Below are 56,614 nucleotides of genomic sequence, written 5' to 3'. Positions count from 1 at the left end.
TTTTCCAGGTCGAAACGATCGCAAACCGATAATAATAACTACCACGTCTTGCCGGGGATATTACGCCTCTTCTGCCGGACGGCGGCGAATAACAAATCCCGCCAGCCAGAAGCTCACGACCCACGTCGCCAGACCGACGGCATAAGATTGCCACCCCTGCGCGTCAAACCCCAGCAGCCCCACCACGCCATTCAAAATAAAAATTAACCCCAGCGCGAACGCGTAGTAGTGCCAGTCACGGCGGATTTTGTCGGTCAGCTTCATAACGACTCCTGCAGAAAAAAACATCATCGCATAGCCGCCCGCCGCGCCAACAAGATTGTTCGCACAATGCGAAGCCGCTCTCCCTTTTGTGCAATGCGGGCCCGCCGACAGTTTTGTCAAAACAGGATTATTCCTGGCAGAAATTACCAGCAATCTGATACAGGGAAACGCCCGCCGCTGCCAGAATTCCTGTCTATAGAGCTGGGGGAAAACCAGCGGAACAGGTGTTGCGGAGGTTTATATGGCTGAATTTACGTTTTCAAAGACGCTGATGGGGAGCAACAAAAAGAAGGTATCGGTCACCAGCGGTAACATTGCCTACGCGCTTTTTGTTCTGCTGTGCATCTGGGCCGGCGCGCAAATGTTGAGCATGCTGGTACACGCGCCTGGCGTATTCGAACATCTCATTCAGATTCAGGATACCAACCGCCCGCGTATTGAAATTGGGCTCGGCGTCGGTACCCTGTTCGGTTTAATTCCGTTCCTGTTTGGTAGCCTGCTGGTCGGCGCGCTGGGGCTTATCCTGCGCTGGTACCATAACCGTTAACGACGCGCCATACAGCTGGCGCGGCGATCGTCGACCCGCTTAGCAAACCACGCGGTGGTGAGATTGCGGGTGATTTTCGGGCTTTCCAGTTGGATCCCTGGCAACATCTCGCGCGGAAGTGTTTTCCCGGCCTTTTTCTCGGCGATTTTGAATATTTTCTTATACAAATCGCTCTCTTCAAACGCCAGGCTATCCCCCTTCTTCAGTTGACGATGGATATCGCCATCGCTCATCCCCAACTGCCCGGCTAAACGGCGCACCGCCAGCTCAGTCGTTCCGGGTTCCTCGCTGTCATAGCGAATAAGATCGCCATCCAGCGCCAGCTTAACGCCGGTGGCTTTAACCACCGCATTCTGGAAGGCGGCATTACGGCTGGCATACCAACCGGCATTGAAATCAGCAAAGCGGTACAGCGGCACGCTGTAGTTAGCCGGGTAGTTGAGCAGATGATAGGTGCCGAACCACAACCCGCCACGTAGACTGAAGACTTCCTGGCGCACGGTGCCGCCCATTTTCCACGGATAACCATCAGTGTGCTGCTGGGCAAAGGCGATGCTTACCTGCATTGGCCCGCCGGTATGCACCGGGTTGAGAGAGCCGAACAGCTTCTGGCCCATCGGCACCATGCCAATGAAGTCATCAAAAATCGCGCTCAGCTGTTTTTCCGTTTTGACGTTATCCAGGCGATCGCTGTAACTTTTACCGTTTGGTGAGGTGATTTTCAGCGCGGTATGCACCAGAAATACCGGGATATGCATTTTTTCCGCCCGGCGGTCAATTTCCTGCCAGGCGATTTTATTCAGGCCCGGCACCGCCGGATCGGCCTGATAGTTTGATTCCTGCTGCGCGACCGCCAGCACCGAACAGACGTTTTCTTCCGTCGGCGCCAGCTTCTGGCTGTCAAAGGTTTTGGCAATCGCCTGCGCCCAGGCCTCGCGGTCTTTGACGCTGGCGGGCATTTTTTGCCGCACCACGGCGGCAACATCCACCGGCTTCTCGCCTTCTTTCAACTTAGGCGCCTGCTGGCTGGTACAGGCGCTCAGCACCAACCCGGCCAGCAGCGTAAAAGAGAGTGAAACACCGCGAGAAACCTGCGCCATAAACCTTCCTTGCATTTATTAATTAACGGTTGAAGAGACTTCCTGCAGCCCTTTGTTATCCAGTTCGCGCTCAAAGCTGCGCAAACGTTTATAGATGGACATCAGTTCCACCAGCGTGGTCCACGAACTTATCAGATACTGGAACGAGCCGCGTACCTGGCCGAACACGTTGGTGATCTGGGTCATCAGGCCGAGCGTAATCGTACCGGCGACAATCGACGGAAACAGCAGGAACAAGCCGAAAACGTTATCCACCTGCAGGTAAAGAATACGGGCGATATTGAAATACATATAGTGGAAATAGAGACGGAAGTAGTTGTGGCGCACCGCGTTGAACAGTTCGCGCACGGTCGGCGGCGTGGCGCGGTTGGCGTCATCCTCACCATACACCAGCTCTTTACGATAGGCGGCTTCTACCCGCTGGTTTTTAAATTGCAGGCCCGGCAGCTTGATCCCGACCACCGCCAGCAGCCCGGTTCCCATCAGCGACCACACGATAGCGGCGATCACCAGTCCATACGGTAAATGGCCAACGATCGGCAGGTCCGGCACATGCGCCGACAGCGAAACCAGCACCGGCAGGAAGGCGATCAGGGTCATGACCGCATTAATAAAGCTTACGCCCATGTCTTCAAGCGTCGCGGCGAAGCGCATGGTGTCTTCCTGCACACGCTGAGCTGCACCTTCAATATGGCGCAGATGCTGCCAGTGTTCCATATAGTGTTCGTTCATCGCGGTACGCCAGCGGAACACATAGTGGCTGACGAAGAAGTTATTCAGCACGCCAATCACCACCGCAATCAGCGCGATGCCGAGAAAAATGCCAATCTCGTGGTAGAACTGATTGATGCTGACCTTGTGCGGTGTGGCCAGCGCGCTCTGAATCAAGTCATAGAACGGCGCATACCAGGCGTTGATCGCCACCCCAACTTCCACCAAAAACCAGGTGACAAAAATAATCAACGAGGTGCCGAGAATCGACCAGTATTGCCAACGATGCGGGCTATAGATAAACCAGAACAGCGCAAAGGCGCCGACGCAGAACAGGTAATACGCGTAGAATACCAGATAGTTGAGCGACCAGAACCGCGCCGCGCTGATGGCGACATCTTGCGATGCGCCGGTTATCCGCAGCAGCCAGTCGCCGCCGCCCGCCTGCCAAAAGATCACCGCCAGCAGCGACCAGATAAAGGCAGAAATAAAAAACGGCCCCGGTTTGGGGAAAAAAGCTTTAAACATCGTACTCTCCTGCTAACTTCTTATCGTTCTGTTTTTGCTGTGTACCACACGTACGCCCGCCGCAACGCGCGGCGGCGAAGTAAAGCGGACCCATGATGAGACCGGATATCAGCGACTTAGTTCGTCTGCCATTCGGCAAGAATTGTTTCTACGGGTTTCACGCGTAATGGATTACCGGGGAGGGTGAAAGTCCGCCACACCTCGTTATAGTGAGCGATCAGCGTTTTAGCCTCGGCGGCGGTGCGATTGGCGGTGGTATGGGCATCTTCGGCAATAGTGATGGCGTAGCCGCGGCTGGCGCCGTTTTTGATGGTGGTATCGACGCAATAATCGGTCGCGCAGCCGCAGATAACAAAAGCGTGAGTTCCGTTCTCGCGCAGCACCTGTTCAAGATCGGTTTTATAAAACGCATCACAGGCCGTTTTGGTGACGTAGCGCGCCCCGGCGGGTTGCGCCAGTTCAGGCAGCAGCGCGAATCCTTCGCTTCCTTCTTCCAGGCCGCCTGCTTCAGCGTGCTGAATGAAAATAACGCTATCGGCGGCGTGAATCAGGCGATTGATTTGCGCTACGCAGCGTTCGCGATCGACACGCGGCGTCTCGAATACGCCGTTTTGCATATCCACTACCATCAGAACCCGTTGAGATGCCATCACCACTCTCTTTTATAAGATGAATAAGAGCTTAATCATACGCGTCAGGCGGAAAAGCAGATATCTGAAAGCGGAAAAAAGTCATTTTTACGCACCGTTACGCTTTTCTGTGAAATATTGTCGTTATTCCCACTTTGCTCGCCGCGACTTCGTAGTATAAATACGGTGTATATTCCCCTAATAAACGATGGATGCCTCCGTTGAAACGTAGTTTGCTCATTTTTGCTGCGCTGTGCGCGGCGTCGTGGACCTCAGCCCAGGCGGTTCAGCCGAGCGTTGATCCGGTATTTACTTCTGATGTGGTCGACCGCTTCGCCGAACATATTTATTACGGCAGCGGCGCCACCGGCATGGCGATGGTGGTTATCGACGGCAACCAGCGCGTATTCCGCAGCTTCGGCGAAACCCGTCCGGGTAATAATCAGCATCCACAATTGGATTCCGTTATCCGCATCGCCTCTCTGAGTAAGCTGATGACCAGTGAAATGCTGGTGAAACTGCTCGATCAGGGACTGGTTAAGCTTGACGATCCGCTGAGTAAATACGCGCCGCCTGGCGCGCGGGTGCCAACCTACCAGGGCGTACCGATTACGCTGGTCAATCTCGCAACCCACACCAGCGCCCTGCCGCGCGAGCAGCCCGGCGGCGCGGCGCATCGCCCGGTATTCGTCTGGCCGACCCGCCAGCAGCGCTGGAACTGGCTGTCGACGGCTACGCTTAAAACCACACCGGGTTCGCAGGCGGCCTATTCCAACCTGGCCTTCGACCTGCTGGCCGATGCGCTATCGACCGCCGCCGGTAAGCCCTACCCGCAGCTGTTTGAAGAACAAATCACCCGCCCGCTCGGCATGAAGGACACCACCTTCACCCCATCGCCGGATCAGTGTCAACGCTTGATGGTGGCGGAGAAAGGCGCCAGCCCGTGTAATAACACCCTCGCGGCCATCGGCAGCGGCGGCGTGTATTCGACCCCGGGCGATATGATGCGCTGGATGCAGCAGTTCCTCTCTTCGGATTTCTATACTCGCGGCCAGCAGGCCGATCGCATGCAGACGCTGATTTATCAACGTACCCAGCTCACCCGAGTGATCGGCATGGATGTTCCGGGTAAAGCCGATGCGCTGGGTCTTGGCTGGGTGTACATGAAGCCGAAAAACGGCCATCCGGGCATTATTCAGAAAACCGGCGGCGGCGGCGGATTTATTACCTATATGGCGATGAACCCGCAGGCTAACGTCGGGGTCTTCGTGGTGGTGACCCGTTCCGCGTTGACCCGTTTCAGCGCCATGAGCGACGGCGTCAACGACCTCGTCAGCGCCTTAAGCGGCGTGCAGCCGAATATGGAAACCGCCAGCCAGTAATCGTTGCGGGATGTTTTGCCACTGATTGTTAAGGATCGTTTTGGCGAAACATCCCGCTGTCGTTTGCGGTACACTACCTTCTTTCATTTCACAAAATCAGGCAAACCATGACAGATTTAATCACTCGCCCACGCCGCCTGCGTCAATCCGCCTCGCTGCGCGCCATGTTTGAAGAGACAACACTGAGTTTGAACGACCTGGTGTTGCCGATCTTTGTTGAAGAAGAAATTGACGATTACAAAGCCATCGAAGCGATGCCTGGCGTCATGCGTATTCCGGAAAAACATCTGGCGCGCGAAATTGAGCGCATCGCCAACGCCGGGATTCGTTCAGTGATGACCTTTGGTATTTCCCACCATACCGACGCGACCGGTAGCGATACCTGGAATGAAAACGGTCTGGTGGCGCGCATGACCCGTATCGCCAAACAGGCGGTGCCGGAAATGATCGTCATGTCCGATACCTGCTTCTGCGAATACACCTCGCACGGCCACTGCGGCGTGTTGTGCGAGCACGGCGTCGATAACGATGCGACTCTGGAAAACCTCGGTAAGCAGGCGGTAGTCGCCGCGGCCGCCGGCGCTGATTTCATCGCGCCATCCGCCGCGATGGATGGACAGGTACAGGCGATCCGCCGTTCGCTGGATGCCGCAGGCTTTACCAATACCGCGATTATGTCTTACTCAACCAAATTCGCCTCATCGTTCTACGGCCCGTTCCGCGAAGCCGCCGGTACCGCGCTGAAGGGCGATCGTAAAACTTACCAGATGAGCCCGATGAACCGTCGCGAGGCAATTCGCGAGTCATTGCTTGATGAAGCCCAGGGCGCGGACTGCCTGATGGTGAAACCGGCCGGCGCCTATCTGGATATCCTGCGTGATATCCGCGAGCGCAGCAACCTGCCGCTCGGCGCTTATCAGGTCAGCGGCGAGTACGCGATGATCAAATTTGCCGCGCAGGCTGGCGCTATCGACGAAGAGAAAGTGGTGCTGGAAAGCCTTGGCGCAATTAAACGCGCGGGCGCGGACCTGATCTTCAGCTATTTCGCCCTCGATCTGGCCGAGAAAAAAATCCTGCGTTAAACCTTCCCTCTCCCCGGTGGCGCTGACGCTTACCGGGGCTACCAACCGAATGCCAAATCGTAGCCCGGATAAGGCGTTAGCCGCTATCCGGGAATCAGATTTTGCGTGCCGTTTTCCATCTTCCGTGATGGCTCCTTGGCGAACCTTCTCTTCTCCTTTAACGTCTTAAATCACATTATAAACGCTGCCTACCAGGAGAAGCTGTGGTTGCTTATCGACGTTATTACATCAAGGGGGGAACCTGGTTCTTTACCGTTAATTTGAAAGACCGTAGAAGCAGGCTTCTGACTGAAAGAATTGCATTATTTCGCTACTCCATCTCCGTTGTAAAACAACGTCGCCCTTTTATCATTAATGCCTGGGTGGTATTGCCTGAACATCTCCACTGTATCTGGACACTTCCCAATAATGATGACGATTTTTCTTCACGCTGGCGCGATATCAAAGGCTGCTTTAGCAGAACATTAAAACGACAACATATCTGGCAACCTCGCTTCTGGGAGCATGCCATACGTGATGAAGAAGATTATCGCCGCCATGTTGATTACATATATATCAATCCATTAAAACATGGCTGGGTTACGCAGGTTATAGATTGGCCATTTTCAACCTTTCATCGAGATGTCCAACGCGGGCTATATCCTGCAAACTGGGCTGGCGAAAGCTTTGAGCTTAGCTGCGGCGAACGCCGATAGCCCCTCCCCGGTGGCGCTGACGCTTACCGGGGCTACCAACCAAATGCCAAATCGTAGCCCGGATAAGGCGTAAGCCGCTATCCGGGGCCCCTCCCCGGTGGCGCTGACGCTTACCGGGGCTACCAACCAAATGCCAAACCGTAGCCCGGATAAGGCGTAAGTCGCTATCCGGAGATCCTCCCCGGTGGCGCTGACGCTTACCGGGGCTACCAACCAAATGCCAAACCGTAGCCCGGATAAGGCGTAAGCCGCTATCCGGGGATCCTCCCCGGTAGCGCTGACGCTTACCGGGGCTACCAACCAAATGCCAGATCGTAGCCCGGATGAGGCGTGAGCCGCTATCCGGGAAACCTCACCTGCTGAGACCGAATCTTCACCGAATTGTAATCTGAACGACATCTGCGCCTTCTACTGTCTGGGCAGGACAGAGGAGGAGTCACTATGTTTAGTCTCGACAACGTTCTCGATGACCTGTGGCCTCAAGCGAGGCCCGCCCCCTGGCAGAAAAAGGTGTTGAAAAAGCTTCTGTATGAAGAAGAGTTCCAGCAATTTGCCGCCCGCCATCGTCACCTGAAAGGACTGGATACGGTCGAACAGGTCCTCGAACATCTCAACATCCGTTGCGCTATTCCGGCGCATGACCTCGAACAAATCCCCGAACATGGCCCGCTGGTGATTATCGCCAACCATCCGACCGGCACGCTCGATGGTCTCGCTCTGCTCTATGCGGTCTCCCGCGTGCGGCGCGATGTCAAAGTCGTCACTAACCGCATGCTGACCCATCTTGAACCGCTGAGCTCGCTGTTTATTCCGGTGGATAATATCAACGGCCGTACCGCCAAAGCGGCGCTGCAGCAGATGGACCAACAGCTTCAGCAGGGCGGCGTGCTGATCTTCTTCCCGGCGGGGGAAGTTTCGCGTCTGACCCGCCGCGGCATCCGTGATAAAAAATGGCATCCCGGCTTCATCAAGCTGGCGGCGAAATACCGCGCGCCGCTGCTGCCGGTGTGGATCCGCGCCCACAACAGCCCGCTGTTCTACGCCAGCGCCCTGCTCTCCAAGAATCTGCCGCTGCTGCTATTAATGCAGCAGATGTTTCGCCGCCGCGATAGCAGCTTGCCGTTACGCATTGGCCAGCAAATCGCGTGGTCATCGTGGCATCAGCCGCAGCTTTCCGCCCGCGAACTGGCGGACCGCTGCTACCGCCACGTCGAGCGCCTCGGTAAAGGACACCCCGGCCTGTTTAAAAGCGAAAGCGCGATCGCCCGCCCGGAAGACCGCGCGCTGCTCAAACGCGAGCTGGCAAAAACCGAATGTTTGGGCAAAACCGCCGACGGTAAGCTGATTTATCTGTGGCAGCGCAACGGCCAGGAAGAGGCGCCGCTGCTACGCGAACTGGGCCGTCTGCGGGAGATCGCTTTCCGGGCGGTCGGCGAAGGCAGCGGCAAACGCCGCGATATCGATAGCTACGATGATGACTATCTGCACCTGATTTTATGGGATGAAGAGGATCTGGAGATCGTCGGCGCCTATCGTTTTATGCCTACCGCCATGCAACTGGAGAAACGAGGACTGGAGGGCATCTACAGCTACAGCCTGTTCCACTACGACGCGCGGATGGACGATATTCTGCAGCACGGGATTGAACTGGGGCGCAGTTTCATTCAGCCGCGCTACTGGGGGCGCCGCGGGCTGGATTATCTCTGGTCAGGCATCGGCGCCTGGCTGGCGCGAAACCCGCACTATCGCTATCTTTTTGGCCCGGTCTCAATTTCAGGCGGACTGCCGCCCGATGTCCGCGATTTGCTGGTCGCCTTCTACCGCTTATGGTTTCCGGCGACGCATCCGCTGGCCAAATCCCGTCGCCCCTACCCAGCTTCGCTACCCGAGGTGCTGGCGCAGTTTGGCGGCGAGGATTACACCGAAGACCTGACGCGGCTGAAGTCCCTGCTCGGCAACCTCGGCTGCGGCATCCCGCCGCTGTATAAACAGTACTCGGAAGTGTGCGAGCCGGGAGGCGTGCAGTTTATCGATTTCGGCAGCGACCCGGACTTTAATCACTGCGTCGATGGGCTGGTGCTGGTGGATTTAACCTACCTGAAAGCCAACCGCTACCAGCGCTACATCGGCGCGCATCTCTAGCCGTTTATCCCGCCCGGTAGAACGGCTTATCGCCAAGAATTGTCGCGCGGTGCATGATGCGCCGCTGCGGCAGATAGTCGGCGTTGGCGTAATGCTGCGTCACCCGGTTATCCCAAATCGCCACATCGTTCGGCTGCCAGCGCCAGCGCACCTGGAATTCCGGTTTTGTGACGTGAGCAAACAGGAAATTCAGCAGCGCCTCGCTCTCTTTCTCGCTGACATCCACAATACGGGTGGTAAACCCTTCATTGACGAACAGCGCCTGCTTACCGGTTACCGGATGGGTACGTACCACCGGGTGCAACAGCGGCGGGTTCTTCGCCACCGCCTCGCGCCAGCGCTGATGCTCCGCTTCCGTCTTGTTGTACTTGTACTCCTGGAACGATTTGCGGAAATCGTGCTCCGCGCGTAACCCGCTCAACAGCTGGCGAAACGGTTCGGATAGAGCTTCCCAGGCGGCAATACCGCTGGTCCACAGGGTATCGCCGCCGGTAGAAGGTAACTCCTTCGCCGCCAGAATCGCCCCCGCCGGCGGCGTATCGATAAAGGTCACGTCGGTATGCCAGTTATCGTTGTCCGGCGGATTATCGTTATGGGTATCCAGCACGATAATTTCATCCACGCCCGGCGCATGCGGATAGACCGGATGGATATGCAAATCGCCAAAACGTAACGCCAGATCGCGCTGCTGTTGCGGGGTGATATTTTGCTCGCGCAGGAACACCACCTGATGGCGCAGCACCGCGTGGTATAGCTGCTCAAACTGATTGTCGCTTAACGGACGGGTCAAATCGGCTCCGGCCACCTGTGCGCCAATATACGGCCCCAACGGGGTAATGCTCAGACGTTCACTCATTGTACTTCTCCATGCCAGGGCGTCAGGCGGCGCTGCAACGCGCGCAGTCCCAGTTCCAGAACAAATGCGATTATCGCAATCACCGCGATCCCGGCTAACACCACATCGGTCGCCAGGAATTCACCGGCGGATTGCACCATAAAACCTAAGCCGCGAGTGGCGGCAATCAGCTCCGCCGCCACCAGCGTCGACCAACCGACGCCAAGGCCAATGCGCAGGCCGGTAAGAATTTCCGGCAGCGCGCCCGGCAGGATCACCAGCCACAGCACCTGAGCGCGACTGGCCCCTAAAGACTGTGCGGCGCGAACGCGGACCTGCTGCGCGCTTTTAACCCCCGCCAGCGTCGACATCACTACCGGGGCGAAAATAGCCAGATAGATCAGTAAGATTTTCGGCGTTTCGCCAATGCCGAACCAGATGATCACCAGCGGCAGCCACGCCAGCGGCGGTACCGGACGATACAGTTCGATCAGCGGGTCGAGGATCCCGCGTACCGTTGGACTCAATCCCATGGCGATCCCCACCGGCACGCCAACGATCGCCGCCAGTACCAGCGCGATGGCGATACGCGTCAGGCTCGCCGCCAGATGCTGCCACAGGGTCGCGTCCATAAAGCCTTGCGGCCCGGCAATGGTCAGTAGCTTCTGTAATACCTGCCACGGCGAGGGTAAAAACAGCGGGCTAATCAGCTGCAGCGCGGTCACCGCCCACCAGATAGCCAGCAACACCGCCAGCGTCGCCACGCTAAGGGTCAGCTGCCGTGAGAGCGGCCAGCGCCACTTCAGCGCGCGCTGGCGCGGTTTATCATTGAGGACCACGCTCATGAGAAAGCCTCCCGTTGTTCGAACACCCTGCTAAGCACATATTCGCGCTGGGCGATAAATTGCGGATCCGATTTAATGCTGCGGCAGGATTCACCGGCGACAAAACGGCGGCCAAACTCCAGCGGCAGGCGTTCCTGCACCCGCCCCGGCCCCGGCGACAGCAGCACCAGCTCGCTGGCCATAAATACCGCTTCTTCGATATCGTGGGTAATCAACAGCACCTGCTTGCCGGTTTCATGCCACAGGCGCAGCAGCAGGGTTTGCATCTGCTCGCGAGTAAAGGCATCCAGCGCGCCGAAGGGCTCATCCAGCAGCAGAAGCTGCGGATCCGCCGCCAGCGCGCGCGCAATACCGACACGCTGGCGCTGGCCGCCGGACAGCTGCCAGATAAAGCGTTTTTCCGCCCCCTGCAGGCCGACTTTTTTTAACATCTGCGCGGCGATTTCCCGGCGTCGGGTCTTTTCCACCCCCGCCAGCTGTAGTCCCAGCGCGACGTTATCCAGCACGTTGCGCCACGGCAGCAGGCCTTCATTTTGAAACACCACGCCGCGATCGGCGCCCGGCCCGTCGATGCGGCGGCCTTCAAGGGTGATGCTGCCGTGCTGATAGGGCACGAATCCGGCAATCAGGTTCAGCAGCGTGGTTTTGCCGCAGCCGGAGGGGCCCAGCACCACCAGCAGTTCGCCGCTGTCCAGCGTCAGGTTGATATCCACCAGCGCTGGTTTACCGCCATAATCAGCGGAAAGATGCGAGATTTGCAGCATCAGAGCCTCCTTTTATTTCACGAAACGGTCGGTAACGAACTGGCTATAGTCGGTTCCTGCGGCCGGCACTTTGCCCTGCTCTTTGAGGAATTTCGCGGTATCGATAATCGCCTGGTTCACCGGGCCGTTAAGCTCCTGCGCCTGCTGGGCGGCGGTAAGATAGGTATTGCCTTTGACTAACACCGGTACATCCGCCTCCGGCACGCCGCTCAGTCGCGACAGCTTGCTGAGATTTTCCGGCTGCTTCAGCCACGCCTCCGGGTTGGCGATATAGGGCTGCTGCGCGTCGATGGCGCTTTTAGCGAAAGCTTTCACGATTTCCGGATGCTGCTCGGCAAAGTCTTTACGTACGACCCAGACATCCAGCGTCGGCGCGCCCCATTGCCCCACCTGCGCGGAGTCGGTCAGCACCTTGCCCTCTTTTTCCAGTTCGTTAACGGCTGGCGCCCACACGTAAGCGCCATCGATATCGCCGCGCTGCCAGGCGGCAATAATCGCCGGCGGCTGCAGGTTGATAATCTGCACCTGACCCGGTTTGATTCCCCAATGTTTCAGCGCGGAAAGCAGGCTGTAGTGGGTGGTCGAAATAAACGGTACCGCAATGCGCTTGCCAATCAGATCTTCCGGCTTAGTGATATCTTTCTTCACTACCAGCGCTTCGGAATTACCAAGCTTTGAGGCCAGCAGGAACACTTCAATCGGTACTTGCTGAGTGGCGGCCACCGCCAGCGGGCTGGAGCCGAGGTTGCCGATTTGCACATCGCCTGAGGCCAGCGCGCGTACGATGCTGGAGCCGCTGTCGAATTTACGCCAGTCAACGGTGGCGCCGCTGGCTTTGGCGAAGGTGTTATCCGCCTGGGCGACTTTCGCCGGTTCAGCGGAGGTTTGATAGGCGACGGTGACGTTAACCGCCTGCGCCTGGAAGGCAGCGAAAGCCAGCGCCGCCAGAAGAGTAATTCGCGATGTGAATGCCATAGTGTCTGCTTCCCCTTAGTTGTTATGGGTGCAGTATTTCCGGCATCAGCGTGGAGATGAAGTAATTAAAAATTCTGCCTAATAGCGAATCGTTTTTAGAAGAAAAGCGGGATTAGATAGTTAAAAACAGGGATTAAAGAAATGGGTTCCCCCGGCTCGCGGTACTGGTAGCCCGGATCAGTCGCAGAGCGCCGCCATCCGGGGGGAAAGAAATACAGGTGTTAGCGGCCCGCCGCCAGCGCGGCGATATCCTGGGGCGTGGTGCGACAACAGCCGCCAATCAGCCTGGCGCCAGCCGCCAGCCACTGCGGCAAATAGGCTGCAAGCGTCGCGCAGGCTTCACCGTGATGATGCCAGGTCTTGGTCAGCGCATCATAGTGCTCGCCGGAGTTAGGATAGACCACCAGCGGCAGCGACGTCAGGCTGTTCAGATGCTGTAGCGCGGCGGTGGTATTTTCCAGCGCGATACAGTTAATCCCCAGCGCCAGCACCTGAGGATTATCGGCCAATACCGCAACAACCTCGCGCAGCGGCGTGCCGTCACTGAGATGTTCGGCGTCGCGCAGGGTCAACGAGAACCAGGCGCGGGCGCGCGGGTAGTCGCTCAGCAGCGCCGCCAGGACCGTGATTTCAGCAAACGACGGTAGCGTTTCACAGGCCAGCAGGTCCGCCCCGGCATCCAGCAGCGCTTCGACGCGCGGACGGTGGAACGCCTGAAACGCCTCCGCGTTGCGCTGATAATCGCCGCGATACTCAGAGCCATCCGCCAGATACGCGCCATACGGCCCGACCGACCCGGCCACCAGCAGCGTTCCCGCCAGCGGGTTTTCCGCCAGGTACGCCTCGCGGGCTTTACGCGCCAGCTCGACGCTTTTACCTATCAGCGCCTTCGACTGCGCCTCATCCAGCCCGCGGGCGGCAAAGCCTGCCGGCGTTGCCTGATAGCTGGCGGTGATCGCCACCTGTGCGCCAGCGCGGAAATAGTCGAGATGCACATCGCGGATCAGCTGCGGATTCTCCAGCAGTACCTTCGCCGACCATAAACTATCGGCCAGATTGCAGCCGCGCGCTTCCAGCTCCGTCGCCATCGCGCCATCCAGCAGCACGAACGGTTGCGTTTCAAGGATAGCGGTTAGCGGATTATTCTGCGGCATGTTGCGGCTCCTGAGTTAATTTCCGTGTACGAGTCAGATAATAAGCACCATAACATAGCGCGACGAACGGGATCCCGCACCACAGCGCAATACTCTGGCTTGGGTCAAAGGCCAGCCCCACGCAGGCTACCAGGCAGAGGACAAACCCCAGCACCGGCACCAGCGGATACCACGGCGCGCGATAGTGCAGCTCGCTTAAGGCTTTGCCCTGTTGCAGATGGCGGCGGCGGAAGACAAAATGCGACGCGCAGATGCTCAGCCATACCGCGACCACCGCAAAACCGGAAATCGCCGACAGCGCAACAAACACCGTATCCGGCGCGACTACGCTGGAAAACAGCGCCAGCACGCCGCCCAGCATGCTTACCGACAGCGCGGTTAGCGGCACGCCGCGTTTATTCACTTTGGCAAAGCAGGCTGGCAACGTCTTCTCATTTGATAGCGACCACAGCATCCGTCCGGAGGCATACAGGCCGGAGTTGGCCGCCGACAAAATCGCGGTCAGGATCACGAAGTTAAAAATATCCGCCGCATAAGGAATGCCGACCTTTTCAAACACCAGTACGAACGGGCTTTTTTCCACCCCCGCCTGCTGCATCGGGATCAGCGCGGCGAGCACGAAAACGGTGCCAATAAAGAAAATAATCAGCCGGGCAATAGTGGTGCGGATCGCGACCGGAATCACCTGATGCGGGTTTTGCGTCTCGCCGGCGGCGATGCCGATAAGTTCGGTGCCCGAGAAAGCGAAGTTCACCGCCACCATGGTCATCAGGATCGGCAGGCCGCCATGAGGGAACCAGCCTTCGGCGGTGATGTTATGCAGCCCCGGGGCCGGTGAACCATCGGTCAGCGGAATAAAACCGAAGATGGCCGCGCCGCCGAGAATAATAAAAGCAAGGATGGTGATCACTTTGACCAGCGAGAACCAGAATTCGCCTTCGGCAAAGAAGCGGGTAGAGATAACATTCAGGGCGAAAATCACCGCGCAGAAAATCACGCACCAGACCCACACCGGCACCTGTGGGAACCAGTACTGCATACAGAATCCGGCGGCGGTAAAGCTCGAGCCGAGCGCCACGGTCCAGGTCAGCCAGTAGAGCCACGCCACGGTATAGCCGGTCGCCGGGCCGAGATAACGCGCGGCATACACGTGAAAGGCGCCGGTTTCCGGCATCGCCACCGACAGTTCGCCAAGACACTGCATCACCAGCCAGACCACCAGCGCGCCGATCAGATACGCCAGTAGCGTGCCCGCCGCGCCGGTGGTCGAGATAATATAGCCGGTATTGAAGAATAACCCTGTGCCAATGACGCCGCCCAGCGAGAGCATAATCAGGTGGCGCGTTTTCATGGTGCGCTTAAGTTGCCCACCTTGTTGTTGTGATGTTGTTTGCATATTGCCTTCTTTATGTATGGACGTCTAAACATCCAAATGAAGGTCATTTATACCGTGACGGCGGGGAAATTGCAAAACGGGGATGGGAAAAAAACAGGGCGAACAGGCGTTGGGGCCTGGGTTTAAAGCTGCTTGGGCTGCGGAGCCTCTCCTTTTTACCGCAACCGCAAGCAGCCTTCGGCTACACAGAGCACACCTCGTTCCAGTAGGCTTCGCGCGTCCAGCGCCGCTCAGTATGTTTTGTCATGGCGAAACCACCGGGTTTCCACGTTGCCGAGATCCACGCCATACAGGCTGGCGACCGGCAAGATCGCCTCCATCATCCGTTGACCATCTTGCTGCCCGGCTTCTCCGTTAGATAAAAAAGCCAGCCAGCCGGTAATCCGTTGCCACAGCGCTACTTTCATTTCTCCTCCATCGGTCGGGTTTGCGTTGTTGTTATTTCAACCACAATCGCCGACGGGCGGGAAATATCAATTCCGAATTTGTAATCCTGGAAGATGCATATTCGCCGCTGCGCTTCGGTGACCAACCCCTTCCTGTAAAAGCGATTTGATTAACGGCAATATCCCCATTTTTATTAAGAGATTTTGGTTATAGATAAGAATTTTTTCTTCTTTGCCGGACGAGGCGCTTTTGTGGGAGCGTGATAAACACAAAACAAAACAGGGATTCAGGGGAATGATGATGCATAAAACTTATACCAAAATCGCTTTTGCGCTGGGCGCGCTGCTGCTGACCGCCCAGGTTCAGGCCGACCAGTTAGCCGATATCAAAGCCGCCGGGGTGGTGAAGGTCGCCACCTTCGACGCTAACCCGCCGTTTGGTTCCGTGAATGCGAAAACCCATCAACTGGTGGGTTACGACGTCGATTTCGCGCAGGCGCTGGCGAAATCTCTTGGCGTCAAGCTTGAGCTGGTGGCCACTAACCCGGCTAACCGTATTCCGCTGCTGCAGTCCGGTAAGGCCGACCTGATCGTCGCCGATATCACCATTACCCCGGAGCGCGCGCAGGTAATTGATTTCTCAACGCCCTACTTTGTAACCGGCCAGCAGTTCCTGGTTCCGTCTAAGTCGCCGGATAAACTGGATGACTACAGCAAAGCGCGCATCGGCGCGGTAAAAGGCACCACCGGCGAACAGGCGCTGCACCAGCGCTTCCCGCAGTCGCGGGTGCTCTCCTATGACGATATTCCATTGGCGCTGACCGCCCTGCGAAACGGCAACGTGCAGGCGATAACCCAGGACAGCACCATTCTCGCCGGGCTGCTGGCGGGCGCGCCGGATAAAGCCAACTTTAAAATTCTGCCGGATTTGCTGAGCAAAGAAGAAATTGGCGTCGGTGTGAAAAAAGGCGAGCCGGCGCTGCTGAAAGCGGTAAACGACGAGCTGGTTAAGCTGGAAAAATCCGGCCAGGCGGCGAAAATCTACGACACCTGGTTTGGCCCTGGCACCGCCTCTCCGCAGCCGCGCGCCTTTACCATAGAAGCGAAATAACCCAGATGTTTTCCGCCTTATTTTCACGCTCCGCGGCTTCGGCTGCGGATTTCTCGCATCTGCAGCAGGCCAGTATTACCTTTCGCGACGTGGTTAAACGCTACGGCGATCATCAGGTACTAAACGGCGTTAATTTAACGGTCAATCCCGGCGAAGTGGTGGCGATCCTCGGGCCATCAGGATCGGGTAAATCAACGCTGATCCGCCTGATCAACCAGCTTGAATCGTTAAGCGGCGGCGAGATCCTCATCGATGGCAAACCGACCCGCCGCCTGACCGGCAGCGCGCTGCGCCAATTGCGCAGCCGGGTCGGCTTCGTTTTTCAACAGTTCAATCTCTACGCTCACCTGACGGCGCAGGAGAATATTACCCTCGCGCTGGAGCGCGTGCACGGCTGGCAACACGATGCCGCCCAAAAGCGGGCGCTGGAATTACTCACCCAGGTCGGTCTCACGGATAAAGCGCGGCAGATGCCCGCTCAGCTCTCCGGTGGCCAGCAGCAGCGCGTCGCCATCGCCCGCGCCCTTGCCTCCTCGCCGCAAATCATCCTGTTTGATGAACCAACCTCGGCGCTGGATCCGGAGATGATCGGCGAAGTGCTGCAGGTGATGAAAGCCCTGGCCCACAGCGGTATCACCATGGTGGTGGTCACTCACGAGATGCAGTTTGCCCGCGAAATCGCCGATCGGGTGGTGTTTATCGACGGTGGCGAAATCCTCGAAACCGCGCCGCCGGCGGAATTTTTCGCCCGCCCGCAGCATGCGCGTACCCGCCGTTTTCTGCAGAAGGTGCTCGACCCGCTACATCAGAAGAGCGTTGAGTGATGGCGATTCTCGACTGGCATGGCGTGCTCAGCGGGCAGCCGCTGCAGTGGATTATCTCCGGTTTTCTCACTACCGTCTGGGTCAGCGTGGCCGGGATACTGCTGGCCACCGCGCTGGCGGTGCTACTGCTGGCGCTGCGTCTCGGCGGCGGACGCCCCGGCCGCTGGCTGGTGGCGGCGTGGGTATCGCTGTTTCGCAATACGCCGCTATTGGTCCAACTGCTGTTCTGGTACTTCGCCGCCTGGAACCTGCTGCCGCTGGCGGCGCGCGATTTTATCAACGACTCCCATAGCTGGTCGATTCTACCGGGCGACGTCTGGTGGCTGACGCCGGAATTTCTCTGCTCAATGTGGGGGCTCGGCGTATTTACCTCGGCATTTCTGGTGGAAGAGATTGCCGCCGGACTGCGCGCCGTCAGCCACGGCCAGCGCGAAGCGGCGCTGTCGCAGGGATTTAGCCCGTGGGGGGAATTACGTTTTATTCTGCTGCCGCAGGGGCTGGCCAACGCCTGGCAGCCGATTGTCGGCCAGTACCTGAACCTGATGAAACTCTCTTCGCTGGCCAGCGGTATTGGCTTCGCCGAGCTCACCTACCAGGTACGGCAAATCGAGAGCTATAACGCCCATGCGCTGGAGGCCTTTGCTGTCGGCACCGCGCTGTATCTGGCGCTGGGTATCGTTATGGGACTGGCGCTGACGCGCTTCGGTCCAGGATATCGTCAGCCACGGAGCGCACAACATGAACGCTAACCTCGCGGTGATCGCCGACAACCTTGATTATCTGCTGTGGGGACGGCTGGCGGAAGGCCAACCCGGCGGCGTGGCGCTCACCTTACTGATGGCCATCGGCGCGACCGCACTGGCGCTACCGGGCGGTATTCTGCTAGCCTGCGCCGCCTGGCGCTACGGCGGAGCGGTCCGTCGTCTGCTATTCCTGTGGGCGGAAATTATTCGCGGTATCCCGCTGATCTTCGTTATTTTCTGGCTGTGGTATCTGCTGCCGATGCTGACCGGCGGCGATCTACCGGGCGCAGTAACGGTCACCCTGGCGCTGGCGTGGTTCACCGCCGCCTCGGTGATGCACTCGGTGCTGGCGGGGCTGCGCTCCCTGCCCGGTGGCCAGCATGAAGCGGCGCTGACGCAGGGCTTCACTCCTGGCCAGACGCTACGCTTAATCCTGCTACCGCAGGCGCTGCGCAACGTCCAGCCGTCGCTGGTCGGCATTTTTATCGGCCTGCTGAAGGACACCTCGCTGGCGTTTATCGTCAACGTGCCTGAACTCACTACCGTCGCCGGGCAGGTCAATAACCGGGTGCAAATCTACCCGCTGGCGATATTCGTCTTTACCGGCGCAGTTTACTATTTACTGTGCTGCGCCCTCAGCCAGCTGGCGAACCGCCGTTTTACCAGGCGTAGCGCTGACAGGCGCTTCGCAGCCGATTGAGAAACAGCCGAGCATTGGCGGTGAGCGCCGATTTTTGCGACCACACCGCGCAATACTGCGCCGCCGGGAGCGTGGATACCGGCAGCGTGACCAGCTTTTCGCCAAGCTGCAGCGGCTGGTTCATGGCGCGCGCGACGATGGTCAAATAATCGGATTCCAGTACCATCTGCAAACCGACAATGACCGAGTCGGTGCGCAGCGGGGTAATCGACACCTGGCGATAAAAGTGAATCAGCTCGTTTTGTAACTGCTGGTAGTAGCCCATCGGCGACACCGGCAGCAGCCAGCGGGCTTTACGCAGCGCCAGCAGATCGCTCTCGTGCGCCAGCGGATGCCCCTTGCGCGCGATGACACAGAACGGCGCGGTAAACAGCGGTTCCAGCATCACCCCTTCCGGCGGATGCATCGGGTCGACCGATCCGATCGCCAGGTCTATCTCTCCGCTGCGGACGCCCGGCAGCAGCGACGAAAGCTGCCCTTCTTTCACCGTCATCTGCACCTGCGGCAGCGCCTGCTTAAACCCTTCGGCCACTTGCGGAAATACCGTCAGGGCAATCAACGACGAAAAGCCGACCGTCAGCCGACCGTGGGTGACATGGTTAATCTGTTCCACCTCATCCGCCGCGCGCCGCAGCTCCTCCAGCACCCACTCCGCGCGCTGTAAGAAAGCGATTCCCGCTTCGGTCAGGGCGACGCCTTCTTTACTACGCAGAAAAAGTTGCGTACCGAGGATTTGCTCCAGCTCACGTAATGTCCGGCTCAGCGCCGGCTGCGATTGCCCCAGTTCACGCGCCGCCGAACGGATGCTGCCGCTGCGCGCCACCTGCCGTAGCGCCTGCAGCTGGTTTAATTTGGGAAGATATTTCACCGCTCACCCCTATCAGAAAAAAGCATCACCTATAGAAAAATTATATCTTCCCGCCGCGCGGGTAAAGCCTGAGGATGCAGTAGGGGATTCCCCCACGACAACACATGCAACCATGAGACACCGGGCGGAAAAAAATGAAAAGTCAGTCTCAAATGATCTTCTTACTGTTTATCGGCTACGTGGTCGTTTATATCGACAAAACCGTCACCGGCTTCGCGCTGCTGCCTATCGAAAAGGAGTTCGGGCTCAACGCCGAACAACTGGGCTACATTACCGGCATCTTTTTTCTCGCCTATTCGCTGTTTCAGGTGCCGGCGGGCTGGCTTAACGATCGCATTGGCTACAAAACGATGCTGGTGCTGTCGCTGGCGGCGCTGGGGATATTCGCGCTGTGCTTTGGCCTGCTGGGAGCGAGCTTCGGCCTGCTGCTGCTGTTCCGCTTTCTGTCAGGCGTCGGCCATTCAGGCTATCCCTGCTCCTGCGCCAAGGCGGTGGTAAGCAACTTCACTCTGGAACAACGTACCTTCGCCCAATCGATATTACTGTCGTCAGCGGGACTGGCGATGACCATTGGGCCGATTATCGCCGTTAACGCGCTGGCGCTGCTCGGCTGGCATCTGTCGTTCACCGTACTGGGGATCGTGGCCTGCGCCATCGCTCTGCTGATCGCCCTGCGCGTGCCGCGCCGGCAACCGACGGCGGTGGTCGCGAAACAGAGCGCCGCCGGCGCCGCCCTGTGGCGTAACCCCACGGTAATCCTGCTCTTTCTGGCTATCTTTTGCGTCAATATTCCCAGCTATGGCCTGATGGCCTGGCTACCGAAGTTTTTTGTTCAGAGTATGGGGATGTCGCTGTCTGCATCCGGCTACGTGGTGGCCGCGGGCGGTCTGGGGATCTGGATCTCATCGCTCGGTACCGGCTGGCTGGTGGGTAAATATTTTCTCAATCGCGAACCGCTGGTCATCGCGATTAGCGCGCTAATCAGCGCCGTGGCGATCTTCGCTATCTTCCATGCCCGGACGCCGCTGACCGCCAGCCTGCTGCTGTTTATCGGCGAAATTTTCCTGATGTCGACCTTCGTCACCGCCTTTACCCTGCCGATGAAGCGCCTGCCGGAAAATATGATGGGCTCGGCCATCGGTCTGATTAATACCGGCGGTACTCTCGGCGGCTTTGTCTCGCCGATCGTCATTGGCTATCTGGTGGAGAAAACCCACGGTTACGCCAGCGCTTTCCTGTTTCTTTCACTGGCGATGGTTTGCTCCGCGCTGGCGGTGCTGCCGCTCATGAAACGTAAAACCGTCGTCAGTCAGCCCGTTATTGATTGAAGGAGTCACTGATGCATCACGCCACTGAACAATTAATTTCCGCCGCGGCCGAGGAAGCGCTGCGCTGGCGTCGCCATATCCACGCCCATCCGGATCTGTCGTTTAACGAGAAGCCGACCGCCGATTACATCGCCCGCGAGCTGGCGCTATTTTCCGGTCTCGAGATAAGCCGCCCGCTGGAAAATAGCGTGATTGCCGTACTGCGCGGCGCGCATCCGGGCCCGATGTGGGCGCTGCGGGCCGATATCGATGCCCTACCGCTCCAGGAAGAGAGCGGAGAAGCATTCTGCTCAACGAAGCCCGGCGTAATGCACGCCTGCGGTCACGACGCGCATACCGCGATGCTGATGGGGGCGGCGAAAGTCTTGTGCCAGCTTCGCGAACAGCTGCACGGCAGCATTAAATTCATCTTCCAGCCCGCGGAAGAGGTGCCGCCGGGCGGGGCGCGTGAGCTGGTTGAGCTTGGCGTGGTTGACGATGTCGAACATATTTTCGGCCTGCATGTTTTCCCCACCAGCCCGGTTGGCGTGATTACCCTGAAAGAGGGAGTGTACGTCGCTTCCAGCGATAACTTTGATATCACCATTCGCGGCAAAGGCGGCCACGGCTCGATGCCGCAGCACTGTATCGATCCGGTGACCATCGGCGCGGAAGTGGTCGGCGCGCTGCAGCAGATCGTCGCCCGCCATATCGATCCGGGCAACGCGCCGGTGCTGACTATCGCCACTTTTCAGGCCGGCGATAGCTATAACGTGATCCCCGACAGCGCGCGTCTGGCCGGGACGCTGCGTACCCATAACCAGCAGGTACGCGAGGCGGTGCCGCCGCTGATGGCGCGGATTATCGACGGCATCACCGCCGCCCACGGCGCCAGCTACGAAATCAAATGGCAGCAGGGCTATGCGGTGGGAAACAACCACGACGCCACCAATCATATCGCCCGCGAAGCTATAGCCCGCCACTTCCCGGCAGGCACGCTACAGCTGCAGGATAAGGCGCTATTCGGCAGCGAGGATTTCTCCTCCTATCAGGAGAAAATCCCCGGAACCTTCCTGTTTATCGGCTGCGGCAATGCGCAAAAAGGGGCGACGTGGAACGTGCACAACCCGCATTTTCGCATCGACGAAGATGCGCTGGCGGTCGGCATTAAGACCCATATCGCGCTGGTGAGTGAGTTGCTGAACGAGGAATAATTCAGACGATTGCCCGGCTATTTCACCGGGCAGTCATTGCTGATTTTAATAAATTTCTCGTTATAGATAATGTAGTGGTTGCCGGGCTTACGCAGCGACGGCTGGCGAACGACATCGCCGGGGCGCAGATACCAGGCGTCACCTTCCTCTTCCGTGGTGTCGCATCCCGGTTTTATCAGCAGCTTAAACCAGGTATTGCCGGTATTACTGACGCTCCCCGCCGCTTTATCGAACGCCCATTTAAACTGAACCTGCCGCGGGCGTACCACCAGAATGGTATCCATCACCACCACCGGCTCCATGCTGATCTGCCCGCCCGCCGGGGCGCGCATCACCAGGTTGCGGGTGGGAATTTCACGAAACGAGACCCGATAGTAGCGTTCGCGGTTATCCTTCGGCCCGTGATAATAGAACTTAAAATATTCGCTTTCACCCGCCTGCAGCGTCAGCTGGCGAGGGGCGAACAGCAGTTCGCCGTCCGCCGGGCGGGCACGAACCTCATGGCCGCCCGGCCGGTCGATACCCACCACCGACACCCGATATAGCCGCGCGCTTTTATTGTTGTTAATCACCCTTTTCGCCGCAAACTCAGCGTCAGAGGCCAGCGAAAAGGTCAGATTACCGACAGAAATCGCCTGCGCCAGCGGCGCGGCCAGCAGCCACAGGCTCGCCAGCGTCAGCTTAATTAATGTTACGCCACGTCGCCTGGACATGAATCTCTCCTGAAGCGCTGACCTCGCCAAACCAGCCGTTGTCGGTGATGGTGCGCAGCGAGATAGGATCGTCCATGGCAATCGAGAAGCGCACCGTTGTTTTATCCATCTGCCCCACATCGCCGGAAATATCAGTCCACGGCGTGGTCAGCCATAGCGCATCGGTCATGTCGTGCCAGCTATCGTCGCAGCCGGCGTCGTAACTTTTCGTCGCCCCGCTTTGGGTAATGAAAGAGAGCGACGCCGGGAATGGCACCTGCGCGGTACCGTCCGCCGAGCTGAACAGACAGTACGAGCGGCCGCTAATCGCCTGTGACGGACCGGTCACTTTAATCAACACCTCATCGGCGGCGGTTTTGCCGCTGGTGGTGACGATGTAGCCGAAGTCCAGCGCCGGTTCGCCGCTGCCGACGTAGCCCTCACGTGACGGCGCCGAAGTGTACTCATCGGAGATAATGCTGATGCTGAAATCACGCGGTTTGATAATCAGGCTATTGGATGTCGAGAATTCATACCAGCCGGATTCCGGCGAAGTGGTGTTATAAAAACGGAAGTTAAATAGATCTTTGGTGTTAATGTCGCTAATCCCCAACGCCACCATCTGCTTGAAAAAGTTACTCGAGAAAAAGACGTAAATAGAATCAGAGCTCTTCATCTCGTTGAAAGTGTAATACTGCAGAATGCCGTTGACCGGTTTCCATGAGTTACCGTCAAGGCTGAACTGCATATCGTAGTTACCTACTGCCGATGCCAGCGCAGAGTTACTGATAGCCGGGAAAATGTGAATCGAGCTGTTGCTTAATCCATTAGTTTGCAGCGTATAGTTAACCATTTTGCAGCTTAAACCGGAGCGAGAACCAATCGTTTGTGTACGGCAATCGGCATTGCCTTCGCCCAGCGTGGGCACGCCGTCGCTGTTGATAAACACTTCCGCCAGTGAGTGGGTGTTTATCAGGCGTAAGTGCCCCGCTTTGGTATGAGTTACGTCGCGGATATACCAGGTACCTGACGCCTGATCTTTGCAACGCTCGCCTTTGCTCGCATCGTAAGCGACCGATGTCTGACAGGAATTAATGGTCATCGTAAAAGTACCGCCGATCGGCATCTGCTGCAGGTATTGATAAAAGGCATCGGACATCATCCCGTGACGCCATTTCGTCCCGCTCCCCGTTGAGACGCCGTAAAATCCATTAGCATCAGTTGACTGGGGTAAAATCAGGCTGGTTGCCAGGTCGCATCCCGAGTACCAGTTAATGCACCGTAAACCCAGTAAAGGGTGAGAGACCGGCGCATTATCCAGCCACATATCAAACCGATAGTTAGCGGTGATCCCATGGTTGTGACCATCATCGATATAACCCAAGCTGACCTGACGGTACGCGGTATCACCAGAACCGGTTGATTTTAACCCGGTCCAGCGGTTTGAGCCGGTCAGGCGGGGATCCAGCGCGCCGCCAGGGGTGACAAAGAAGTTGTCATCAGAGTTGTTCTCGACAAAGACAAATTCACGCGCCGGAGCAGCGGCTTCAGAATATTTTGTCACCGCGGCATCAGCGTTCATCGCCAGCGGCGCGATCGTCAGCGTCGCCAAAGCGAGTAGCCACTTAGCTTTCATTACCTTCTCCTGTCTGCTGCACCGCCGCCCATGAAGAGAGACCGCTGCATACTACATCCCCTACCCACACCGCGCCGCGCGCCTGGCTGAGCTCCAGCGCCACTTCACAGGTTTTATTTCCGCCGTAGCTAAAATCGATGGTGGGATATTTTTTATCGACATCCATGACAAATTCACCGTTCTCATCGGTACGGGTGCGCCCGATATGGTTATTAATGCGCGCGTTCGCCAGCAGCGTGCCGTCTTCGGCGCGGATGCGCCCGGAGACGGTGACCATTTGCTTCACTTCCGGCTCGATCACCGCCACGTTACCGGGATAAAGCGTCAGGTGACTCTTACGACCGCTGACAATGTCGTAGCTGTCGAGCGAGTTTTTACTGTTCTGCAGTTCGACTTCATAGCGGCTGTACGGCGACAGCGGCAGGTAGTTGCGTTTACCGCTGAGCTGCACGATGCGCCCGTTAACCTTAGCGCTGAGCTTGCCGTCGTCTTCCAGACCGGTATTGAAGATCACCCCGGCATTGCCATCGGTTCTCCCGCTGGCGGCGATATTTTTCCCCTGCCAGCCGACGCTGCCGCTGGCGGTCAGGTTGGTATTCACGTAGCCGTCGGCGCCGCTGTTGACGTTCAGCGTGCCGTTGGTGTAGCGCGTTTCGAACTGCGTATAAGCGCCGCCGCTTAAGGTTTTGTCGTCGCCGGTATCGCCGGAAATCGCCCGCGAAATATTGGCGCCGACGGTTCGAATCGCCCCTTCATTAAACTGCTTACGCGCCGAAATGTTGGCCATGGTATAGCCGTTCTGATGGGTCATCCCGGCGCTGAACCAGTTGCCCAGCGGCAGAGATAAATCGAGGGCGATATATTTCCCGGTGTTGGCGTTGCTATCGCCGTTGTTATAGCGCTGTAAGCCCGCGCGCAGGCCTAGCGAGCCAAAAGAGCCGCTATAAATCGTCTGGTAATAATCCGCCGTGTAGTAATGGCTGTTGTAGCGGCGGTCATCGTTGTAGCTGATGCTAAAAGTGCCTAGTTTTGACCACAGGGCGTTCAGGTTCAGCGTGCCGCCGATCGCCCGGTTGTCGGCATCGCTGCGGCGCAGCTTATCGCCGATAACGGTCTTTTCCTGGTTAATCCACAGCGAGCTAAAGCCGCCGGGTAAGGTGGCGCTGACGCTGCCAATGCTGCTCCAGGAGCTGTCGCTGGCCAGCATGTTTTGCAGGTTGATATTCACCGCCTCGGTCAGCGGCAGCGTGATGCGCGTTTCGCCGACGGCATTGTTATCGTAACCGTAGCCGGTGGCCGCCCAACTGAGCGTACTCAGCGATCCGGAAGCCGATGCCCCCGCCAGCCAGCTCTCTTTCGCCGGCTGCGTCTTTTTACCGCTTTCCGACCAGCGGTCCATATGGAAACTGCCGCCCCAGATTTGCCAGGCCAGCGGCGCGCCCGCGCCGCGTCCGCGAGTAAACAGCTTGTTGACGCGTTGGGTGCGTTTGCTGACCACTCTTCCGTTGACGATAACTTCGACGTCAACGTCGTAAATACCGTACGGCAGGCCTCGGGTATCAACTTCATGATTCCCCATGACGAAGTTCTGCACGCTTAACAGGCGCCCGTCACGCATCAGGTGGACCTCGCCTGCCGCCGGTAAGAATGCCACCACCGGCGTCGCCGACTGGCTGTTATCAAATACCGTCGAGCTGGCCTGGTTGCCCCACGACGCGCCGTAGATTTTACCGGCCGAAATCGCGGTCATCGGCCCCAGCGATTGTAAGTTCCAGGTATCCAGCATCCCGCCGGCAAAACGGTGCCCGGCGAAGTCGCGCTCGTACATCGCTTTATACAGTTCGTTGTCCTGGTGGCTGGTGCCAATGCCGTACAGCGAGCCGTCGAGCACCACGTGATGCTCGCGCAGCGCGCTAACGCTATTGAGTGACAGATAGCTGGAGGTATTACTGCCGCCGCTACGCATCTGGTTGTTGTAGACCCCGAGGTTGTAGGTAAGGTTATTACTGAAAGTTTTAACGCTCGACTGGCCAATATCCTCGCTGCGCGACCGCAGCACGGTTCCCAGCGCCTCACGTTTCACCACCAGTTGCAACAGCAACTGGCGCAGACTAAGGTGTAGCTGCGCGGCATCGGTTAAGGGGATCTTCAGCGCGTCGTTGAAAGCCTCATTGGATAAACGACTGAGCTGTTGACGTGTCTCGTCGCTGACGCGAGCGTTGTCATCGCCCTCTTCGAGGGTGATTTGCCGAACCCGCAGCACGTCGCCATCAAGCCAGATATACGCGGCGCCGATACGCTGATCGTTCTGATTATCGCGGCTGCCTTCAAGATGAATAAACAGAGGAATGCTCATGCCGTCCTGCAAAGCCTGGCTGAAAGCCTGCGGGATAATCACGCCGCCGATTTGTTGCACGCGCTCGGCGGCCATGCTGTCGCTATAAGGCGCCAGCAAAAGAACCATGCCGGAGGCAAGCAGCGCGTTCAGTCCAGGGGTGATCCGTCGTAAAGGCATAGTCTTAATCCATCAGCACACATGTCTATTTCACGGGAACAAACTGCTCGCCCTGCCAGAGCGCGACCCGTCCTTTTTTGTCAGCAATATTGACGCGCGTGAAGCGACGCGATTTCCCCGGCATCAGGTAGTAGTTTTCTTTGCACTCTTTGCCATCGGCGATTTTCAGACACGGGCCGTAGGCGATGATGCGCAGGGTGGCGTTACCGGTATTGGTCAGCGTGTCGCCGGCAAACTGGTAGCGAAAATTAGCCTGACGCGGCGCCACCACCAGAATGGTGCCGATGCGGGCTGAAGCGGTGGCCACCGCGCTGCGCTGGGAGCCATTGCGCTGGGCATCGCTTAAGGCCTGATCGAACCAGACAATGCGGTAGTAGCGCTCTTTATCATCCGCCGGGCCTTTGTAGAAAAAGCGCACCACTTCACTGGCCTTTGCGGGCAATAACAAGCTGGCGGGGGTCAACAGGACTTCATCCTGTTTATCCATCGGGATCACTTTGCCGCCATCCAGCGGTGAAGAGAGACGTTCCAGATGAATGTTGATTAAGCGGCCGCTGTCGGTGGTATTTTTAATCTCTTTACTCAGCGTGCTGCTGCCGCTGTTCATAAAGGAAGAGATATCGCCGACATCCAGCGCCAGCGCGGGATTCGCCAATCCCAGCAGCAGGCCAATGGCCAGAAGATGTTTTTTCATAAGCGTTCAGTCCATGAAGAGGCAGGGGTATTCCCCCTGCCCGGTGCTACGAGAAAATCAGCTGGTCCAGGTTGCGTCGAACTGCACGCTCACGTCACCGCTCCAGATCCCTTCCGGCAGCGTGCTGTAATCGGTTACCGCGGTGGTGCCGTCGGTGGTACCGCTGATGATGGAGAAGTTAAAGCCGTCCTGCGCGGTGGTGCGGCCTGCGGTGTTGTAGCCGTTAGACAGCGCGCTGAGGTTGCCGCCCAGTACGCCGTTAGCGGTGTCGATCATGATGGTGTCAGCACTCTTTTCTACCGCGGCGCCGTTATAATCCACGCCCACGCTCAGCGTTGAGCCGGAGGTATCCAGCTGAGTCAGAGTGTTAGTAATAAGACGTGAAGTCAGTTTGAAGGCAGTCGCCGTGGTATCGCCTTCAACCGCAACATCAAACAGACCTTTTTGTGAGTTAAAGCCTTTAATCCCTTCGGCATACTGGAAAGCCAGGCTGCCAAGCGGGGTAACAACCAGTTTGCTGGAAGTGTCTTTTTTCGCGGTTGCAGACCAGGTAGCAACGGCCTGAGCAGTGACATCAGCAGCCTGAGCAACACCCATTCCAGCAAACGCCGTTACCAGAGCAATAGCAATAACCTTTTTTTTCATAGCTTTTTCATCCTGAGTTTAATTAAGGACAAGTCGTCCCGGTGTACCACTAAATAAACGTTACATAACTAATTTATAAATTTTTGAATACAGCTTGGCCTCAGCATTTCGCCGATGGGTATAAATAGTTTTCACACTGCAATTTTCAATTCTGGCGATAGATTTCGGATGCATTCCTTGGGCCGTCATTCTGATCACCGTCATTTCCCGGTCAGTAATTTTTTCTTTCTTAATATCTTTACGCAGAAACCGACCATTAATTACATAGGCCAGATCTTTTCTTATATCGCGCGCGAGGTCGACATACACCACGCCGCGAATATCACCGTTGTAATACCAATAATTGGCTAACGCTTCTGACTTTCTCGCGGCAATCAGAATGATTTGTTTGCCCTTGGCCTTGGCTAACCAGTCGTTGTCATAGCGAATAAAGTAATTTAATGCATTGGTACTCAGATTGATAAACAAAAAGTCCTTACATATTTTATCCAGTGACAAATAAATAAGTTCTTCGATATCTAAGATGAGTTCCGACAAGCCTTTTAAAAAATAAGTATCATGTGCTGGCCAAATACACTTATCAAGGGAGCATTGATCGTCCATATACTGTTTATCCTCTTCATCCTGGAATACTACCTTTCACCCCATCGCCGATAGCCAGGCCTGCAGAGATTAAACCTGCAAATTACCCCTGTTTAAATTGGTCATAATAAAACACCAGCGGCATTATTTAATCATTAATAATGTCGAAATTATTTATCGATTTATATTTTTTTGTTGGATTCAAATTTAGGTTTTTTCTGATTAAGTGTCAACAAGCAGGATGTGAAGCTAATTCTCATTTATGTCAATTTTTTGCTTTTTGCAGAAATCCTATTTTTTGCTCAAAAACAAAAAACATTTAATTTCATGTGGTTATTGATCGAAAATTCCTACAATCCGAATCGATTATTATATCATCCAGGATCATAACCCTAATTCATTAGGAATATTCTTAATGGATGAGATAAATGAAGTTGCGAAAAATCTTAATAACACATAAAAGTAAGAAGATAATACCGCAAAATAGCCATTTACAAGACGATCCGCCCAATCATAAGCTGCGTGAATGGTTTTAAGCACCGCACAAAATGCCTAAACATAAACATAAAAACCGCTTGCAGAGGACTATTAGTCCCATGAAAGAATGATATCTAAGAGAATGAGATTAGTTCTCATATTTCTTTCTTATTTGCTCTCATTTTCATTAGTGTAGACCATCACGCTATGATTGCCGCTGGCATGTTTCTTTTACCTTGCAGGTAAGCGTTTCATCACGCTTTCATTATTTTTTCGCCTTACCGTCATCGAAAGTTCACACAAAACGCGATTAATAGTGACCAGTTTATGACGAACCAGGACACTCTTATGAACAGCTCTCTTGCCGCGGTGGCGGAAACCGAATTTTCGCTAATTACGCCCATCGCCCCAACCCGGCAGCGGAAAGTCTTAAGCGTGCGCAACCTGAGTAAATCTTATAATGCGCAGCAAACCGTGCTCGATAACATCAGCTTTGACCTCCATGCCGGCGAGCTGGTGGGCGTGATTGGCCGCTCGGGAGCCGGGAAATCCACGCTACTTCATGTCCTGAACGGCACTCATAGCGCCACCGGCGGTGAAATACTCAGCTTTCCGGAAGTCGGTATGCCGCATGATGTTTCACGCCTGAAAGGACGCGCGCTCAATGCCTGGCGCAGCGAATGCGGCATGATTTTCCAGGACTTCTGCCTCGTGCCGCGCCTTGATGTGCTGACTAACGTACTGCTCGGCCGCCTGAGTCAAACCTCAACCCTGAAGTCGCTGTTTAAGGTTTTCCCCGACGCCGACCGGGCGCGCGCGATTTCCCTTCTCGAGTGGATGAATATGTTGCCGCACGCCCTACAGCGGGCGGAAAACCTCTCCGGCGGCCAGATGCAGCGCGTAGCGATTTGCCGTGCGCTGATGCAAAACCCCGGGATCCTGCTGGCGGATGAACCCGTCGCCTCGCTCGATCCCAAAAACACCCAGCGCATCATGAATGTACTGCGGGAAATCAGCGACCAGGGGATTAGCGTGATGGTCAACCTGCATTCGGTCGAACTGGTCAAAGAGTACTGCACCCGGGTCATTGGCGTCGCCAAAGGCCGCATCATATTCGACGATCATCCGGCACAGCTGACTCAGGATGTCCTGCATCGGTTGTACGGCGATGAAATTAGCCAATTGCATTAATTTCCTTTAGTTAAAAACACACAGGCAAAATAATGAACAAACATATAAATGGCGCAGTTCGTTTATCCGCAGCAATCGCAGCTCTGTTACTGACGTGGCAAGCGAGCGCCGCTGAACAGCCGAAGGAATTAAATCTGGGGATCCTCGGCGGTCAAAACGCCACGCAGCAAATTGGCGATAACCAGTGCGTGAAACAGTTTCTTGATAAAGAGCTGAAGGTCGATACCAAATTACGTAACTCATCCGATTATTCTGGCGTCATTCAGGGACTGCTGGGCGGGAAAGTCGATGTCGTATTAAGTATGTCGCCTTCTTCTTATGCCTCGGTCTATATCAATAACCCGAAAGCCGTAGATATTGTCGGTATCGCCGTTGACGATAAAGATCAATCCCGCGGCTACCACTCGGTGGTCATCGTCAAAGCTGACAGCCCGTATAAAACGCTGGACGATTTAAAAGGCAAAGCTTTTGGCTTCGCCGACCCGGATTCCACTTCCGGTTATTTAATTCCAAACCACGCCTTTAAACAGAAATTCGGCGGCGACGCGGATAACAAATACAATAACTTCTTCTCCAGCGTGACCTTCTCCGGCGGCCACGAACAGGACATTCTCGGCGTGCTGAACGGCCAGTTTGCCGGCGCGGTCACCTGGACCTCGATGGTCGGCGACTACAACAGCGGCTACAGCGTGGGCGCTTTCAATCGCCTGATTCGCATGGATCATCCGGATCTGATGAAGCAAATCCGTATTATCTGGCAATCGCCGCTGATCCCGAACGGCCCGATCCTCGTTAGCAATGCGCTGCCGGCGGACTTCAAAGCCAAAGTCGTCACCGCGCTTAAAAAACTGGATACCGACGATCACGCCTGTTTCGTGAAAGCGATGGGCGGTACTCAGCACATCGGCCCGGGCAGCGTGGCCGATTTCCAGCAGATCATCGATATGAAACGCGAACTGGTTAGCGCGCGTTAATCCCGTACTGATGCCGCCGTCCGCGGATCAATGCGGACGGCGGCGCTACGTTAAAGACCTTTTCGCCGCATGAATAATACCCATACCGAATTTGAACGTTATTACCAGCAGGTCAGGACGCGGCAAAAGCGCGATACCTTCGGCTGGTCGTTGGTGCTGCTGGCGCTCTACTTTGCAGCCGGGCACGCCGCCGAGTTTAATCTGCCCACTATCTGGCGCTCGTTGCCAAACTTTCTCGACTATATGTTCGAGACGCTGCCGACGCTGCATCCGGGCGTTCTGTTAGCCGATTCACATACCAAAGGCTCGCTGGCGTACTGGGGCTATCGCCTGCCGATTCAGCTACCGCTGATTTGGGAGACGCTGCAGCTGGCGCTGGCCTCCACGCTGGTGGCGGTCGCGGTAGCGACAATACTGGCTTTCCTCGCCGCCAATAATGCCTGGTCACCCGCGCCGCTACGCTTCGCCGTTCGCGTGCTGGTGGCCTTTTTACGCACCATGCCTGAGCTGGCCTGGGCGGTCATTTTCGTCATGGCGTTCGGTATCGGCGCGATCCCCGGTTTTCTGGCGCTGATGCTGCATACGGTCGGCAGCCTGACCAAACTGTTCTACGAAGCGGTGGAAAGCGCGCAGGATAAACCGGTGCGCGGGCTGGCGGCCTGCGGGGCATCGGCGCTGCAGAAGGTGCGCTTTGCCCTGTGGCCGCAGGTGAAACCGATTTTTCTCTCCTACGGTTTTATGCGCCTTGAGATCAACTTCCGCTCATCCACCATTCTTGGCCTGGTAGGGGCCGGCGGGATCGGCCAGGAGCTGATGACCAACATTAAGCTCGATCGTTACGATCAGGTCAGCATGACGCTGCTGCTGATCATTATTGTGGTGTCGCTGCTGGATATGCTTTCCGGCCGCCTGCGCCAGTGGGTTCTGGAGGGGAAAAAATGAGTCAATGGCAACATCAACCGGATATCGCCGCCAGCCGCCGCCAGCATCAGGCGCTGTATAAGACCCAAGGGCGATACCTGCGCTATGTCGGCCTGCTGGCGCTGGCGAGCGTACTTTATTACGTCTGGTTCTTTATGCAGTTCGGTATCAGCAGCGAACAACTGACTACCGGACTACAGCAGATGGGACGCTATCTGCTGCGGATGTTTGTCTGGCACGACTTCTGGAACTGGCCGTTTGCCTATTACTTCACGCAAATCGCCATTACGCTTGCCATCGTCTTCGCCGGGACGATTACCGCGACGGTCATCGCGCTGTTGCTGTCATTCCTGGCGGCGCGCAATATTATGCGCGGCGTGATTCCCGGCATTATCGCCGTGTTGATGCGCCGCTTGTTTGACATGCTGCGCGGTATCGATATGGCTATCTGGGGTCTGATTTTCGTGCGCGCCGTAGGGCTCGGGCCGCTGGCGGGGGTACTGGCGATTATTATGCAGGATACCGGCCTGCTGGGCCGCCTGTATGCTGAAGGCCATGAGGCGGTAGACCGTTCGCCGGGCCGCGGCCTCACCGCCGTCGGCGCTAATGGTCTGCAGAAACACCGCTTCGGCATTTTCACCCAGTCGTTCCCGACTTTCCTGGCGCTGAGTTTATATCAGATTGAATCCAACACCCGTTCCGCCGCGGTGTTAGGTTTTGTCGGCGCGGGGGGGATTGGCCTCATTTACGCGGAAAATATGCGTTTGTGGAACTGGGATGTGGTGATGTTTATTACCCTGTTGCTGGTCGCGGTGGTCATGGTGATGGACACCCTCTCCGCCTGGCTGCGCCGCCGTTACATCGGCGGCAGCGTAGTGCCGTTGTATCAAAGTCCGCTATAACCCCCTCTCCCCGGTGGCGCTACGCTTACCGGGGCTACCAATCAGGGAAAACGTCTCGTTATTCGATCCGCCACGCCAGCACTGGCCAGCCGTACCGGGCGTTGGCTGCCTGCAGCTGCGGACACGGGTTGACCAACCGCACGCGATCCGCATGCAGGCACAGGGGCAGGTCGTTTATCGAATCGGTATAAAAAGTGACTTCGCCAGTATAGTCAGGATGCGCCTCCCGCCACTGCGCAAGGCGCGTCACTTTACCCTGCTGATAGCTCGGAGTACCGGCAATCACACCGCTGTAGCCGCCATCCGCCATTTCAACATCAATACCCAACGCCTGTTCAATCCCCAGCTCGGCGGCTATCGCCTGCACCAGCAGCGTTACCGAGGCGGAGATCACCAACATTTTCTCCCCTCGCGCCTGTAAGGTACGAATAACGTCCCATGCCTGCGGGTAGACCCGCGGCAACACCTTTTCGCGCACAAACCGCGCCACCAGCTTATCCACCTGCGTCTGCGGGATGCCGATCAGCGGCGCCTGAATCAGCGCAACATAATCGGCGATATTCATTTCCCCGCGGTCGTAATCCGCCATCAGCTGCGCCTCGCGCGCCAGATATTCCGGATCGCTCACCCAGCCTTCGCGCACCATAAACTGGCTCCACAGCGTACTACTGTCCCCTTTAATCAGGGTGTTATCCAGATCGAAAATCGTCACAGCATTAGACATCGGTCATTTTCCATAATCAGTAATATAAGCCTGCGAGAGCATGTATAAAGAAGATGACAGGAGCATGATCCGGCTGCGTTTCAGCCCACCCCGCCAAAGCACATCGCCAGCAGCACCAGTAGCAATAGTAGCGGGTAGATCCGCACGTGCCAGCGATCGGGGAGTTTTGCCAGCCAGCGCGATGCGCCCCGCAATCCCAACCAGCTCCCGGCCACCAGCAGCCCGGCCGCCAGCCACCAGATATTACCGATGAAACCGGAGGGCAGCGCCGCCATCGGCGCCATCAGCAGCCACGTCAGGCTGGCGGTCGCCGCCAGCGGCAGCGTCAGCAGGTTGGCCATTGCCGCGGCCTGCGCCATCGTCGCGCCACGCCGGCGCATCAGCGGCACGGTCATCACGCTGCCGCCAACGCCAAGGAAGGCGGCAATCAGGCCAATCCCGCCGCCAAGGATAGTCTCGCGCCCTGCACTCGACGGTGCGCAAGCCGTCGACGGCGCCATAAAGCCGGGGCGAACGTAGCAATCCACCATGGTCACCGCCAGGTACAAAATGAACAGCCAGCGGATCCACTCGCCGTTAACCCTCAGCGCCAGCGCCGCGCCGGCAATACCGCCGATGGCGATGCCGCCAAGTATCGGCAGCAGGGAGCGCCAGTGAACCGTTCCGACGCGCAGGTGGCGGCCGCTTGCCAACAGCGACGTGCACAGCATCACCAGCGCCGACGTCGCTACCGCTATTTGCATCGCCTGACCGCCTACTGTGCCCTGATGGCTCAGCAACAGGTAAAGCAGCGGCACGGTAACAAAGCCGCCGCCGAAGCCAAACAGCCAGGTGGTTACCCCGGATAACAGTCCACAAACAAAAAGCCCAAATATCATATACCGTTCCTCCATTCAGGGAGGTAACGATATAGAATAGCGGAATGGCTGACTTACGATTAAAAGCCAATATATTACGATTTTCAGCCAGGAGAGTACGCATGCGCAATATCGCGATTAATGATGTCGATCATCTGCCGCGCCGGGTATTAGGCCTGGGTAGCGATTATCCGCCTGACACCCTTTTACCGCGCCATCATCACCGGCGAGCGCAGTTTCTCTATGCCGTGAATGGCTTGATGAAAGTCGAAACCGATGACGGTCAGTGGCTGGTGCCGCCGTTCAGCGGCGTATGGATACCCGCTAACAAACCGCATCGCGTCTGGATGCCGGGCGTGAGCACCCATAGTCTGTATATCGAACCGCAGGACGCGCCGCGCGCCGGGGTACGCTGCGAAGTATTGCAGGTTTCGCCGCTGCTACATCAACTGCTATTGGCCGCCTGCCAGTTGCCGCTGTTGTATGAAGAGAGCGGACATGATGCGGCGCTTATCGCCCTATTACTGTTTGAACTGCAGGCCGCCCCGCCGCTGCCGATGTTTACGCCGCTACCGCAACATCCGCGGCTGGCTGAACTATGCAGCGCGTTTCTCCGCCAACCGGAGATTCACAGCACGCCGGAGCTGTGGGCCCAAAAGATGAGTCAAAGCCTGCGTACCTTCAACCGCCGCTTTTTGCAGGAGACCGGGATGGCGTTTCGCGACTGGCGTCATAAAGCCTGCCTGATGTACGCTCTCACCGCCCTGCGAGAAGGGCGAAGCATTACCGACGTGGCGTTAAGCCTTGGCTATGAGCATCCGGCGGCGTTTACCGCCATGTTCCGCAAAGCGATGGGCTATGCGCCAGCCTCTTTTATCCGCCATCTTAAAGGAGGCACGCCTGTCTCTCGCGTCAGATAAATAAGAACATCCTGATTCTGGCCTGTTATATTTTGATTTAGATAGTAAACATTTATTAATAAATAAAATCACCGCGTTTACTATCTGAAAAATGTGCTTATTACGGTACCGGCGAATTTATGCCTGCGGTACGTAAGTTTTCGTAAATTTTGCGTTTCATCATTCTGACGTTTCCCTGAATACGCTATAAATGGCGACGGTCGATCCCTAACATGAAAATAACGACATGAAGCCCAAACTCAGCCACGCTTTATTACTTGTTCCTTTATTGATTTTGGCAGGATGTTCATCTTCCCCAAAAAAACCGCCCAAGGCGGTGGCGCAGCATCATTATGAGCCGATCGACAGCGGCTCCGACGATCTGATACCGGTGCTGGCCGCCCTGCACGATCAGATGCACACCTGGGACGGCACCCCTTATGAATGGGGCGGCACCGACCAGAGCGGCGTCGACTGTTCCGGCTTTGTCTGGCGTACGCTGAAGGACCGCTTCAATCTGCCAATGGACCGCGTGACCACCGGCGATCTTCTGCATATGGGCGTGCGGGTTAGCAAGCAGCAGTTACGACCTGGCGATTTAGTCTTCTTCCGCATTCACGGCGGCATGCACGTCGGTTTCTACGATACTGACCACAACTTCCTGCACGCCTCCGCCAGCCAGGGCGTCATGCGTTCGTCTCTGGATAATCCGTACTGGAACCGCGTCTTTTATCAGGCGCGGCGCTTGCCGAAGGAATATAACGCGCAGATCACCATGAATAACGACGATCTGCATCTGGCGAAAAACCGCTAATCCTGACAAATAAAAACCGCGGCGCTCAGGGCCGCGGTTTTTATTTTTATTACGCTCAGTTTTATCAGAACTGATAGGTCATCCCCAGCGCGACGATGTCGTCATCGTTAATACCGAGCTTATTATCGCTCTTCAGCTGGTTAATTTTGTAATCCACAAAGGCGTTCATGTTTTTGTTGAAGTAGTAGGTCAGGCCGACGTCAATATAATTGACCAGATCTTCGCTGCCGACACCTTCAATATCTTTGCCTTTCGACAGTACATAGCCCAGAGACGGACGCAGACCGAAATCGAACTGATACTGGGCGACCGCTTCAAAGTTCTGCGCTTTATTAGCAAAACCACCGCTGATCGGGGTCATTTTGCGGGTCTCAGAGTACATTGTCGCCAGGTAGATATTGTTGGCGTCGTACTTCAGGCCGGTAGCCCAGGCTTCCGCTTTGGAGCCCTGGCCGCGCGCCAGCAGGTTCTGATCGTTGGTACGGTCAGAACTGGTATAAGCCGCGCTGACGGCGAAATCACTGCCGCCGAAATCATAGCTTAAAGAGGTGCCGAAGCCGTCGCCATTCTGTTTTTTCGCTTCACGGCCTTCGTTTTTGCCCTGATATTGCAGGGTCATATTCAGACCATCCACCAGGCCGAAGAAATCAGTGTTGCGGTAGGTCGCCAGGCCGCTGGCGCGTTTGGTCATGAAGTTATCGGTCTGCGCGGAGGAGTCGCCGCCGAACTCCGGGAACATATCGGTCCAGGCTTCAACGTCGTACAGCGCGCCGAGGTTACGACCATAGTCAAATGATCCAAACTCTTTTAACTTCACGCCGGCAAACGCCAGACGGGTTTTCTGCGAAGAATCGCTTTCGGTTTTATTGCCGGAGAATTCGGATTCCCAGCGGCCATAACCGGTCAGTTGATCGTTGATCTGCGTTTCGCCTTTGATACCGAAGCGAACGTAGGTCTGGTCGCCATCCTTGCTGTCATAATCGCTGAAGTAGTGCATGGCTTTCACTTTGCCGTACACGTCCAGTTTATTGCCGTCTTTATTGTATACTTCCGCTGCCTGTGAAGCCGAAGAAGCAACAAAACCCATCATCATTAATGCCAGTGAACGCTTTTTCATTATGTGGTCCTGGTGATTTATTTACACGCGCTTATCAATTCCGGGCGAAGGCCCCGTCAAAAACTGGAGGTTTTTTAACGCTGTAGTGTTAAATATTTATGACGAAATGGAACTTTTTATAAAAAAGAATGTTTAAATATTTCCGTCATAAATATGTCACCTTGCCTGCGCAGAATGCCCGATCCGCGCAATAAAATGGCTTGACCAATACGCCAGCAGTTGGCAAGCGGCCTGACTCCTGTTACAACATCAGCTCGATCTCGATATTCCTTTTGAACGGCAGAAAATCATGAGTGATAGCCAGACGCTGGTGGTAAAACTGGGCACCAGTGTTTTAACGGGCGGATCCCGACGCCTGAACCGCGCCCATATCGTTGAGTTAGTGCGCCAGTGCGCGCAGCTGCATGCCATGGGGCACCGCATTGTGATTGTGACTTCCGGGGCCATCGCCGCCGGACGTGAACACCTCGGCTACCCTGAACTGCCCGCCACCATTGCCTCAAAACAGCTGTTGGCGGCAGTCGGCCAAAGCCGTCTTATCCAACTGTGGGAGCAGCTTTTCTCTATTTACGGCATTCATGTCGGCCAGATGCTGCTGACCCGTGCCGATATGGAAGATCGCGAGCGGTTCCTCAACGCCCGCGATACCCTGCGCGCGCTGCTGGATAACAATATTGTGCCGGTCATTAATGAGAATGACGCCGTCGCCACCGCTGAAATCAAAGTCGGCGACAACGATAATCTTTCCGCCCTGGCGGCCATTCTCGCCGGCGCCGATAAACTGCTGCTGTTAACCGATCAGCCGGGACTCTTTACCGCCGACCCACGCAGCAATCCGCAGGCCGAGCTTATTAAAGATGTCTACGGCATCGATGACGCGCTGCGCGCCATCGCAGGCGATAGCGTTTCCGGCCTCGGCACCGGCGGCATGGGCACCAAACTGCAGGCTGCGGACGTCGCCTGTCGCGCAGGCATCGATACCATTATCGCCGCCGGCAACCGCCCGGACGTTATCGGCCACGCGATGGAAGGCCTGCCGGTGGGCACCTGTTTCCACGCTCAGGAATCACCGCTGGAGAACCGCAAACGCTGGATCTTCGGCGCGCCGCCGGCCGGTGAAATCACCGTCGATGCCGGGGCGACCCAGGCTATTCTGGAAAGAGGAAGCTCATTGCTGCCAAAAGGCATCAAAACCGTCAGCGGGAATTTCTCCCGCGGCGAAGTTATCCGAATCCGCAGTAGCGAAGGCCGCGATATCGCTCACGGCGTAAGCCGCTATAACAGCGACGCCCTGCGCCTGATCGCCGGGCAGCACTCGCAGCAAATCGATGCCATCCTCGGCTATGAATACGGCCCGGTGGCCGTCCATCGCGACGATATGATTACCCGTTAAGGAGCTGAAAATGCTGGAAAAAATGGGCATTGCGGCCAAAGCGGCCTCTTACCAACTCGCGCTGCTTTCCAGCCGCGAGAAAAATCAGGTTCTCAACAAGATTGCTGATTATCTGGAAGCGCAGACCGAAGAGATCCTGCGCGCCAACGCCGAAGATCTCAGCGACGCCCGCGCCAATGGCCTGAGCGACGCGATGCTCGATCGCCTGGCGCTGACGCCGGCGCGCCTGCGCGGCATCGCCGATGACGTGCGTCAGGTGTGTAGCCTGGCGGATCCGGTCGGCCAGGTGATTGACGGTGGTCTGCTGGATAGCGGCCTGCGTATCGAACGTCGCCGCGTACCGCTGGGAGTGATCGGCGTGATTTATGAAGCGCGGCCGAACGTGACCGTCGATGTCGCCTCTCTGTGCCTGAAGACCGGCAACGCGGCTATTCTGCGCGGCGGTAAAGAGACCTGGCGCACCAACGCCGCGACGGTGAAAGTGATTCAGCAGGCGCTGCAGGAGTGCGGCCTGCCGGCTGCCGCGGTGCAGGCAATCGAGAGCCCGGATCGCGCGCTGGTCGGCGAAATGCTGAAGATGGATAAATACATCGATATGCTGATCCCGCGCGGCGGCGCAGGCCTGCATAAGCTGTGCCGCGAACAATCCACGATCCCGGTGATCACCGGCGGTATCGGCGTGTGTCATATTTTCGTCGACGATTCGGCAGAGATCGCACCGGCGTTGAAGATCATCGTTAACGCCAAGACCCAACGCCCGAGCACCTGCAATACCGCCGAGACGCTGCTGGTACACCGTAATATCGCCGATACCTTCCTGCCTGCGCTGAGCAAACAGATGGCGGAGAGCGGCGTGACGCTGCACGCCGACCCGGCCGCCCTGCCCCTCCTGCAGAATGGTCCGGCGAAGGTGGAGCCGGTGAAAGCGGAGCAGTACGACGACGAGTATTTGTCGCTGGATCTGAACGTGAAAGTTGTCGCCGACCTCGATGAGGCGATTGCCCATATTCGCGCGCACGGCACCCAGCATTCCGATGCCATTCTGACGCGTACCCTGCGCCATGCGAATCGCTTTATTAATGAAGTGGATTCGTCGGCGGTATACGTTAACGCTTCTACCCGATTCACCGACGGTGGCCAGTTCGGCCTCGGCGCGGAGGTGGCGGTCAGCACCCAGAAGCTGCACGCCCGCGGGCCGATGGGCCTGGAAGCGCTGACTACCTATAAGTGGATTGGTTTCGGCGACGATACCATTCGTGCTTAACGCTAAGCGGGTGATGCAAAAGTAGCCGTTTGATTCGAAAGGGCATTGACGCATCACCCACTTAGTTTTAACCTTCTACCCCGTGCTTCACGCTGGTGAACGCGTCCTTTCAGGGCCGATATAGCTCAGTTGGTAGAGCAGCGCATTCGTAATGCGAAGGTCGTAGGTTCGACTCCTATTATCGGCACTCACACAACAAAATCCATTAAAAACAATAAATTAAAGAGTATTTCCCTCTCAAGTTACGATCTTCTTTTAAGGGATTCTATGACCAACAGTTGCCGCTATGGTTAACAGTGGCTACTCAGGGATGTTAGCACGTAGCGGCCTGTAGTTGTAAAGCTCGAACAGGTACAAAGCGTGAACGGGGCCGATGCTCGGTGAACCATTGGTTCATTCGATAATCTTTATCGCAGGGTTGTAACCTGCTTATTATCGAACCGGATAACAGTCCACATGAACCGCTATCAACTCGAAGCTGATGACGCTGCCAACGTCTCTAAATCCTCCCGAAACAGATGTTCACACGCATTTAAGCCCGATGTGCGGCCTTGTGGCTGCGTAAACAGGTGAATAGTGGTAATGCCCCGGAAGCTACAGATCCGGCTCTGCAAGCGCTTCGCTCACGCTCCGAAAGGTACACGAGCACCCTGATAAGGTGTGAACCCTCTGACAATCTGATTTGGTCACTGGTGACTTTCGCAAAGCGAAACCAACTAGGTTGGCCTGATGAAGTCGCTACGCTCCGCTTGTTGTTTGTACCACTAACGGGGCTTTATGGCTTCTATTGTCTGAAGTTAAATGTATATCATTAGGAAAAATGCGGGAAACATAGCTCCCGCACTCATGGCTGTTAAGGTAAGTATCTGAGGATTTCAGCAGCCCAGTTTCTTCGATGAATTACTCTGGCGCGGTGCAAATTTCCATCTAATATCTCAGCTTTAGTTAGCTGGGATAATTGTTGCCAATCGTTGTTAAAAATATAGGTTGCATTGTTACATTGCGAGCTTTCCAATACGTAGGTATTGTGATTGGGGAACCCAAAAATTACATATCCCTGGAAGCCAGCTCTTCCGACAGCGACAAAATCAGGTTGCTTACTGTTAATGAGTTCAAGTCTACCCTCTACAACAGCAGCATTTCCTTTTCCTCTCGGTTTGATAGCTGACATAATTTGCGAACCAATGGTGGTCCAAGGATATTGTCCTTGAGGGAGGAGACTCCAGTTTAGTTTTATAGATTGAGTAGTAACGATAGTGTTGAGATCTTCGTCAACAACTTCGCAAAGACCAAATAACTCTAAAAACAAGTTAACGCAATGTGTTACAAGGTCTTTGTTTTCTTCTGTCAAAGTCAACTTAGGTGAAATCACTAGCTTTTGACCATTCAAGTTCTCAACAATTTTCAACTCGATACTTGGTGGTGGAGTGAAAATCCTTTGGTAACGTTGATACTCCATTTCTCGAGTCTCAGTGACCTCTTCAGTCTCGCCTCTACCAACCCATTTTTTCCAGGTCCATGATACCTGCCGATAAGCGGTTTCTTTAGGCAACGTTTTGTCTGGCACTGATTTCCCGTTGGCGTTGAAGCGAGTTATTGCACCAACGATTTGAGGAAGAACTTCCTCTCCAAGAGATTGGTTAGCAGTGAACCCAATTGATTGCCCCTTTTGTTGGCTTGGCAGTGCATGAGCGATAAATACATCTCTGCCATCAAAAACAGTGATGTAGTTGTTGATGTTTCTAATTCGCTTTTTCTGAATAAGCATGGTAATTCCTTTTGCGTAAAAACTTATGGTTTACACAACCAACCAAGCCTGGCACAATCAAGTCGTCAAAAATGATGTCGAGGCTAACAATCGTTATGAGTCTGCAAACTCATGGTGGTCATGCTTCATAGGCCGGATTCGCACAAGTGAATCCGGCTTTTTTATGTCTAAAATTCAGACACGGGCACTACATGTAGTAACTTGATTATGCCTGGATACTACATAAGCAATATTCTATTAAGGATTCTTCTTAGCACAAGGGTTGATTTTGACGTTAATTTGAGGTTGCGGAGGCGTAATAATCGCTAAGTCCACGCCGTATAAGGGCTGGAGAAGATGTCAATAAACCAGAAAAAAAAATCAAAATTTGATCGAGTGCTGATTTCTTCGACGTTGTTATAAATAATTAGGTGCAAGTTACTGGTAACTTTGAGAAAGAGGTGTGCTTGAAGTTAACTACTTTTCGTTGTCCTCGGTGTTGAACGTTTTCGTATATTTACACTCTCCTTTAGTAACATAGGTAAACAGGTAAATGCTGTTCTCATAGGTGCAAAGCCGCTTCCCGCCCTTTAACTCTTGTTCGTCGGGGTTGCTCATTGTGATTTTACCTGCATGAGCCGCCACCGGCAGAAGTGCCAGCGCACATATTAAAAGCTTCTTCATTTCCCGCTCTCCTTAAATGTTCAGCTCGTGGTAGATCTGGTTCACCTCGTCCTGAGTAATATCAAGGTACGTTATAGTGACTGCTGGGCTGCTATGGTTCAGCATCTTACTGATTGTCTCAATTGGTGTTCCTGCCTCCCCCAATGATGCGCCTACAGCGCTTTTATGGTGTCCCATCGCGGCGCTAAATGGCTGCTATTGTCTAAAATCTGGCTTTCGAAAGAATTTGATTGATAATATGAATGGTACATTCCATATACTAATCAAAAAGCATTCTACTGGGGGAGTCATGGGACGAGTAATGCAAGAGATGAAGAAAAGTGACGGAAAGATTATCTCTATTTATGAAAGAGATGCAGGGTGGAGCGTAGTTATGTCGTATGCCTCAGAATGTCTCGCCAGCCAAAATTTCGGGAGCTATGTCGAGGCTGAGTTATACGCAAGAACACTGTCCGGGATGCCTGCCAATGAGGATTTACCTTGGGAACATCTCGTTACATCCACCTCAACTGAGCTTAAGTAAAGAATCTATCATAATGGACCAGTGGTATTACTGCCGTCGACAATAAAAAATAGAGGTAGGTTAGAAACATGAGTGATTTAAAGGATTTTTATCAAATTCAAGATGCTGATGGAAACCCACTATATGGAAATTTAAGAAATGATGGAGGGGTATGGTGGTATGAGTTGAATCCTCTTGCAGGACCTGCTCAAGAATTAACCGCTAAAGGTAATTTTACATTAAAAGGCAATCGAACATATCAAAGCGCATGGATTACTCCCAACCTTCCAGACCATGCGATTGTTGATTGGGAAAAACTGACTGTTAGGACATCTAATGGGGACATGTTTAATTTAGTCTATATCGCACCTTTTGATGACTAGAATCGTTTGATAGGCAAATAGGCGAAAATGGCAATGTCTGCTTAGTTTTTCTTCAAAACAGAATTGCGGTAGAGATCGACTCTCGCATCACAAAAGTGTTACCACTAAAGTAATGTGGGTTTTATTTTGATTCACTTCAGGAGTGTATATAGTTGCGCTCCTGTGATAGCTGAAATCTTGATGAAGTGTAGGTTTCGGCGTGTGGCTCACGCCACATCCTGAAACCCACCTGTCCCCCCACGAGAAAAATGTAAACAAGCACCCCCTCTTCTGATGTTCTGCCCGAAAAATATCCGCCCCGCACCATCAGGGGGGGGGTTAGGATGGCAGTCATAGTGTAAGCATCCCGGTAAAACGGCCCATTCACTTTTAGAGATGTTCCGACATACTGAGTATATCCCTGAGGAGAGTGGCCACAATAAGGACAACACATCATGACAGAAATCTTCCTACCTCCATCGGAGTTCTTATCAACCCAAGCGTTAGATAGTGTCTGCCGCAAAGTTTTGGCTGGCTTACAGTAAATTCCATCAGTATGATTGTTTGCACAATCAGCTAGTGAGAAACAACTTTCTGCGAGATAAAGGATGATAGGATATGAAAGTGACTGATGAGGCTTTATTACATTCTGGGTTTACACCATCAGATTTGCAGAAGATAAAGAACAACATTGAAAGCTACGGCGGAACGTTAGGGGAAGCGATCCAGGATCTGGCAAATCGATTCAGGGTTATTTTATGGATAACATCATCTTGCCTGATGGTTTTTATCATTTTAGTAGTGTTTTCTGCAAAAGAAACCGTGGTTGGTGGTGGAATATCAATTCTGATCGCTATCGGCATTGTTCTATTTATACAGCCGCCAGTCCTGTCTTACAAATCCTGGCGGTTCTTGAGAAAAAATAGAGTTTAATGGTATGGCGCTTCTGTGGAAAACAAGTCAAAAATAACTTTAGCCTTGAGTCCATAGCCTACTATTTTCATTGTTATTTTTGGTCGACTCATCGTATCAACCTGCCGATAGAAATCACGAGGCATCCATCTAAAAAGCCTCCACGCTTCAGGTTTGCTTGCTAATCCGAAGATGCTATAAACACTCGCACCTAATGTAAGTGTGTTATAAAGCGCTAGTCCTGTTTCCGGCTTGAACCCCATAAAGTGAGCCATTTCCATAGCACCATCAGCTACAAACCCTTGTGTCTTAAATTCCTTGCCATAAATACCAGGAATGATTTCTTTTGAGAGACCATTGATTCCATCCATTACAAGGATAGCTCCAGCCAGCATACCTATAGGCGTCATTGTCGAAACCATCAAAACACCGCCAGCAATAGCCATTCCAGAAACCACAACTTGAATGGCTGAAATCACATATCCGACGATTTTATTATTTTCCCTAACGAACTCGATCTTTGCATAAAGCTGCGCGACTCTGGTTCTTAACAGGCGTCCTTGTTCTTCCAGGTTATTTGTTTCAGCGCGCAGATTTTTGATGCATGCGACACATTCCTCGTCTGTTTTGGCCCGCCGTGCTGCTGCAAATTCTTTTTCTACGACCTGTTTTATCTCTTCAACGAACTTTATCCGTGTCAGGCCATCATGCAGATGGAATGCTGACAGCCTGTTTGCTGTTTCTATAAGTTTCCGGGCTTCCAAATTCACCATTGTATCTGACCAGGTTCTATTCCAGCCCCTGTTAAACAGCATGATATCCATAATGCTTCCTCACCACACATGTGGTTGTTTTATTTCCGATTTCTTTTCCCCATCATTTTCACGCAACACTGGAATATATCTAAGACATTTATTACATGTTCTCATAATACACAGGTGACATCCTGACGGTTGTAATCTTACTTGAAGTATAAATCCCCCCGAACAACTGCACTATTGATTTCAATCGACTCTCTCTATTAAATACCAACAAAGCAAACCAACATCAAATTTATTTCCCAGAAAAACATTAACATTCTCCCTACCACTTTAACCAATACAAACACCATTAATTTATAGAATGGATTCGGGTTACGTCGATAAATATGTATCATCAATATCGGGATATGGTTTCCACCTAACTTTTATGAAACACTTTATCCCGGTTACTGTCAAAAACTCACCCCACCTGATACACCGCTATCATTCGTGTGGTTCTGGTCAGACTATCCGCCACCTCCACTTCCGCAGTCGTAATCGCCATTCCCGCAGAACGCAGCGCCGAAATATCCGCGGCGATACGCTGGATGCCAAACCAGAACAGCCCATCCAGCGCATTGACCTGCAAGCCGCTTTCCAGCGCCAGACGTAACCGCTCGCGCGGCGCCTTTATCTCTTTTGCCAGCTGTTGATAGGGCGCGGCGGAAACCGCATCCGGCCCGCTGCGAATAATCCGGCTCACAAAGCGATAACGAAACTCCTCTGGTACAGCGCTGAGATCGGCTTTCAGGCTGTAAACGCAGCCGCGTTTCTTACCATTAATCACCACGTTCTTTTGATTCAGCGCCAGTGCATGACGTAAGCGATCCACCAGCTGCGGGGCGCGGATAAGCAATAAACGAAACGGCAGTTCGAAGCTGGTGGCGTAGTCGACATTCAGCAACGCAGTACGCAAACGCGTTTCACTGTTTGCCTTTTCCTGCTGACATTCAGCAATGACTTCCGCCCACTGGCGGGTAATACGCGGAGATTCATTGCGCTCGATGAACTGAAATTTTTCAATCTGATAGTCAATACGTCCAGCCATTACCGTTCCCTGTGGTTCACCATCTCGCTGATAGTTTTCAGCAGATTGCGTCCATTCGCAAGTAACAGTTCGCTTTAAATCATCATGCACTAACTTCACCAGGGAATATTAGCTGAACAAATAAAAATAGATGAGAAAAGACATTTTTATTAATTGATTAAATGATTTAACAGAACATTTAATAAGAGCTATTTTTCAGAAAACGTTTATATCAACAGTTATTGTTTCCAATAAAGCAGGCAGCTACATTGCGTAAAAATAGCATTACTGGGATATAAAAATGGACACAACAGAACAAGTTAATGGAACATATTATTACAATAGCAAGTCAAACCTCTCGTCCCATGAACTTCTTTTTTGGGTTTTTCTCGATACTGCAGCCATTCATTTTGGAGTAGATAACATCATGACCATTGCGTTAATCATGCTTGGTCAACCTATAAAAAATACCCGGACAAAACCTGGCGGAGCGACTAAAGGGACGAGCATTTTGAGCCATGAGTTACGGAAGGTTTTCCACAATGATTTAAAAGTCAGGCTCCCGACGTTAACCAACCAATCCATCCGTAATCTTAGATGGAGCTATGTCACCAATCTGGGAGCATTCGTTGGACGCTGGATACCCATCCTCGGGATTATTTACCTGACAGGGGATGTAATTTATGTATCAATAAAAGCAACCACTAGATACAACGCCATTGCCAGAGGTGACGATAAATTATGGTAGTTCAAGACAATATCGCGGCAGCCGTTCTGGCATGGTATGAAACACAATGGAACAAGCCGACACTTACGGGCAAAAAGCAGCAGGTGAATGCGGATTTATCACTCAATACGGGCGATTATCCCTGGGCCAGAGAAAGTGGCGATGACATCATGAAATCCTATTTCCGTCAGTTTAATGTGAAGCAAGATACATTTGATTTTTTTAATTATTGGCCTCCCGAACAGGGTTTCCTCCCTAATTTCCTATTACCGAAATCCAAACGCATTTCTCCGCACAAACCGGAGCCGTTAACACTCGCGATGCTCATTGCGTCAGCACAGGCTGGGAGATGGCTGTATCGTTAGTTGTTTGAAAATAAAGTGGCCCTGTCCCGGATAGCGGCGCGCTGCGCCTTATCCGGGCTACCGGTTAGTGCCAACCCGTAGCCCAGGTAAACGCAGCGCAAACGTCCTTACTGCAGCGCCTCAAGAATATGATACGCCGCCTTCACCCGCTCCGGGATGGGGTAGCTTTTATTCGCCAGCATCACGATACCGAGATCCTGTTGCGGGATAAAAGCCACGTAGCTGCCGAAACCGCCGGTGGAGCCGGTTTTATGTACCCAGGAGGCTTTCACCGGCGGCGCGGGCGGATTGACCGCCGTTACCGGCGTCGCGGCAAGCGCTACCTTATTATCACTGCCGTTAATCAGCACCTCGGGCGACACCGGCCAGTTCAGCATCTCCCAGCCGAGCCCCTGATACATCTCCCCAGCCCGCCAGTAGCGCGACTGCGCCAGCTGGATCCCCTGCCGCAGGTTTTTATCCTGCACCGTCTCGCGGTTCATATTCGCCAGCACCCAGTGCGCCATATCCTCAATGCTCGACTTCACGCCGTAAGCCTCAGCGTCCAGCTGCCCCGGCGAAACATGTACCGCTTTACCGTCACGATAACCCCAGGCGTAGTCCTTGCTCTGGGCGGGCGGTACGTTAATCCAGGTGTGGCTCAGTTTTAACGGCTGCAATACCCGCTGGCTCATCGCCTGTTCAAAGCTCATGCCGGAAGGTTTCACCGCCAGCGCGCCGAACAGGCCAATGCTGGCATTGGCGTACAGCCGTTTACTACCCGGCGCCCACTGCGGTTGCCAGTTCTGATAGTAACGCAGTAATGCCGCTTCATCCGTCACCTCGTCCGGCACCTGCAGCGGCAGACCGCCTGCGGTATAGGTGGCGAGATGCAGCAGCGAGATCCCCTGCCACTGCTGGCCGGTGAGCTGCGGCCAGTACTTCTGCGCCGGATCGCTGAGCTTAATTTCACCGCGCGCCACCGCATCGCCGCCCAGCACGCCGGTGAAAGTCTTACTAACAGAGCCCAGCTCAAACAACGTCTGTCGCGTCACCGGACGCTGCCCGGCAACATCGGCCTGGCCCCAGGTGAAATAATAGGGTTTGCCGTGATAGATCACCGCCACCGCCATGCCCGGTATCGCCTGTTCTTTCATTAACGGCGTGATGGTCTGATTGACCAGTTCGCGAAGCTGCTCCGCCGTTTGCGGCGCGGCAAAAGTCGAAAATGAGGCGCCCAGCAGCAGTACGCCTGTAAGGGATGTTTTCATCATGAAGTATTTTTCCATTATCGGTTCTCGCTCAATATCCACTCTCGTCCGGGCCCTTCAGACGCGCTCAGTGTCGGTGTTTTGCACTGCGCTGACAAACTGTTAAATTTAGCAGCAGGCTTTAATTTTTCTAACGGATAATGTTATGACACGCAGCTATCTTCCTCTCAATTCACTACGGGCCTTTGAAGCGGCCGCCCGGCATCTCAGTTTTACCCGCGCGGCGATTGAGCTCAACGTCACCCACTCCGCCATCAGCCAGCATGTGAAGACGCTGGAGGAACATCTTAACTGTCAGCTGTTCGTTCGCGTGTCGCGCGGCCTCAAGCTCACCACCGAAGGAGAAGGCCTGTTACCGGTACTCAATGAGTCGTTTGAAAGGATTGCCGGGATGCTAGACCGTTTCACCGGTCACCAGGCGCAGGAGAAGCTCAAGATCGGCGTAGTCGGCACTTTCGCCACGGGTGTGCTGTTCCCGCTGCTGCCAGCCTTCTGGCGCGAGTGTCCGCATATCGATTTGCAGATATCCACCCATAATAATCGCGTCGACCCCGCCGCCGAGGGGCTGGATTATGTGATTCGCTTTGGCGGCGGCGCCTGGCATGATACCGCCGCGCAGTATCTGTGCGCCGCCCCACTCTCCGCTCTGTGCGCCCCGTCGTTAGCTGCCCGGCTAAATACACCGAAGGATATTTTGCAGTTCACGCTGCTGCGTTCTTATCGCCGAGACGAATGGTCGGCGTGGATGCAGGCAGCGGGAGAATTGCCGCCTTCGCCAACCCATCGGGTTATTGTCTTCGACTCATCCGTGACCATGCTGGAAGCGGCGCAGGCAGGCTTAGGCGTGGCTATTGCCCCGGTAAAAATGTTCAGCCATCTGCTGGAAGAAAAACGCATTGTGCAGCCGTTTAAGATTCATATCGATCTCGGCAACTACTGGCTGACACGTTTGCAATCGCGTCCGGAAACGCCGGCAATGTTGCATTTTTCCCGCTGGCTGGCGGAGGCCTTAAAAGGGGGTTAATTCGGCGGAGTAATGCGCCATCAGAAGAGCTCCCGAAGGAAATAGGAAACATTTGGAAATAACGCTTACACATTATGCATAGCGCTGGATTATGCAGCGTTTTTAATTTGCCCTTGCCTGCGCAGAAACGTTTTCCCCCTGATAAACAAAAACAATAAAAAACTTTAAAAACAACATTTTAATTAATTACCCGTCCCCATGACATCCTCTCCAGCCACCCGCTGACCATAAAATTATTATGGTTGCCAATATCAGATAAGTCCGATCAAGTGCATCGTTTATGTCTATTAATTTTCTGTAATTAAGTCACCGAAGCAATCAAAACGCGAAAACTGTTGCTGTATATTTCATCGCGATCAACACGCCAACATAGGTTATCTGGATACCCATCTGCACGGTATTCGCTTGCCGTGTTTGATTACCACTATGGTTATCCCCTTAAGTACATGGAGTTAAAATGAATAAGAAATTACTGCCTGTTGTAGCACTGATCCTGTCCGCGTCCGCCACCAGTGCTTACGCAGTTAACGGCAAGGTCAACTTCACCGGTGAAATCATCCAGTCAACCTGTACTGTGACTTCTACCGACCAGAACAAAGACGTTTTCATCGGTAAATACCCGACTACCGCGTTCAACGCTGTTGGCGATGTTACCGCTTCTAAAGCGTTCACCATCAACCTGGAAAAATGTGAAGCCGGTGATTACTCCCTGCGCTTCGACGGTGCGACCGTTGCTGGTAACCCGAACCTGCTGTCCGTTGATAACGCGAAAGGCGTAGGTATCGAAATCCTGACCAACGACGAAAAAATCGTCCCGATCAACCAGAGCGCAGACGACAACTCCCCGTGGGTTAACGTTGCAGCGTCTGACGACAACAGCGGCACTGCGGTATTCAATCTGAAAGCTCGCTACAAATCTTTCCTGAAAACCGTGGAAGCTGGCTCTGCTAACGCAAACGCCACCTTTACCATCGAGTACAAATAATTACGGATAAATGTTTTTGGCCATGGATGGCCGGTACCATTATTTGGAACGTGAAATGAAAAAGTTATTAACCGCTTTATTGTTATTTGTCTCGCTGGATACTTTTGCGGGTATTCAGGTCGATCAGACTCGGGTTATTTATAACGGCGGGGAAAAATCTGCGGCGTTATCCATTCACAATGATACCGATGAAACATGGATGGTTCAGACCTGGCTTGATACCGGTGACGCCACCGCAACGCCAACCAATTTACCGATGCAGGCTATTCCGCCGATTTTAAAACTGGCGGGCAATAAAGACGCTATTTTGCGCTTTGTTTATTCCGGCAGCGGATTACCGACCGACCGCGAAACCGTGTACTGGATTAACGTGCAGGAAATTCCGCCTTCGGCGAAACAAGAAAACGTACTGCAGATTGCGATCCGTACCCGCGTGAAGCTGTTCTACCGCCCTACCACGCTGAAAACCACCTTGCAAAAGGAAGCGCAGGCCCTGACCTGGCGTAAGCAAGGTAACGATCTGGTCGTGACTAACAAAGGTCCGCTACACGTGACTTTCGGCGTACTGACGCTGAAGAGCGGCGCGAAGACCTGGAAAGTGAATGCTGACATGGTTAAACCCATGGACTCTCTGAACATCAAATTGCCAGCCGGCGCGGCGGCAGCGGATCAGATGTCATTCACTTTTATCAATGATTTTGGCGGACATACGGAAATTAAAGATATCCGCATTCAGTAAGAGAGCAATACAATGGCTAGCCATAATAAAATAAGGACGATCCCTGGATGTCTGGCGCAGCACGTTCGCTTTGCTGTTTACGCCTCGACAATGTCATTACTGGCGACACCATTTGTCAATGCCGAAGAGCAATTCAATACCTCTTTCATCCGCGGGGCGAATAACGCCTCGCTGGTGCAAAACCTCTCTACCGGCGACGATATTTTACCGGGTAAATATTCCTTCGATATTTACCTGAATAAAAATCGCGTCGATCACCGGGAAATCGAATTTAAAAAAGATACGCCTAACACCCCGGGTTATTTCTGTTTAGATGCCGACAGCTACCGTTCATACGGCGTTCTGGTACCGGACACCGCCGGTAGCAGCGCCTGCTACGATCTGGTAAAAAATATTCCAGGCAGTAGCGTGAGCTGGAACGCCGCGCTGCAGGAGCTGAACATTTCCGTACCGCAAACCGAACTCGAAGCGCGACCACAGGGCGAGATTTCGCCGCTGGTCTATGACGACGGCATCAACGCCGGTTTCGTTAACTACGCTTTCAGCGGCAGCCACTCCCGTTTCTCCAGCGGCAGCAGCAAACAGGACAGCGACTACTACTTCCTGACCCTCAATAACGGCCTTAACGTCGGCGCGTGGCGTTTTCGCAACAACTCTTCCCTGTCAAAACAGACCGGGCAAAAAGAGCAGTGGAACCCGATTTCCACCTGGGCGGAAACCGACATCGCCTCGTGGCGCAGCCGTATTCAGATTGGCCAGAGCAACACCAATAATAACGTGTTCGATAGCTTCCAGTTCCGCGGCGCGCAGATTTCCAGCGTCCCGGAAATGCTGCCGGACAGCCGTCGCGGCTACGCGCCGGTCGTACGCGGCGTCGCCAATACCAACGCCCGCGTCGAAGTGCGCCAGAACGGCTATACCGTCTACAGCACCGTGGTGCCGCCGGGACCGTTCGCGCTGACCGATATTTCGCCAAGCACCCTCAGCGGCGACTTAGCCGTGACGGTTATCGAGGCGGATGGCTCACGCCATAGCTTCACCCTGCCTTACTCCTCCGTGCCGAATATGCTGCGCGACGGGATCTGGGAGTATCAGGTGACCGCGGGTAAATACCACGACGGCACCAATAATTATCAGCCGCAATTTATCCAGGGCACCGTGGCCCACGGCGCCGGCTCCGACTATACGCCATACGGCGGGATTATCATGGCCGAGCACTATCGCTCCGGCGTGGTCGGGCTGGGTAAAAACATGGGCGAATACGGGGCGGCCTCCGTTGACGCCTCATGGTCTGATACCGATCTGGCTTCCGGCGAGAACAAACGCGGCGCCAGCGTGCGCTTCCTCTATTCCAAATCGCTCAACACCCTCGGTACCGACGTGCAGATCGCCGGCTACCGTTATTCGACGTCGGGCTTCTATGACTTCTCCGACGCGGTAGCTGAACGTAACAACTGGCAGAACGGTTTCTACCACACCCAGTATTACGATCAGAGCGACGATAAAACCGGCGCGCCGGATTGGGCGACGCAAAACCAGCGCCGTCGTTACTACGACTCGCAACAGTACAACAACAAACGCCAGCGCGTCGAGATGACGGTCAACCAGCACATCGCCGGCGCTTCGCTGTACGCGACCTTTATTCGTCAGAACTACTGGAACACCTCCGCATACGACCGCACCATCCAGACCGGTTTCAACACCACCTGGAATCGCGTCAGCGTCGGCGTGTTTTACCAGAACAGCCGCAGTAACTACGGCTATAGCGACAACAGCGTTAACCTCAACGTCTCGGTGCCAATCAACATCTTTGGCCCGGACCACGAAAGCACGGTTAACTTTAACGCCACCAACAGCAAACAGAGCGGTAGCGGCTATAGCGCCGGGATGAGCGGCACGCTGCTTGATGACAACCGTATGAATTACTTCGTGCAGAGTGGCCACACCCAGCACGGCGGCGATACCAGCCTGGTCAACCTGGGTTATCTGGGCAGCATGGGTAACGTCGATCTGGGCTACAGCTACAACAACAACTATCAGCAGACTTCGCTGAACGTCTCCGGCGGCGTGGTCGCGCACTCCGGCGGCGTCACTCTGTCACAGCCGCTGCAGAACACCTTCGTGGTGGTGAAAGCGAAAGGGGCGCAGGGTGTGCGTCTGGAAAACCAGCCAGGGGTAGCGATTGACCGCTTCGGCTACGCGGTGCTCACTTCTGCGATGCCGTATCGCCACAACCGCGTCGCGCTGCGTACTTCGGATATTGGCAACGGCCTTGAAATTCCGCTGGCGGCGAAAGATATCGTGCCGACCGAGCGCGCCATCGGCCGCGTGACCTTTGAAACGCATCTCGGCCAGAGCCTGCTTATCCACGCCAAACTGGCGGACGGCAGCGTGCCGGTGATTGGCGCCAATATCTTCGGCCAGAACGGCGAACATGTCGGCGTGGTCGGTACCCGCGGCGAAGCCTACGTGTCCGGCGTTCAGAGCGGCGACCGTCTGCAGATGAAATGGGGCGACGATGCCGACGCCTCCTGCAGCCTGACGGTACCAGAGTTACCTGCTATTCAAGCCGATCAACCCGGTGGTTATCAGGTCGTCTCCCTGACCTGTAAATAACATGAAAGGACAATTAGTTATGTCGAAGTTTAACCTCTTATCCCGCACCGGGCTGACGCTGCTGGTACTCTCAAGCGCGCTGTTCTCCACCAGCAGCTTCGCGCTGAGCTGTAAGAAGAACGGTACCGAAGTATCGCAGACCATCGCGCTCACCGATCAGATTAACGTTTCGACCGCTAACCTGAAGCCGGGTACCCTGCTGTGGCGTTCGCCGACGTTTACCTCCACCTTTACCTGTACCGATACGGATCACATGCCCAATGGTGAAGATGCGTATCTGTACTGGGATCCGGAAACCCGGATGCAGAATATCCACAACTCGCTGGAAGTCGGCGTAACCTATCTCAGCACCGATATTAAACCGGTAAAAGGTCAGAAAACGGATATCGGGCCAGGTACGCTCTGCCGCCGCAACCGTCCCGGCGGTGCATGCCAGTCTCCGGCGACCCCGCAGACCGTCACGGTGACCTACTCGGTTTATATTAAAGCCACCGGCAATCCGCCGCCGTCAAACGGCGTGATTAACGACACCAACCGCTACGCTATCTTCCAGGTTGACGGCGTTGGCGGCCTCAACAGCCGCCCGAATAGTAACTTCCGCGCGTGGGTCACCGGGCTTGGTAATATTCGCTTTATCGCCTGCAACCCGAAAATCACCGTCTCGGCGAACAATGGTTCAACGGTCAACTTCGGCAGCATCCCGGCGCGCAATGCCGTCGTCGGCGCCATTGAGAAACAGGTTCCGTTCAGCGTCCGCGCCGACCTGACCGGCGCCGGCCAGGATTGCCAGGGTCAGACCTTAATGGCCAGCTTCAGTACCCAGCAGCCGACCCAGGACACCAACACCATTCTGCCATCCAACGATAGCGGTTTTGGCATCCTGCTCTCGCGCGCCGATGCGCCGACGACCTGGCTTTCCATGAATACCCCGACGCAGTTGGGCATGATTAACGGCAGCGTGGTAGAAAGCAACTTCTTGGCCAGCCTGAAATGGCTAAGCGTTAAGCCCAAAATCGGCACCTTTAATGCGACGGCCAATATCGACGTTACCTTTAAATAGTGAAGCAAAATGCCGCTGACCAACACCGAACCGACCGGGTTACGCTATGTATTTCAGCCGATGTTCAACCGCGAAGGCAAAATGATCGCGGTTGAATGTTTGACCCGGTTTGCTCATCACGAGCCTGCTAGTCCGCAAGATATAGAACGGTTTTTCAGTGAGGCATCGGAATCACTGCGCGCCCGCATCCTGCTCGAACAAATTGAGCTGGTCAGGCAGCATCAGCAGTGGTTCCGCCAGAACGACGTCATGGTCACGCTCAACGTCGACGAGTCGACGTTGCATATGCTGCATGATGATTTTATCGCCGAGTGTGTGAAAACCATCGGCTGCCTGCATTTTGAGGTTAATGAATTTTCCAACACGCTGGTGAAACGCACCCCGACCATCGATGCCCTGACGGACAAATACTCCTTCTGGCTGGATGATTTTGGCGCCGGTTACGCCGGGTTCGCCGCCCTGACGGCGCAACCCTTTCGTTTTATCAAGACCGACAAGAACCTGTTATGGAGCCTGCTGGAAAAGAAAAACGGCCAGCAGCTGATGGACTCGCTGCTGCACTATTTTCAGGCGAATCAGTATCAGGTGATCGTCGAAGGTATTGAAACCGAAGCCCATCTTCAGTGGCTGGAAAACATGCCGTGGTTTGCCCTGCAGGGGCTTCTCTGGCGGGAACAAACCATTGAAGCCTTAGTGGCCAGCGTCGAGAAATAACCCCGCTTTTCCCCGGATATCCACTCCTCCGCTATCCGGGCTGTCCGTCCTCTCTTCAACTTATTCATTTTCTGGCATTTTTCCTTTCCCACCTCGTCTGTCCTCGCCACTCATATTGTTAACTTATTGTTGCTAGTGATCACAAAAATTAAACAATATGGCTATTTCATACGCATTTTTCAAAAATGTAGATATTTTTAATTTATGGCTACGAAATGAGCATCACCCCGACTCTCTGACTCTACCCGAGGAATGATTCTGATGAATGCACTGACCGCCGTAAAACCTCATGCTGATGATTTGGCCCACAGCTACACCGGTTTTTCCTTCGCTCCCTCTGCGCAATCGCCGCGTCTGCTGGAGCTGACCTTCACCGCCGAAACGACCGCACAATTTCTTCAACAAGTCGCACAGTGGCCGGTACAGGCGCTGGAATACAAATCTTTCTTGCGCTTTCAGGTCGGCAAGATCCTCGACGATCTGTGCGGCAACCAGCTGCAGCCGCTGCTGATCAAGACGCTGCTCAATCGCGCGGAGGGCGCGCTGCTGATAAACGGTATCGGCATTGACAACGTCGCTCAGGCCGATGAGATGGTCAAAC

57 protein-coding genes and 1 tRNA gene (1 of these 58 cut by a window edge) are annotated in these 56,614 nt (G+C 54.7%); 32 read left to right on the top strand and 26 right to left on the bottom strand.

The window, feature by feature from the left end; all coding sequences use genetic code 11:
* Positions 1-60: 60 nt before the first annotated feature.
* Entirely contained in the window at positions 61-264 is a 204-nt protein-coding gene (locus tag ABLV07_RS00580; RefSeq protein ID WP_015368030.1) for a DUF2754 family protein, read from the bottom strand.
* Positions 265-505: 241 nt separating this feature from the next.
* Between ABLV07_RS00580 and ABLV07_RS00575 the strand changes: the two genes are divergently transcribed.
* On the top strand, positions 506-811 hold the full coding sequence (locus tag ABLV07_RS00575; RefSeq protein WP_015368031.1) for a DUF2755 family protein: 306 nt from the start codon (positions 506-508) through the stop codon (positions 809-811).
* Here ABLV07_RS00575 and ABLV07_RS00570 read toward each other — a convergent pair.
* The 3 genes from ABLV07_RS00570 to ABLV07_RS00560 form a co-directional block, all read right to left on the bottom strand.
* Complete coding sequence (locus tag ABLV07_RS00570; protein ID WP_126027549.1) at positions 808-1,911, bottom strand: DUF1615 domain-containing protein; 1,104 nt, start codon at positions 1,909-1,911, stop codon at positions 808-810. The two genes, ABLV07_RS00575 and ABLV07_RS00570, sit on opposite strands and share 4 nt — an antisense overlap.
* An 18-nt stretch (positions 1,912-1,929) precedes the next feature.
* Positions 1,930-3,150, bottom strand: coding sequence for a peptide antibiotic transporter SbmA (gene sbmA / locus ABLV07_RS00565; protein ID WP_020079516.1), 1,221 nt, complete (start codon positions 3,148-3,150; stop codon positions 1,930-1,932).
* 116 nt (positions 3,151-3,266) lie between these two features.
* Complete coding sequence (locus ABLV07_RS00560; protein WP_162378691.1) at positions 3,267-3,779, bottom strand: isochorismatase family protein; 513 nt, start codon at positions 3,777-3,779, stop codon at positions 3,267-3,269.
* A 221-nt stretch (positions 3,780-4,000) separates the two neighbouring features.
* On the opposite strand from ABLV07_RS00560, the gene ampH reads away from it, so the two are divergent.
* The 4 genes from ampH (at position 4,001) to ABLV07_RS00540 (ending at position 9,080) form a co-directional block, all read left to right on the top strand.
* A complete protein-coding gene (gene ampH / locus ABLV07_RS00555) occupies positions 4,001-5,161 on the top strand; it encodes a D-alanyl-D-alanine-carboxypeptidase/endopeptidase AmpH (protein WP_015368035.1) in 1,161 nt (386 codons plus the stop codon).
* A 107-nt stretch (positions 5,162-5,268) separates the two neighbouring features.
* The gene (gene hemB / locus ABLV07_RS00550; protein WP_015368036.1) at positions 5,269-6,243 is read left to right on the top strand and encodes a porphobilinogen synthase; all 975 of its coding nucleotides are present in this window, start codon (positions 5,269-5,271) and stop codon (positions 6,241-6,243) included.
* Positions 6,244-6,446: 203 nt separating this feature from the next.
* Positions 6,447-6,938 (top strand): transposase, encoded by a 492-nt coding sequence (locus ABLV07_RS00545; RefSeq protein WP_020079518.1) that lies wholly within the window; start codon positions 6,447-6,449, stop codon positions 6,936-6,938.
* A gap of 441 nt (positions 6,939-7,379) precedes the next feature.
* Complete coding sequence (locus tag ABLV07_RS00540; protein ID WP_047740013.1) at positions 7,380-9,080, top strand: GNAT family N-acyltransferase; 1,701 nt, start codon at positions 7,380-7,382, stop codon at positions 9,078-9,080.
* Between the two features lie 4 nt (positions 9,081-9,084).
* Here ABLV07_RS00540 and tauD read toward each other — a convergent pair whose 3' ends face one another.
* From tauD to ABLV07_RS00505, 7 genes are all read right to left on the bottom strand, one after another.
* A complete protein-coding gene (gene tauD, locus ABLV07_RS00535; protein WP_015704533.1) occupies positions 9,085-9,936 on the bottom strand; it encodes a taurine dioxygenase in 852 nt (283 codons plus the stop codon).
* A complete protein-coding gene (gene tauC, locus ABLV07_RS00530; protein WP_020079520.1) occupies positions 9,933-10,760 on the bottom strand; it encodes a taurine ABC transporter permease TauC in 828 nt (275 codons plus the stop codon). Before tauC ends, tauD begins: the two co-directional genes overlap by 4 nt.
* Entirely contained in the window at positions 10,757-11,524 is a 768-nt protein-coding gene (tauB, locus tag ABLV07_RS00525; RefSeq protein ID WP_047740014.1) for a taurine ABC transporter ATP-binding subunit, read from the bottom strand. The genes tauC and tauB overlap by 4 nt, the downstream gene beginning before the upstream one ends.
* A gap of 12 nt (positions 11,525-11,536) precedes the next feature.
* Complete coding sequence (gene tauA, locus ABLV07_RS00520) at positions 11,537-12,499, bottom strand: taurine ABC transporter substrate-binding protein (RefSeq protein WP_015368105.1); 963 nt, start codon at positions 12,497-12,499, stop codon at positions 11,537-11,539.
* 221 nt (positions 12,500-12,720) lie between these two features.
* Positions 12,721-13,653, bottom strand: a complete 933-nt coding sequence (gene mmuM, locus ABLV07_RS00515; RefSeq protein ID WP_047740015.1) for a homocysteine S-methyltransferase — start codon at positions 13,651-13,653, stop codon at positions 12,721-12,723.
* Positions 13,640-15,049, bottom strand: coding sequence for an S-methylmethionine permease (gene mmuP, locus ABLV07_RS00510; RefSeq protein ID WP_015704529.1), 1,410 nt, complete (start codon positions 15,047-15,049; stop codon positions 13,640-13,642). Before mmuP ends, mmuM begins: the two co-directional genes overlap by 14 nt.
* A gap of 230 nt (positions 15,050-15,279) precedes the next feature.
* Positions 15,280-15,456 (bottom strand): hypothetical protein, encoded by a 177-nt coding sequence (locus tag ABLV07_RS00505; RefSeq protein ID WP_015368101.1) that lies wholly within the window; start codon positions 15,454-15,456, stop codon positions 15,280-15,282.
* Between the two features lie 277 nt (positions 15,457-15,733).
* Here ABLV07_RS00505 and ABLV07_RS00500 point away from each other — a divergent pair, with 277 nt between their 5' ends.
* Genes ABLV07_RS00500 through ABLV07_RS00485 form a run of 4 tightly spaced genes read left to right on the top strand, consistent with a single transcriptional unit; the run spans position 15,734 to position 18,813 of the window.
* On the top strand, positions 15,734-16,546 hold the full coding sequence (locus ABLV07_RS00500; RefSeq protein WP_348853258.1) for an ABC transporter substrate-binding protein: 813 nt from the start codon (positions 15,734-15,736) through the stop codon (positions 16,544-16,546).
* 5 nt (positions 16,547-16,551) lie between these two features.
* Positions 16,552-17,370 (top strand): amino acid ABC transporter ATP-binding protein, encoded by an 819-nt coding sequence (locus ABLV07_RS00495; RefSeq protein ID WP_348853259.1) that lies wholly within the window; start codon positions 16,552-16,554, stop codon positions 17,368-17,370.
* The gene (locus tag ABLV07_RS00490) at positions 17,367-18,119 is read left to right on the top strand and encodes an amino acid ABC transporter permease (protein ID WP_161798764.1); all 753 of its coding nucleotides are present in this window, start codon (positions 17,367-17,369) and stop codon (positions 18,117-18,119) included. The genes ABLV07_RS00495 and ABLV07_RS00490 overlap by 4 nt, the downstream gene beginning before the upstream one ends.
* A complete protein-coding gene (locus ABLV07_RS00485) occupies positions 18,109-18,813 on the top strand; it encodes an amino acid ABC transporter permease (RefSeq protein ID WP_047076168.1) in 705 nt (234 codons plus the stop codon). Before ABLV07_RS00490 ends, ABLV07_RS00485 begins: the two co-directional genes overlap by 11 nt.
* Here ABLV07_RS00485 and ABLV07_RS00480 read toward each other — a convergent pair.
* On the bottom strand, positions 18,773-19,681 hold the full coding sequence (locus ABLV07_RS00480) for a LysR substrate-binding domain-containing protein (protein ID WP_032707516.1): 909 nt from the start codon (positions 19,679-19,681) through the stop codon (positions 18,773-18,775). The two genes, ABLV07_RS00485 and ABLV07_RS00480, sit on opposite strands and share 41 nt — an antisense overlap.
* A 134-nt stretch (positions 19,682-19,815) precedes the next feature.
* Here ABLV07_RS00480 and ABLV07_RS00475 point away from each other — a divergent pair, with 134 nt between their 5' ends.
* Both ABLV07_RS00475 and ABLV07_RS00470 read left to right on the top strand, forming a co-directional pair.
* On the top strand, positions 19,816-21,009 hold the full coding sequence (locus ABLV07_RS00475; RefSeq protein WP_015368095.1) for an MFS transporter: 1,194 nt from the start codon (positions 19,816-19,818) through the stop codon (positions 21,007-21,009).
* A gap of 11 nt (positions 21,010-21,020) precedes the next feature.
* Positions 21,021-22,202 (top strand): amidohydrolase, encoded by a 1,182-nt coding sequence (locus tag ABLV07_RS00470; RefSeq protein ID WP_032713956.1) that lies wholly within the window; start codon positions 21,021-21,023, stop codon positions 22,200-22,202.
* Positions 22,203-22,219: 17 nt separating this feature from the next.
* Here ABLV07_RS00470 and ABLV07_RS00465 read toward each other — a convergent pair whose 3' ends face one another.
* From ABLV07_RS00465 to ABLV07_RS00440, 6 genes are read right to left on the bottom strand one after another with little or no spacing between them, the layout of a single operon-like run.
* Positions 22,220-22,915, bottom strand: a complete 696-nt coding sequence (locus tag ABLV07_RS00465; protein ID WP_015704522.1) for a fimbria/pilus periplasmic chaperone — start codon at positions 22,913-22,915, stop codon at positions 22,220-22,222.
* Positions 22,884-24,476 (bottom strand): hypothetical protein, encoded by a 1,593-nt coding sequence (locus ABLV07_RS00460; RefSeq protein ID WP_086631148.1) that lies wholly within the window; start codon positions 24,474-24,476, stop codon positions 22,884-22,886. Before ABLV07_RS00460 ends, ABLV07_RS00465 begins: the two co-directional genes overlap by 32 nt.
* A 43-nt stretch (positions 24,477-24,519) precedes the next feature.
* Entirely contained in the window at positions 24,520-27,045 is a 2,526-nt protein-coding gene (locus ABLV07_RS00455; protein ID WP_126338359.1) for a fimbrial biogenesis outer membrane usher protein, read from the bottom strand.
* Between the two features lie 25 nt (positions 27,046-27,070).
* Positions 27,071-27,739 (bottom strand): hypothetical protein, encoded by a 669-nt coding sequence (locus tag ABLV07_RS00450; RefSeq protein WP_015368090.1) that lies wholly within the window; start codon positions 27,737-27,739, stop codon positions 27,071-27,073.
* A gap of 57 nt (positions 27,740-27,796) precedes the next feature.
* A complete protein-coding gene (locus ABLV07_RS00445; RefSeq protein ID WP_015704519.1) occupies positions 27,797-28,384 on the bottom strand; it encodes a common pilus major fimbrillin subunit EcpA in 588 nt (195 codons plus the stop codon).
* 60 nt (positions 28,385-28,444) lie between these two features.
* Complete coding sequence (locus ABLV07_RS00440) at positions 28,445-28,987, bottom strand: helix-turn-helix transcriptional regulator (protein ID WP_015704518.1); 543 nt, start codon at positions 28,985-28,987, stop codon at positions 28,445-28,447.
* A gap of 804 nt (positions 28,988-29,791) precedes the next feature.
* Between ABLV07_RS00440 and phnC the strand changes: the two genes are divergently transcribed.
* The 4 genes from phnC (at position 29,792) to phnE (ABLV07_RS00420) (ending at position 33,431) form a co-directional block, all read left to right on the top strand.
* The gene (phnC, locus tag ABLV07_RS00435; protein ID WP_047056111.1) at positions 29,792-30,634 is read left to right on the top strand and encodes a phosphonate ABC transporter ATP-binding protein; all 843 of its coding nucleotides are present in this window, start codon (positions 29,792-29,794) and stop codon (positions 30,632-30,634) included.
* Positions 30,635-30,666: 32 nt separating this feature from the next.
* Positions 30,667-31,608: a phosphonate ABC transporter substrate-binding protein gene (gene phnD, locus ABLV07_RS00430; RefSeq protein ID WP_015368085.1), complete on the top strand. Its 942-nt coding sequence runs from the start codon at positions 30,667-30,669 to the stop codon at positions 31,606-31,608.
* 69 nt (positions 31,609-31,677) lie between these two features.
* A complete protein-coding gene (gene phnE / locus ABLV07_RS00425; RefSeq protein ID WP_015368084.1) occupies positions 31,678-32,550 on the top strand; it encodes a phosphonate ABC transporter, permease protein PhnE in 873 nt (290 codons plus the stop codon).
* Positions 32,547-33,431 (top strand): phosphonate ABC transporter, permease protein PhnE, encoded by an 885-nt coding sequence (phnE, locus tag ABLV07_RS00420; RefSeq protein WP_086630772.1) that lies wholly within the window; start codon positions 32,547-32,549, stop codon positions 33,429-33,431. Before phnE (ABLV07_RS00425) ends, phnE (ABLV07_RS00420) begins: the two co-directional genes overlap by 4 nt.
* Positions 33,432-33,489: 58 nt before the next feature.
* Here phnE (ABLV07_RS00420) and ABLV07_RS00415 read toward each other — a convergent pair whose 3' ends face one another.
* Complete coding sequence (locus ABLV07_RS00415) at positions 33,490-34,155, bottom strand: HAD family hydrolase (RefSeq protein ID WP_086630771.1); 666 nt, start codon at positions 34,153-34,155, stop codon at positions 33,490-33,492.
* An 80-nt stretch (positions 34,156-34,235) separates the two neighbouring features.
* On the bottom strand, positions 34,236-35,033 hold the full coding sequence (locus ABLV07_RS00410) for a sulfite exporter TauE/SafE family protein (protein WP_032707511.1): 798 nt from the start codon (positions 35,031-35,033) through the stop codon (positions 34,236-34,238).
* Positions 35,034-35,134: 101 nt separating this feature from the next.
* Here ABLV07_RS00410 and ABLV07_RS00405 point away from each other — a divergent pair, with 101 nt between their 5' ends.
* Positions 35,135-35,932, top strand: coding sequence for a helix-turn-helix transcriptional regulator (locus ABLV07_RS00405; RefSeq protein ID WP_015368080.1), 798 nt, complete (start codon positions 35,135-35,137; stop codon positions 35,930-35,932).
* A 226-nt stretch (positions 35,933-36,158) separates the two neighbouring features.
* Complete coding sequence (locus ABLV07_RS00400; protein WP_032712701.1) at positions 36,159-36,725, top strand: NlpC/P60 family protein; 567 nt, start codon at positions 36,159-36,161, stop codon at positions 36,723-36,725.
* Positions 36,726-36,789: 64 nt separating this feature from the next.
* On the opposite strand, the gene phoE is transcribed toward ABLV07_RS00400, so the two are convergent.
* Positions 36,790-37,842 carry a phosphoporin PhoE gene (gene phoE / locus ABLV07_RS00395; RefSeq protein WP_015368078.1) on the bottom strand — a complete coding sequence of 351 codons (1,053 nt, stop codon included), beginning with the start codon at positions 37,840-37,842 and terminating at the stop codon, positions 36,790-36,792.
* Positions 37,843-38,131: 289 nt separating this feature from the next.
* Between phoE and proB the strand changes: the two genes are divergently transcribed.
* The 3 genes from proB (at position 38,132) to ABLV07_RS00380 (ending at position 40,686) form a co-directional block, all read left to right on the top strand.
* The gene (gene proB, locus ABLV07_RS00390) at positions 38,132-39,235 is read left to right on the top strand and encodes a glutamate 5-kinase (protein WP_015368077.1); all 1,104 of its coding nucleotides are present in this window, start codon (positions 38,132-38,134) and stop codon (positions 39,233-39,235) included.
* A 10-nt stretch (positions 39,236-39,245) separates the two neighbouring features.
* On the top strand, positions 39,246-40,499 hold the full coding sequence (gene proA, locus ABLV07_RS00385; RefSeq protein WP_348853260.1) for a glutamate-5-semialdehyde dehydrogenase: 1,254 nt from the start codon (positions 39,246-39,248) through the stop codon (positions 40,497-40,499).
* 114 nt (positions 40,500-40,613) lie between these two features.
* A tRNA-Thr gene (locus ABLV07_RS00380) sits at positions 40,614-40,686 on the top strand.
* Positions 40,687-41,352: 666 nt separating this feature from the next.
* Here ABLV07_RS00380 and ABLV07_RS00375 read toward each other — a convergent pair.
* Together ABLV07_RS00375 and ABLV07_RS00370 are read right to left on the bottom strand one after the other, a co-directional pair.
* On the bottom strand, positions 41,353-42,267 hold the full coding sequence (locus ABLV07_RS00375; protein WP_045366674.1) for a hypothetical protein: 915 nt from the start codon (positions 42,265-42,267) through the stop codon (positions 41,353-41,355).
* Positions 42,268-42,723: 456 nt separating this feature from the next.
* Positions 42,724-42,930, bottom strand: coding sequence for a hypothetical protein (locus ABLV07_RS00370; protein ID WP_045366676.1), 207 nt, complete (start codon positions 42,928-42,930; stop codon positions 42,724-42,726).
* Between the two features lie 76 nt (positions 42,931-43,006).
* On the opposite strand from ABLV07_RS00370, the gene ABLV07_RS00365 reads away from it, so the two are divergent.
* The 3 genes from ABLV07_RS00365 to ABLV07_RS00355 all read left to right on the top strand — a co-directional run bounded on the left by ABLV07_RS00365 (position 43,007) and on the right by ABLV07_RS00355 (position 44,727).
* A complete protein-coding gene (locus ABLV07_RS00365; RefSeq protein ID WP_225987862.1) occupies positions 43,007-43,453 on the top strand; it encodes a hypothetical protein in 447 nt (148 codons plus the stop codon).
* 68 nt (positions 43,454-43,521) lie between these two features.
* Positions 43,522-43,815, top strand: a complete 294-nt coding sequence (locus ABLV07_RS00360; RefSeq protein WP_126027543.1) for a hypothetical protein — start codon at positions 43,522-43,524, stop codon at positions 43,813-43,815.
* Between the two features lie 597 nt (positions 43,816-44,412).
* The gene (locus ABLV07_RS00355) at positions 44,413-44,727 is read left to right on the top strand and encodes a hypothetical protein (RefSeq protein WP_045366680.1); all 315 of its coding nucleotides are present in this window, start codon (positions 44,413-44,415) and stop codon (positions 44,725-44,727) included.
* Here ABLV07_RS00355 and ABLV07_RS00350 read toward each other — a convergent pair.
* Positions 44,724-45,530 carry a DUF4225 domain-containing protein gene (locus ABLV07_RS00350; RefSeq protein WP_045366681.1) on the bottom strand — a complete coding sequence of 269 codons (807 nt, stop codon included), beginning with the start codon at positions 45,528-45,530 and terminating at the stop codon, positions 44,724-44,726. The two genes, ABLV07_RS00355 and ABLV07_RS00350, sit on opposite strands and share 4 nt — an antisense overlap.
* A 397-nt stretch (positions 45,531-45,927) precedes the next feature.
* The gene (locus ABLV07_RS00345; protein WP_045366683.1) at positions 45,928-46,554 is read right to left on the bottom strand and encodes a helix-turn-helix domain-containing protein; all 627 of its coding nucleotides are present in this window, start codon (positions 46,552-46,554) and stop codon (positions 45,928-45,930) included.
* Positions 46,555-46,834: 280 nt separating this feature from the next.
* Between ABLV07_RS00345 and ABLV07_RS00340 the strand changes: the two genes are divergently transcribed.
* Positions 46,835-47,281, top strand: a complete 447-nt coding sequence (locus tag ABLV07_RS00340; protein WP_045366685.1) for an STM2901 family protein — start codon at positions 46,835-46,837, stop codon at positions 47,279-47,281.
* Positions 47,275-47,625, top strand: a complete 351-nt coding sequence (locus ABLV07_RS00335; RefSeq protein WP_320480708.1) for a DUF1493 family protein — start codon at positions 47,275-47,277, stop codon at positions 47,623-47,625. Before ABLV07_RS00340 ends, ABLV07_RS00335 begins: the two co-directional genes overlap by 7 nt.
* Positions 47,626-47,732: 107 nt before the next feature.
* Here ABLV07_RS00335 and ampC read toward each other — a convergent pair whose 3' ends face one another.
* Positions 47,733-48,878, bottom strand: coding sequence for a CMY2-MIR-ACT-EC family cephalosporin-hydrolyzing class C beta-lactamase (gene ampC / locus ABLV07_RS00330; RefSeq protein WP_213759333.1), 1,146 nt, complete (start codon positions 48,876-48,878; stop codon positions 47,733-47,735).
* 142 nt (positions 48,879-49,020) lie between these two features.
* Here ampC and ampR point away from each other — a divergent pair, with 142 nt between their 5' ends.
* The 7 genes from ampR to glaH all read left to right on the top strand — a co-directional run.
* Positions 49,021-49,899, top strand: a complete 879-nt coding sequence (gene ampR, locus ABLV07_RS00325) for a LysR family transcriptional regulator AmpR (protein ID WP_015704503.1) — start codon at positions 49,021-49,023, stop codon at positions 49,897-49,899.
* 457 nt (positions 49,900-50,356) lie between these two features.
* A complete protein-coding gene (locus ABLV07_RS00320) occupies positions 50,357-50,884 on the top strand; it encodes a fimbrial protein (RefSeq protein WP_015368070.1) in 528 nt (175 codons plus the stop codon).
* 55 nt (positions 50,885-50,939) lie between these two features.
* Positions 50,940-51,623, top strand: a complete 684-nt coding sequence (locus tag ABLV07_RS00315) for a molecular chaperone (protein ID WP_026612391.1) — start codon at positions 50,940-50,942, stop codon at positions 51,621-51,623.
* Between the two features lie 90 nt (positions 51,624-51,713).
* Positions 51,714-54,239, top strand: a complete 2,526-nt coding sequence (locus ABLV07_RS00310) for a fimbria/pilus outer membrane usher protein (protein ID WP_047063970.1) — start codon at positions 51,714-51,716, stop codon at positions 54,237-54,239.
* Between the two features lie 19 nt (positions 54,240-54,258).
* Positions 54,259-55,299, top strand: coding sequence for a fimbrial protein (locus tag ABLV07_RS00305; protein ID WP_015368067.1), 1,041 nt, complete (start codon positions 54,259-54,261; stop codon positions 55,297-55,299).
* Between the two features lie 9 nt (positions 55,300-55,308).
* Complete coding sequence (locus ABLV07_RS00300) at positions 55,309-56,013, top strand: EAL domain-containing protein (protein ID WP_015704499.1); 705 nt, start codon at positions 55,309-55,311, stop codon at positions 56,011-56,013.
* Positions 56,014-56,274: 261 nt separating this feature from the next.
* Positions 56,275-56,614: the 5' end (the start) of a glutarate dioxygenase GlaH gene (glaH, locus tag ABLV07_RS00295; protein WP_042893499.1), read on the top strand. It continues 638 nt past the right edge of the window; the window shows 340 of its 978 coding nt (coding positions 1-340); its start codon is at positions 56,275-56,277; its stop codon lies beyond the right edge, outside the window.

It is taken from the genome of Klebsiella sp. CN_Kp097 (assembly GCF_040064495.1).
Taxonomy (GTDB): Bacteria; Pseudomonadota; Gammaproteobacteria; order Enterobacterales; family Enterobacteriaceae; genus Klebsiella; species Klebsiella aerogenes.
Note: the sequence above shows the minus strand (reverse complement) of the source record. Positions and strands in the feature narration are given on the sequence as shown.

Bases quoted from the DNA above. Each gene is read 5' to 3' on its own strand.
- ABLV07_RS00580 (WP_015368030.1), bottom strand. From the start codon at position 264: ATGAAGCTGACCGACAAAATCCGCCGTGACTGGCACTACTACGCGTTC.
- ABLV07_RS00575 (WP_015368031.1), top strand. From the start codon at position 506: ATGGCTGAATTTACGTTTTCAAAGACGCTGATGGGGAGCAACAAAAAG.
- ABLV07_RS00570 (WP_126027549.1), bottom strand. From the start codon at position 1,911: ATGGCGCAGGTTTCTCGCGGTGTTTCACTCTCTTTTACGCTGCTGGCC.
- sbmA (WP_020079516.1), bottom strand. From the start codon at position 3,150: ATGTTTAAAGCTTTTTTCCCCAAACCGGGGCCGTTTTTTATTTCTGCC.
- ABLV07_RS00560 (WP_162378691.1), bottom strand. From the start codon at position 3,779: ATGGTAGTGGATATGCAAAACGGCGTATTCGAGACGCCGCGTGTCGAT.
- hemB (WP_015368036.1), top strand. From the start codon at position 5,269: ATGACAGATTTAATCACTCGCCCACGCCGCCTGCGTCAATCCGCCTCG.
- ABLV07_RS00540 (WP_047740013.1), top strand. From the start codon at position 7,380: ATGTTTAGTCTCGACAACGTTCTCGATGACCTGTGGCCTCAAGCGAGG.
- tauD (WP_015704533.1), bottom strand. From the start codon at position 9,936: ATGAGTGAACGTCTGAGCATTACCCCGTTGGGGCCGTATATTGGCGCA.
- tauC (WP_020079520.1), bottom strand. From the start codon at position 10,760: ATGAGCGTGGTCCTCAATGATAAACCGCGCCAGCGCGCGCTGAAGTGG.
- tauB (WP_047740014.1), bottom strand. From the start codon at position 11,524: ATGCTGCAAATCTCGCATCTTTCCGCTGATTATGGCGGTAAACCAGCG.
- tauA (WP_015368105.1), bottom strand. From the start codon at position 12,499: ATGGCATTCACATCGCGAATTACTCTTCTGGCGGCGCTGGCTTTCGCT.
- mmuM (WP_047740015.1), bottom strand. From the start codon at position 13,653: ATGCCGCAGAATAATCCGCTAACCGCTATCCTTGAAACGCAACCGTTC.
- mmuP (WP_015704529.1), bottom strand. From the start codon at position 15,049: ATGCAAACAACATCACAACAACAAGGTGGGCAACTTAAGCGCACCATG.
- ABLV07_RS00505 (WP_015368101.1), bottom strand. From the start codon at position 15,456: ATGAAAGTAGCGCTGTGGCAACGGATTACCGGCTGGCTGGCTTTTTTA.
- ABLV07_RS00500 (WP_348853258.1), top strand. From the start codon at position 15,734: ATGATGCATAAAACTTATACCAAAATCGCTTTTGCGCTGGGCGCGCTG.
- ABLV07_RS00495 (WP_348853259.1), top strand. From the start codon at position 16,552: ATGTTTTCCGCCTTATTTTCACGCTCCGCGGCTTCGGCTGCGGATTTC.
- ABLV07_RS00485 (WP_047076168.1), top strand. From the start codon at position 18,109: ATGAACGCTAACCTCGCGGTGATCGCCGACAACCTTGATTATCTGCTG.
- ABLV07_RS00475 (WP_015368095.1), top strand. From the start codon at position 19,816: ATGAAAAGTCAGTCTCAAATGATCTTCTTACTGTTTATCGGCTACGTG.
- ABLV07_RS00470 (WP_032713956.1), top strand. From the start codon at position 21,021: ATGCATCACGCCACTGAACAATTAATTTCCGCCGCGGCCGAGGAAGCG.
- ABLV07_RS00465 (WP_015704522.1), bottom strand. From the start codon at position 22,915: ATGTCCAGGCGACGTGGCGTAACATTAATTAAGCTGACGCTGGCGAGC.
- ABLV07_RS00460 (WP_086631148.1), bottom strand. From the start codon at position 24,476: ATGAACGCTGATGCCGCGGTGACAAAATATTCTGAAGCCGCTGCTCCG.
- ABLV07_RS00455 (WP_126338359.1), bottom strand. From the start codon at position 27,045: ATGCCTTTACGACGGATCACCCCTGGACTGAACGCGCTGCTTGCCTCC.
- ABLV07_RS00450 (WP_015368090.1), bottom strand. From the start codon at position 27,739: ATGAAAAAACATCTTCTGGCCATTGGCCTGCTGCTGGGATTGGCGAAT.
- ABLV07_RS00445 (WP_015704519.1), bottom strand. From the start codon at position 28,384: ATGAAAAAAAAGGTTATTGCTATTGCTCTGGTAACGGCGTTTGCTGGA.
- ABLV07_RS00440 (WP_015704518.1), bottom strand. From the start codon at position 28,987: ATGGACGATCAATGCTCCCTTGATAAGTGTATTTGGCCAGCACATGAT.
- phnC (WP_047056111.1), top strand. From the start codon at position 29,792: ATGAACAGCTCTCTTGCCGCGGTGGCGGAAACCGAATTTTCGCTAATT.
- phnD (WP_015368085.1), top strand. From the start codon at position 30,667: ATGAACAAACATATAAATGGCGCAGTTCGTTTATCCGCAGCAATCGCA.
- phnE (WP_015368084.1), top strand. From the start codon at position 31,678: ATGAATAATACCCATACCGAATTTGAACGTTATTACCAGCAGGTCAGG.
- phnE (WP_086630772.1), top strand. From the start codon at position 32,547: ATGAGTCAATGGCAACATCAACCGGATATCGCCGCCAGCCGCCGCCAG.
- ABLV07_RS00415 (WP_086630771.1), bottom strand. From the start codon at position 34,155: ATGTCTAATGCTGTGACGATTTTCGATCTGGATAACACCCTGATTAAA.
- ABLV07_RS00410 (WP_032707511.1), bottom strand. From the start codon at position 35,033: ATGATATTTGGGCTTTTTGTTTGTGGACTGTTATCCGGGGTAACCACC.
- ABLV07_RS00405 (WP_015368080.1), top strand. From the start codon at position 35,135: ATGCGCAATATCGCGATTAATGATGTCGATCATCTGCCGCGCCGGGTA.
- ABLV07_RS00400 (WP_032712701.1), top strand. From the start codon at position 36,159: ATGAAGCCCAAACTCAGCCACGCTTTATTACTTGTTCCTTTATTGATT.
- phoE (WP_015368078.1), bottom strand. From the start codon at position 37,842: ATGAAAAAGCGTTCACTGGCATTAATGATGATGGGTTTTGTTGCTTCT.
- proB (WP_015368077.1), top strand. From the start codon at position 38,132: ATGAGTGATAGCCAGACGCTGGTGGTAAAACTGGGCACCAGTGTTTTA.
- proA (WP_348853260.1), top strand. From the start codon at position 39,246: ATGCTGGAAAAAATGGGCATTGCGGCCAAAGCGGCCTCTTACCAACTC.
- ABLV07_RS00375 (WP_045366674.1), bottom strand. From the start codon at position 42,267: ATGCTTATTCAGAAAAAGCGAATTAGAAACATCAACAACTACATCACT.
- ABLV07_RS00370 (WP_045366676.1), bottom strand. From the start codon at position 42,930: ATGAAGAAGCTTTTAATATGTGCGCTGGCACTTCTGCCGGTGGCGGCT.
- ABLV07_RS00360 (WP_126027543.1), top strand. From the start codon at position 43,522: ATGAGTGATTTAAAGGATTTTTATCAAATTCAAGATGCTGATGGAAAC.
- ABLV07_RS00355 (WP_045366680.1), top strand. From the start codon at position 44,413: ATGAAAGTGACTGATGAGGCTTTATTACATTCTGGGTTTACACCATCA.
- ABLV07_RS00350 (WP_045366681.1), bottom strand. From the start codon at position 45,530: ATGGATATCATGCTGTTTAACAGGGGCTGGAATAGAACCTGGTCAGAT.
- ABLV07_RS00345 (WP_045366683.1), bottom strand. From the start codon at position 46,554: ATGGCTGGACGTATTGACTATCAGATTGAAAAATTTCAGTTCATCGAG.
- ABLV07_RS00340 (WP_045366685.1), top strand. From the start codon at position 46,835: ATGGACACAACAGAACAAGTTAATGGAACATATTATTACAATAGCAAG.
- ABLV07_RS00335 (WP_320480708.1), top strand. From the start codon at position 47,275: ATGGTAGTTCAAGACAATATCGCGGCAGCCGTTCTGGCATGGTATGAA.
- ampC (WP_213759333.1), bottom strand. From the start codon at position 48,878: ATGATGAAAACATCCCTTACAGGCGTACTGCTGCTGGGCGCCTCATTT.
- ampR (WP_015704503.1), top strand. From the start codon at position 49,021: ATGACACGCAGCTATCTTCCTCTCAATTCACTACGGGCCTTTGAAGCG.
- ABLV07_RS00320 (WP_015368070.1), top strand. From the start codon at position 50,357: ATGAATAAGAAATTACTGCCTGTTGTAGCACTGATCCTGTCCGCGTCC.
- ABLV07_RS00315 (WP_026612391.1), top strand. From the start codon at position 50,940: ATGAAAAAGTTATTAACCGCTTTATTGTTATTTGTCTCGCTGGATACT.
- ABLV07_RS00310 (WP_047063970.1), top strand. From the start codon at position 51,714: ATGTCATTACTGGCGACACCATTTGTCAATGCCGAAGAGCAATTCAAT.
- ABLV07_RS00305 (WP_015368067.1), top strand. From the start codon at position 54,259: ATGTCGAAGTTTAACCTCTTATCCCGCACCGGGCTGACGCTGCTGGTA.
- ABLV07_RS00300 (WP_015704499.1), top strand. From the start codon at position 55,309: ATGCCGCTGACCAACACCGAACCGACCGGGTTACGCTATGTATTTCAG.